Raw genomic sequence first — 55727 nt, 5'->3', positions numbered from 1 at the left:
CAATTGATTCGGCCTTGCCGCCTCACTTCGACCCCGTGCCCGTCCGGGTGCGCTGGAGCGAAGCGAGAGCAGCGGGCTGGTCGCCGTTCCGGCATCGTCTCAAGGCAACCGTCGACCTTTCCTGCAAAGGGCCGCCATGCGCATATTGATGGTCACCGATGCCTGGCGGCCGCAGGTTAACGGCGTTGTCCACACGCTGGAGCGGCTCACCGAGACGCTGAAATCCTTCGATGTCGCCGTGGATTTCCTGACGCCGAACATCTTTCGCACCCTGCCCTTGCCGACCTATCCCGACATCAGGCTGGCGCTGACCACGCCCGGCCATGTCGCGCGCCTGATCGACGCCGGCAGAGCCGACCACATCCACATCGTCACCGAAGGACCGCTCGGCATCATGGCGCGGCGCTATTGCCGCAATGCCGGCAGGCCGTTCACCACCAGCTATCACACGCGCTTCCCCGAATATCTCAGCGCACGGCTGCCGGTGCCGGAAAGCTGGGCCTATCGCTGGCTGCGCGATTTCCACAATTCCGGCCAAGGCACGCTGGTCGCCACCCAGTCGCTCGCAGACGACCTCTCAGCGCGCGGCTTCACCAAGCTGCGGCCGTGGACGCGCGGCGTCGACACCGACCATTTCCGGCCCGACAAGAAGAAGGATCTCGGCTTCCCCGGCCCTGTCTTCCTCTGCGTCGGCCGCGTCGCCATCGAAAAGAACCTCTCCGCCTTTCTCGACCTCGACCTGCCGGGCAGCAAGGTGATCGTCGGCGAAGGCCCCGAGCTTGCCAGGCTCAAGGCAAAATATCCGCAAGCGCATTTCCTTGGCCATCGCCCCAACGACGAACTGGCCGAGATCTATGCCTCGGCCGATGTCTTCGTCTTCCCGAGCCGCACCGACACGTTCGGCAACGTCATCATCGAGGCATTGGCCAGCGGCACGCCGGTTGCCGCCTATCCGGTGACCGGGCCGATCGACATCGTCGGCGACGGCTTCGGCGGCGCGGTCTCCAACGATCTGCGCGAGGCCTCGCTTGCCGCGCTCAATGTAGACCGTGCCGAAGCCCGCGAACGTGCCATGCGCTATAGCTGGAAAGCCTGTGCGGAGATGTTTCTCGATACGGTCGAGGAAGCACTGGGCACAACGCGCAAGCTGGCGGCCTGACTCAAGGCTGGCGGCATCGTACTGTTCGACATCAGCAGGACGGAGGGAGCGCGAAGGAACGACGGTCGTTCCTCTAGCCTAAAACAACCGCCCGCCATCCGGCACCTTGCGCTCAATCGCTCCGAGCACCACAGCGCCCTCTTCGTCGGGAAAGCCGAGCGTCAGCACTTCCGACATGAATGGACCGATCTGGCGCGGCGGGAAATTGACCACCGCGAACACCTGCCGGCCGATCAGCGTCTCCGGTGTATAATATTTGGTGATCTGCGCCGACGATTTCTTGATGCCGATGCCGGGGCCGAAATCGATCTTCAGCTTGAATGCGGGCTTGCGCGCCTCGGGAAACGGTTCGGCCTCGACGATCGTGCCGGCGCGGATGTCGACACGATCGAAATCGGCAAAACTGATCTCGGGCTTGCGCTCGCTGTTCGAACTCATCTTGGTCTTGTCTGCCTCACGGGGACTCAGGCGTTGCCGTAGGTCTCGAACAGCACGCCGGCCAGGGCGTCCTTGGCCGAGGTTCCCGACCAGACGACGAACTGGAACGCCTGGAAATAGCATTCGCAGGCTTCCAGCGCCGACGACAGCAACACTTCGACCTGCTGGCTCGACGGCTCGACCCCGCCGGCCAGCAGCAGCGACTGGCGGAACATAATCGCGCCCTCCTGCTCCCAGAGGTCGAAATGGCCAAACAGCATCTGCTCGTTGATCAACGACAAGAGCCGCATCACTTCCAGCGCGCGGGTCTCCGGCACCTTGATGTCGAAGGCACAGGCTAGGTGCAGCGCTTCGAAATCCTCCATCCACGAAAAGGAGACGTGATAGTCGGTCCAGCTTCCGGCAACCGAGATCGAAATCTCGTCGTCGCCTGCCCGCTCAAAGGACCAGTCGTTGTTGTGGGCCACCTGCTCGATAACATCCACCGGATGGATTTCGCGGGAGAATTCGAGTTCGAGAAGTTCCATGGAATGCTTCCTGTCGTTCTGTACGAGCGCCGCCACACGCTCCGCGGGAGGGCACACACAACGAACAATCTTGTCTAGAACTCGGACGGCCAGGACTTTCCTGCGCAAAAGACGACTTCTCGACGCAAAGACCCCAGACCGGACCCCACCGCCCGGTCGCATGACCCTGCTCCGAATCATGCAACAAATTCAGTCTATTGATCGGGAGTCGCGTGAACAGCCCAATTTTTCGCACTGCGTCATTCGCATGTGGAAAGCCGCTGTCACAAAGATTCATGCAATGCCGTTAAGCGATTCACGGCAAAGCGCTTTTCAGGATCGGGCTATGTGGAAAAGTTTAACGATTATTTTTTTGTGCGGGGCTTGGCCGCCGCCGCCGGTGCGGCGTCACCGGCCAGTTCCGCAAGCTTCGCCTCGAGCACCTCGATACGGGCGGCAAGGCGGGTGTTTTCTTCCCGGGCCTTGGCGGCCATCTCGCGCGCGGCCTCGAACTCTTCGCGCTGCACCACGTCCATGGTGTTGAGGATGCGTTCGGCCTGGCCTTTGAAGGCGGTCTCCACCTCCCGGCGCACGCCCTGGGCAGCGCCGGCGGCATCGGTCATCAGCTTGGCGAATTCATCGAGAATGCGGTTCGGTCCGGTCGACATGGCAAATCCTCGCTTGCTCGAAATGAGGTAATGGCGCCGCGCGTCGAATGCAAGCATGTTGCGCCGCGCTGCGGCATCAAGTCGAGGGCGCCCACCTTGCCTTGACCCTGCCAAAACCCTGCCGCATGGTCCGCGCGCAAACACGTTCGCAACCGAGAGTTCCCCGTTGAACGAATATTTCCTGCTGCCTCTGGCCTCCCTACCCTTCCCCAACATCAACCCGATCCTCATCCAGATCGGGCCGCTGGCGGTGCATTGGTATGGCCTCGGCTATATCGTCGGCATCCTGTTCGCCTGGTGGTATGCCAAGCGGCTCGCCTCTAATGCCAAGCTATGGCCGAACGGCGTCCTGCCGATGAAGCCGGAGGATCTCGACGACTTCATCGTCTGGGCGGCCATCGGCGTCGTGCTGGGCGGCCGCACCGGCTATGTGCTGTTCTATGATCTGCCACGCTACATCGCCCACCCGCTCGACATCTTGGCGGTCTGGCAAGGCGGTATGTCGTTCCATGGCGGCCTGCTTGGCGTCATCCTCGCCATGACGCTGTTTTCCATCAAGCGCGGCATCCGCATCTGGTCGCTGTTTGACGTCGTGGCGGCCGGCGTGCCGGTCGGCCTTGGCCTGGTGCGCGTCGCCAACTTCATCAACTCCGAGCTATGGGGGCGCCCGACCGACGTGCCCTGGGCTTTCGAATTCCCCAATGGCGGGCCGTTTGCCCGTCACCCGAGCCAGCTCTACGAGGCGCTTCTCGAAGGCGTGGTGCTGTTCCTCGTGCTGCGCATCCTCACCCATTCGCGCCTCAAGCTGAAGACGCCGCGCTTCGTCGGCGGCGCCTTCATCTGCGGCTACGGCCTGTCGCGCATTTTCGTCGAGTTCTTCCGCGAGCCCGACCAGCAGCTCGGCTACCTCCTCGGCACCAACTGGCTGACCATGGGCATGATCCTGTCGACGCCGATGGTGCTGGCCGGTATCTGGGCGATGCTGACCGCCAGGCCGGTGGCGCAGCCGCAGCCGGCATGACACGGCTGAAAACCCGCATCGTCGACCTGATCGAGGCATTGGGGCCACTTCCGATCAACGAATACATGGCGCTGTGCCTGTTCGACCCGGCGGACGGCTACTACACGACGCGCGAGCCTTTTGGTGCGGGCGGCGACTTCATCACCGCGCCGGAAATCAGCCAGATGTTCGGCGAACTGGTCGCCGTGTGGATGTACCAGGCGTGGCAGGCGAGCGGCCGGCCGCTGCCGGCCACCATCGCCGAGATCGGCCCCGGCCGCGGCACGCTGATGAAGGACATGTTGCGTACGCTGTCGCGGCTCGATCCTGATCTGGCCAGCGGCGCCACCTTCGCCATGATCGAGACCAGCCCGCGCCTGACCGAGGTGCAGAAGCAGACGCTTGGCGCCACACCCTTCGCGGTTGGCTGGCATGAAACCATCGAGACCTTGCCGCAGCAACCGCTGTTCATCGTCGGCAACGAACTGTTCGACGCCGTGCCCATCCGCCAGTTCGTCCGAGCCGGCACCGGCTGGCGCGAGCGCATGGTCGGCCTCGACGAGACCAACGACCTTTGCTTCTTCGCCGGCGCCGGTTCGGTCGACCCGACGCTGCTGCCCGCCGATGCCACTCAAGCGCCGCAAGGTGCGATTGCCGAAGTGGCGCCTGCCCGCACCGCGCTCATGGCAACGATCGCCGAGCGCATATCCAGGCATGGCGGCGTTGGCCTGTTTCTCGACTACGGCCATTTCCAGCCGGGTGTCGGGGACACGCTTCAGGCCTTGCGCAGCCACGATCACGAAGATGTGCTGGCCAATCCCGGTGAGGCCGACCTCACCTCCCATGTCGATTTCGCCGCCCTTGCCGCGATCGTGCGTGCACATGGCCTCGAAGCCCATCTGACGACACAGGGCGACTTCCTCCTCGGCATGGGTATCCTCGAGCGCGCCGGCCGGCTTGGCGCCGATGCCGGCCAGGCGGCGCGCGAAAGGATCGCCGGGGACGTCGAGCGCCTCGCAGGGCCGCAAGCCATGGGCGAGCTGTTCAAGGTGCTTGCGGTGCTACCCCGCGGCGTGGAGGTTCGGCCTTTCGCCGGGGCGGATTGACTTTTTACCGCCACCCCTCCCAATCTCCCGTCCGCGCTTTGCAGCGCCTGTTCTCGACCAAGCACCTTCTTCTTGACGAAACCGCCCACACGGACAACAACGCCCGCATGCTGAATCAGACCAAACCGGATCCCGTTCGGTCGCCGCTGCTGGACAAGGCGCGGGCACAAGGCATCCGCCACGGCTATTTCACCCGCGTCGGCGGTGTCTCCGGCGGCATCTACCAGGGCCTCAACATCGGCACCGGATCGAATGACGACCCGATGCTTGTGGCGCAGAACCGCGGCCGCGTCGCGGCATGGATGGGCGTGCCGGCGAGCCATCTGTTGACCGCCTGGCAGGTCCATTCGCCCGACGTCATCATCGCCAGGGAGCCCTTTGCCGGCGAGCGGCCCAAGGCAGACGCCATCGTCACCGACCGGCCGGGCATCGCCATCGGCGCTTCTACCGCCGATTGCGGTCCCGTGCTGTTCGCCGATGCGCAGGCGCGCATCATCGGCGCCGCGCACGCCGGCTGGAAAGGCGCGTTCACCGGCGTGCTCGAAAACACCATCCTGGCGATGGAAAGCCTCGGCGCCCGGCGCCAAAACATCGTCGCCGTGCTAGGCCCCTCCATCGGCCCGAAAAACTACGAGGTCGGCCCGGAATTCGTCGCCCGCTTTGTCGAAGTCGCCGCCGAAAACATCCTCTATTTCGCGCCGTCCGCCAATGCCGGCCATGCGATGTTCGATCTCAACCGCTACACGGTTGACCGGTTGGCCAAGGCCGGCGTGACGGCTGAGGGCCTTGACCGCTGCACTTACGCCGAGGAAGGCCTGTTCTACTCCTACCGGCGCACCACGCATCGCAAGGAGCCCGATTACGGCCGGCAGGTTTCGGCAATTGTCTTGGAGAGGGAATAATGGCGCTGCATTTTGAACGATCTGAATTTGACGCGCGGCGCGACCGGCTGGTCATCGAGATGGCCGAAAAGAAGCTCGACGCCATCCTGCTGTTCGCGCAGGAAAGCATGTACTGGCTGACCGGCTACGACACGTTCGGCTTCTGCTTCTTCCAGTGCCTGGTAGTGAAGGCCGACGGTTCGATGGTGCTTCTGACCCGCTCGGCCGACCTGCGCCAGGCGCGTCAGACCTCGATTATCGACAACATCGTCTTGTGGACGGACCGCAACGGCGCCAATCCGGCGGTCGACCTGCGCAATCTGCTCAACGAACTCGACCTGCTCGGCGCCCGCATCGGTGTCGAATACGACACCCATGGCCTGACCGCGTTCAATGGCCGACGGCTCGACGAACAGTTGCAGACCTTCGGCCAGATCGCCGATGCGTCCGGCATTGTCGGCCATCTGCGCCTGTTCAAGAGCCCGGCCGAGGTCGCAAAGGCCGAGAAGGCCGCCAATCTTTCCGATGATGCGCTCGACGCGGCGCTGCCGCTGATCAAGCAAGGCGGCGACGAAGCCCTGATCCTGGCCGCCATGCAGGGTGCGATCTTTGCCGGCGGCGGCGACTATCCGGCCAACGAATTCATCATCGGCTCCGGCATCGATGCGCTGCTGTGCCGCTACAAGGCCGGCCGCCGCAAGCTCACCAAAAATGACCAGCTGACGCTCGAATGGGCCGGCGTCTTCAACCACTACCACGCACCGATGATGCGCACGGTGCTGACCGGCAAGGTGTCGAAGCGCCATCAGGAACTGTTCGGCGCCGCCCGCGCGGCACTCCTGGCTGTCGAAAAGGCGATGACGCCGGGCAACAGCTTCGGCGACGTCTTCGATGCGCATGCCCGCACCATGGAGGCGCACGGCCTGACCAAGCACCGGCTGAACGCCTGCGGCTATTCAGTCGGCGCCCGCTTCACCCCGTCCTGGATGGACATGCCGATGTTCTACCAGGGCAATCCCGAACCGATCGCGCCCAACATGACGCTGTTCGCCCATATGATCATCATGGACTCCGATACCGAGACGGCGATGACGCTTGGCCGGACCTACCTGACCACCGAATCCCAGCCCAAGCCGCTGTCCCGCCATGATCTCGACTTGATCGTACAGTGAATCCACAGTGGGAGGCGTTCTTCGCCAAGGAGTTAGAAGGCAAATGAGACGATCGCATGTGACGACCGTGTCATTGCTTGTGGCATTGGCTCTTGCCGCCTGCACCAACGCAAAGGACGTGCTCGAACCGTCGGCGATCACGCCGCCGGCGACGTCGACCCAGACGCTGCCCGCCACCAGCACGGCGGGCGCTCCCGCAACCACCGCCGCACCGGTCACATCAGCCCAAAGCGCTGCCATCCTGTCGAAGACCCGCCTGCAGATCGCGCCGATCGTCGGCGCTTCGGTGGAAGCCGCGACACCTCTGACGGCGGAGTTGCAGACCCGCGCCAGGCAGCGCGGTATCACGCTCGCCGGCAGCGCCGACCAGACCGTGACACATGTGCTGAAGGGCTATTTCTCGACGATGTCGGAAGGCGCCGACATCACCGTCATCTACGTCTGGGATGTCTATGACCCCGCCGGCAACCGGCTGCACCGCATCAATGGTCAGCAGAAGGCCCCGTCGGTCAATTCCGGCGCCAGCGCGGGCGGCGACAGCTGGAAGGGGGTCTCGCCGGCCACCATGCAGACGATCGCCGACCAGACCATCGACCAATTCGCGGCCTGGCTCGGCGGCAAGGCGGGCTAGAGGCATCGGACCCAAAAGTGGAGACGGTTTTGGGAAAATCCGATGCCCGACGAGAAGAAGGGGCAGCGCAAGTCCGCTGCTCCCTGTTGCAGCCCGGCGATGGCGCGGAGCTTTCTTGAGTTTAGCCGGCGGATTCCCGATCTCGGCGCTTGCAATACCGGCGCGGGCCGCTAAAAGCCCGGTTAAAGGGCGCAAGCGAGTCCGTCAGGTCTCATCATCCTCCACCAGGAACCGTGCATGAAACTCTTCGCGGGCAATTCCAACAGGGTGCTGGCCGAAGCGGTCGCCCGGTACCTCAACGTCCCGCTGGGCAAAGCTACGGTCAGGCGCTTCGCCGACCAGGAAATCTTCGTCGAAATCCAGGAAAACGTGCGCGGCGAGGATGTCTTCATCCTGCAATCGACCTCGTTCCCAACCAACGATCATTTGATGGAATTGCTCATCATGATCGATGCCTTCATGCGTTCCTCGGCCAAGCGCATCACGGCGGTCATCCCCTATTTCGGCTACGCCAGGCAGGACCGCCGCGCCTCCGGCCGCACGCCGATCTCGGCCAAGCTGGTCGCCAACATGATCACCCGCGCCGGTGTCGACCGCGTTCTGACGCTTGACCTGCATGCCGGCCAGATCCAGGGCTTCTTCGACATTCCGACCGACAATCTGTTTTCCGTGCCGGTGATGGCCCGCGACGTGAAGGCCAAATACAAGCAGCTCGGCAACGTCGTGGTGGTCTCGCCCGACATTGGCGGCGTGGTCCGCGCCCGTGCGCTGGCCAAGCGCTTCGATGCGCAACTGGCCATCGTCGACAAGCGCCGCGAGCGTCCCGGCGAATCGGAAGTCATGAACATCATCGGCGCGGTCGCCGGCAAGGATTGCCTGCTTATCGACGACATCGTCGATTCCGGCGGCACGCTGTGCAACGCCGCCGATGCGCTGCTGGCCAACGGCGCCACCAGCGTCACCGCCTATATCACCCACGGCGTGCTGTCGGGCGGCGCGGTTGCCCGCATCAGCGGTTCGAAGCTCCAGGAACTGGTGATCACCGATTCCATCCAGCCCACCCAGGGCGTGCTCGATGCTCCCAACATCCGCGTCATCTCGATCGCCGACCTGATGGGCGAAGCCATTTCGCGCACCGCGACCGAAGAATCGGTGTCGAGCCTGTTCGACTAGAGCAATTCCAGGAAAAGTGTGAAGCGGTTTTCCGTCTAGAACCGCGTCAAAACAAAGAGTTAGAGCAGATCGCCGTTTCCGTGAAACGGTGAGATGCTTCTAGAACAGCACCTGCCGTTACGGCGCAGAGCTTTCCAACCGAACCGGCCCGATCAGGCGACGAGCGACCTCGACGCTCTCTCGTGCGCCGCGCATATAGCCGCGCGGCGAGGTCCCCAGCATGCGCTTGAACATGGTGATGAAGGCCGGCACGCTGTCATAACCGAGATCGAGCGCCACCCTGGTGATCGGCTCGCCGTCCGCCAGCCTGGGCAGCGCCGCGAACAGGCAGGCCTGCTGGCGCCATGTCGACAGCGACAGGCCGGTCTGGCGCTGGAAGGCGCGCGTGAACGAACGCCGGCTCATGCCGGCGGCATCCGCCCATTCATCGATCGTCGCGTGCGGCGACGGTGCGGCGACGAAGCGCCGGCACAGCGCCGACAGCCTCGGATCGGACGGGAATGGCAGCCCGAGAGGCCGTTCCGGCAAGGTCGGGATTTCGTGCAGCAAAAGGTTCATGATCAGCCCACCGCGTCCTTCCAGAACGCCGCCTTGCGGCAGCTTTTCCGATTCCACGATCAGGCTGTGCATCAGGTCGGTGACGCCGACGACGCGCAAGCCTTCGGGCAGCCCGGGGATCGCCTGTGGCATGACATAGACCGAACGCATCGAGACATCGCCCAGCATCTCGACGGAATGCTCGGTGCCGGCTGGAATCCACATCGCGTGGTCCGGCGGCACCATCCAGCGCCCGTTGCGCGTCGTCACCAACACCACGCCGACAAGCGCATGCAAGAGCTGGCTGCGGCTGTGGCGGTGCTGCGGCACACGGTAGCCATCGGGATATTCGGTCGGCAATGCCACCGCCGGCCCGGCCACTTGCTCAAGCCACTGCCAGCGGCTCTCGTGCAACTGGCCGAGATTGGCGTTGCCAGCGTGAAAGACTTCTTTGCCGTGCGGCATCCGATATGGCCCACTTGCGAAACTATTGGACCAAACCACGAAAGAAGTCATCCCGCAAGCAGCTTATAAGGCACCGTCCCCAAGCGCTCCACAGGAGCGTCCGACAAGGCGGCCGCAGGTGCGTCCGTCAACTGCCTGCGGGCCTGCCCGCCAAAAAGACCACGGAGCCTACCTTGACCGATACGATAGCCGCCAGCGTCGCCCCACCGGCGACCACCAGTCACGCTTCAGCCCAGGCGACGGCCTTCACCGTCATCCTGGCGGTGAGCTTCTGCCATTGCATCAACGATATCATGCAGTCGCTGCTGTCGGCCATTTACCCGCTCCTGAAAGAGAATTATGGCCTCGATTTCTGGCAGATCGGCTTGTTGACCTTCACCTTCCAGGTGACCGCGTCGCTGCTGCAGCCTGTGATCGGCATGATCACCGACAAGCGGCCGATGCCCTACTCGCTGCCCTACGGCATGGCGTCATCGCTGATCGGCCTGATTGTGCTCGCCTATGCCGGGCATTATTCGCTGCTGCTGATCGGCGCCTCGCTGATCGGCATCGGCTCGGCGATCTTCCATCCGGAATCCTCGCGCATCGCCCGCTTCGCCTCCGGCGGCCGCTTCGGCCTGGCGCAGTCACTGTTCCAGGTTGGCGGCAATTTCGGCCAGTCCATGGGGCCGCTGCTGGCGGCCTTCATCGTCGTGCCGTTCGGCCAGACCAGCATTTCCTGGTTCGCCGTCGGCTCGCTGATCGGCATCATCGTTTTGTGGCAGGTCGGCGGCTGGTACAGCCGGCTGCGTGCCGCGCAGGGCACCCGCAAGGCGGCGAGCTTCGTTTCGCCTTTCCCGCGCCGCAAGGTGACGAATGCATTGATCGTGCTGACATTGCTGGTGCTGAGCAAGAATGCCTACATCGCCAGCCTCGCCAGCTACTACACCTTCTATTCCATGCATAAGTTCGGCGTTTCGGTGCAGATGTCGCAGGTCATGCTGTTCCTGTTCCTCGGTGCCTCGGCGCTGGGCATCCTGCTCGGCGGCCCGTTCGGCGACCGCTACGGACAGAAGGCGATGATCTGGTTCTCCATCGTCGGCGTGCTGCCTTTCACGCTCGCCCTGCCCTACGCCAATCTGGAATGGACGATGGTGCTGACGGTGCTGATCGGCCTGATCCTGTCCTCGGCCTTCTCGAACATCGTCGTCTTTGCGCAGGAGCTCGTGCCGGGCCGCGTCGGCATGATCGCCGGCATCTTCTTCGGCTTCGCCTTCGGCATGGGCGGCATCGCGGCGGCCGTGCTCGGCATCGTCGCCGACATGAAGGGCATCGATTTCGTCTTCCAGATCTGCTCGTATTTGCCGTTTCTTGGATTGCTCACCGTGTTCCTGCCGAACATGAAGGAAGCACGCAAAGCGCAGTTAGTTGCCTAGATCACGCTAATCTGAACCTCACAAAAAATGCACCCGCCTGATGGCGGGTGCATTTTTGTAGGCTATTCGGAAAGCCCTATGCCTTGAAGAAGGCCAGCAGGTCGGCGTTGATGACATCGGCATGGGTTGTGGCCATGCCGTGCGGAAAACCCTCGTAGACCTTAAGCTCGCCCTTCTTGAGCAGCTTGATCGTCAGCAGCGCCGAGTCGGCGATCGGAACGATCTGGTCGTCGTCTCCGTGCATGACCAGGACCGGCACGTCGATTGCCTTCAGATCCTCCGTGAAGTCGGTTTCCGAGAAAGCCTTGATACAATCATAATGCGCCTTGGTGCCGCCCATCATGCCCTGGCGCCACCAATTGTCGATGACGCCCTGCGAGATGTCCGCGCCCGGGCGGTTGAACCCATAGAATGGACCGGCGGGAACATCGCGGAAGAACTGGGCGCGATTGGCTGCCTGGGCAGAGCGGAAGCCGTCGAAGACCTCGATCGGCAGGCCGCCGGGATTGGCAGCGGTCTTGAGCATGATCGGCGGCACCGCGCCGATCAGCACCGCCTTGGCGACACGGCCTTCGGCGCCGTATTTGGCGACATAGCGCGCCACTTCGCCGCCGCCGGTCGAATGGCCGACATGGATGGCGTTCTTGAGGTCCAGATGAGCGGTGAGTTCCGCGACGTCGGCGGCATAGGTATCCATCTCGTTGCCGATATCGGTCTGGGTCGAGCGGCCGTGGCCACGACGATCATGTGCAATGACACGGTAGCCCTGTGACAGGAAGAACAGCATCTGAGCGTCCCAATCGTCGCTGCTCAACGGCCAGCCGTGATGAAAGACGACAGGCTGCCCGGTCCCCCAGTCCTTGTAGTAAATCTGCGTTCCGTCCTTGGTGGTGATCGTACCGCTGCCGGAACTGGGCTTGGTTTGCGAGGTCATCTCAATCTCCTTCTGTTATTTTCGCGATAAACGATATCGCGATAACGATTTAGCTAGCGCGACTCAAAACCCTTGTCCACAAAAATATGTATCGCGATATTATTTTTCGTGGTATCGAATTGACGCCCATATTGGCAAAAGGAATGCGCCGTGCCTCTCCCGTTGGACAATCAGCTCTGTTTCACGCTCTATGCCACCAGCATGGCCATCAACCGCAGCTACAAGCCTATGCTGGACGAGATGGGCATCACCTATCCGCAGTACCTGGTACTGAACGCACTTGGAGAGGCTGACGGCATGTCGGTCGGCACGATCGCCCACAGGCTCGCTCTGGAATCGAGCACCGTCACGCCGCTGGTAAAGCGAATGGAGCAGGCCGGGCTGGTGACCCGCCAGCGCAGCCAGACCGACGAACGCCAGGTGCAGGTCGACCTGACATCAGCCGGGCGCGGGCTGCTGGTGCAATGCAACTGCCTGAATGAAGCCTTGATCGAGCGCTCGGGCATGACGCTGGCGCAGCTCGATGCCTTGAACCGGCAGATCCAGGCGCTACGCGCCGCGTTGATCGGCGACCGGTAGCCGGCCCGGCCTTCTCGACGGTCGGACCTCACCCGCCGGCCTCTGCCCGCGAGATGCATCCTCGAAGACATTCGCGGATCGAACGCGACGACTGCGTCAGGGCGCGTCGCCCAGATAGATGCGGTGGAGATCGTCACGCGCTGCAAGGTCGGCCGCCGGCCCTTCGAGCGCCACGCGGCCGGTGTCAAGAACATAGCCGCGCTGTGCGTAGGCAAGCGAGAGAGCCGCATTCTGCTCCGCCAGCAGAAAGGCCGTCCCTTTCTCCCGGTTAAGGCGCGCGATGATCGCGAAGATTTCCTGAACGATGCGCGGTGCGAGCCCCATGGAGGGCTCGTCGAGCAGGACGAGCCTTGGTTGCGTCAACAACGCCCGGCCGATGGCCAGCATCTGCTGTTCGCCGCCGGACGCAAGCCCGGCATGCGTGCGCCGCTTGTCGCGCAGGCGTGGAAACCAGCCGTAGACGTCGTCGAGCTGACGCTGCAGTTCCTTGCGGCTTGGCCGGTGCAGAAATGCGCCGGTCAAGAGGTTCTCCTCGACCGTCAGATGCGAGAAGACATGGCGCCCTTCCATGACGTGGACGATGCCCCGCGTTGCCAGTCTGTTGGCCGCAAGCCCGAGAATATCCTCACCGTCGAGGCGAATATGCCCCCGGCGCACCTTGGCCCGATCGGCGCTGGCCAGGCCCGAAATCGCCTTGAGCACAGTACTCTTGCCGGCACCGTTGGCTCCAAGCAAAGCAACGATTTCGCCGTTGCCGATCGTCAGCGACACATCGGCGACGGCCAGAATGGCGCCCCCATAGACGACTTCGATGCCCGACACTTCGAGAAGGGTGTCCTGATCAGCCGCCGGGGCGACGGGCTTCGATGTCGTGGTCATGGCGTTTCTCCTTATCGTGGGAAACCGTCAAAGCGGCCGCCGCGTCCTGTCAGTTGCTGCCGATATCGCGGGGCGTAATTCCATGCTCCTTGGCATAGGCCTCGGATTTCGCGTCGATCAACGGACGCAGCGTTGTGCGATCGGCCTGCACCCAGTCGCTGACGAGAGACCATTTGGACCCGTTCCATTGCTGCACGCGCACCGCGCCGCCGCCCTCATGGTCCGCGGGCGTCAGTTGGAGGTTCTGCACCAGGCCTCGGAAACCTGCCCTTTCAAGGGCTGCGTCATCAAGCTTCAGGTGCTCCAGCGCCCACTGGCCTTCTTCTCCGGTGATCGGGCGGTTGCCGAACTTGGCCTGGGCCTGCCGAACGATCTCCACAGAGAGCAGGGCGCCGACGAGACCTGAATTGTAATAGACGCTGCCGAAGGCCTTGGTATCGCGCAGGTCGGACTTGCCGGCGTCGATGATGTCCTTCTTCAAACGCTCGTGGATCTTGAAGTCGGCGCCGGCCGGATAAGGCGTCAGCGCCAGATATCCCTTCGCCGCTTCGCCGGCCGGGATCACGTCTTCCTCGGACGAAGCCCAGACATCGCCGATGATGTGGTCGGCGGGAAAGCCGAAACGCACCGCGGTCTTGATGGCTACCGGCGTCGAAACACCCCAGGTTCTCAGGAACACCCAGTCCGGCTTTGCTTCGCGGACCTGCCGCCACTGCGAGGATTGTTCGCTGCCCGGATCGGCAACGGGAATCTGGATATTCTCGAAACCGTATTTCTTTGCCAGAAGGGCGAGCGGATCAAGCGTCTCGCGGCCATAGGCGCTGTCATGGTAGACGGTGGCGATCTTCTTTCCCTTGAGCTTGTCGAAGCCGCCTTCGCGCTCGGCAACATAGTTCACGACCGCCGACGCCTCGCTGTAGAAGGTCACCATGACCGGAAAGATATAGGGGAACACACGCCCGTCGGTGGCCTCGGTGCGACCGTAGGCAAGTGTTACCAGCGGTATCTTGTCCGCGGCCGCGCGGTCGGAAAGTGCATAGGCGGCAGGCGCGCCGTTCGGGAAATAGGCGGCGACCGGAGCGCCGTTCAGCCCGTGCTTGAAGCGCTCATAGCATTCGATGCCCTTTTCGGCCGTCCATTCCGTCTCGCATTCCTGCCAGGCAATCTTGACGCCGTTTATGCCGCCTTCGACTTCGTTGATATAGCGGTAATAATCGATCTGCCCGGCCCAGATGGAAGCGCCCGACGCCGCATAGGGGCCGACGCGATAGCTGGCGATCGGGAAAAACTGTTTGTCGCTGTCGGGACCCGGCTGGGTTTCAACGGCCTTGGCTGCACTGGCAAGCAGCAGCAACGAAGTGGCAGCCGCCAGGGCAGCGCGCAAGAGCTTTTGGTGCATGGCGAGCTTTTGGTGCATGGTGAACTCCTGTTTCAGGCAAGGAGGGGCACGACGCCCCTCCCCCGGTGGGACTATCAAGTGGAATATCAATTGGTTTCGGTATCTGGCGTACGCGGTGCGATGCCGTGTTCCTTGGCATAGGCGGCGGCTTGCTGCTCGATCAGCGGCCGTAGCGCTTCGTGGTCGGCCTTGATCCAGTCGGTCTGGAGAACCCACTTCTTGCCATCCCAGCTCTGGATGCGGGCAGCGCCGCCGCCTTCATGGTCAAGCGGCGTGATCTGGATCGGCTGCAGCAGGCCGACAAAGCCGATCTCCTTGAGACGGTTTTCGTCGATGGTCAGATGCTCGAAGGCCCACCGGCCTTCCTCGCCATTCAGGGGACGAGCGCCAAACTTCTTGTAGCCGGTGCGGAGCGCCTCCACGGCGAGCGCGGCATTGACCAGACCGACATTGTAATTGACGGCGCCGAAATACTTCTGATCGCGCAGGTCGGACTTGCCGGCGTCGAGAATGAATTTCTTGAGCCGCTGATGGATCTCGAAATCGGCCCCCGCCGGATAAGGCGCAAGGGCGGAATAGCCGATCGCCGCCTTCCCGGCCGGGATGACGTCGGATTCGGAGCCGGCCCAGACGTCGCCGATGATATGATCGGCCGGAAAGCCGAAGCGGGCTGCCGTCTTGATGCCCACCACGGTGGAGACACCCCAGGTGCGCAAGAACACCCAGTCCGGCTTCAGCTCATGGACCTGGCGCCATTGCGGCGACTGTTCATTGCCTGGATCGGCGACGGGGATCTGGATGTTCTCGAAGCCGTATTTCTTGGCGAGCAGGTCGACAGCGGGCTGGGTGGCACGCCCATAGGCGCTGTCGTGATAGACGGTTGCTATCTTCAAGCCCTTGAGCTTATCGAACCCACCGACCTTGGACGCGATATAGTTGATGCCGGTCGAGGCCTGGCTGTAATAGCTGAACAGCAGCGGGAAGGCATACGGGAACACCCTGCCGTCGATGGATTCGGTGCGCCCACCGGCCGGATCGATCAGCGGGATCTTGTCGGCGGCAGCCTTCTCGAGCAGCGCATAGGTCGCGGGCGTGCCGTGCGTGAAGAAGAAAGCGATCGGCGAACCATCCTTGCCGCCCTTGACCCGCTCGTAGACCTCGACAGTCCGGTCCGGGCTCCACTCGGTCTCGAACTCTTCGTAGTTGAGTTTTATCCCGTCGATGCCGCCCTCGACCTCATTGATATAGCGGAAATAGTCCCTTTCGCCTGCCCACCAGAGTTCGCCCGAAGAGGCGTAGGCACCGACACGATAGGTCGGCAGCGGGATATATTGCGACACATCCGCGGCGTTGAGCGTGGCGGGGCTCGCCACGAAGGCGCCACCCGCCAAAAGCGCGGCAATGATCAGTTTCTTCACGTCTGTCTCCTGATTTTGAGCCGCGCAAGGCGGCGATTGCCTAAATCTCCACGCTGTCTTTGCAGCAAGCGGGCTAGTCCCTCCGGTTCCTTGATGAGAAACCAGAGGATGAGGACCCCGAAGATCACCTTCTGGATGTTTTGAAGCAGTCCGGCGTCGACATGGCCGCCGAGCAGCCGCTGGAACAGCCAGTCGAGCGCCAGCGGCAACAGGCTGACGAAGGCGGCTCCGAAATAAGCGCCGCGAATGGTGCCCATGCCGCCAATGATGATGATGAAGAGTATCTGGTAGGATCGCGTCAGGCCGAAGCTCTGCACGCTGGCCGATCCGAGATACGCAAATGCCCAGAGTGCGCCCGCAATGCCCAAGATGAAGCTCGATACGGCGAAGGCCTGGAGTTTCGCGCGCAGGATCGGCACGCCGATCACGGCCGCTGCCGTATCCATGTCGCGGAGGGCCATCCAGTTGCGACCGGGCTGGCTGCGCACGAGATTGTAGGAAAGCCAGGTCAGCACGGCGACGCTGGCGAGCGTCAGGTAATAGCGTCCGTGCGGGCTGTTGAGATCGATGCCGAAGACGGACAGACCCGCTGGAAGCGAGATCGTGGCAGACGGATCACCGTTGTAGAACCACGGAAATTTGAGAAACAGCCATTCGAAGAAGAACTGCGCGGCAAGCGTGCTGACGATCAGATAGAAACCCTTGATGCGGGTCGAGGGAAAGCCGAAGGCGAACCCGACCGCGCCGGCGACGATGCCGGCTGCTATCAGTGCCAATGGCAGCGGCAGTTCGGGCAGCCGCAGCTGGAAGGCAAATGCCGCATAGGCGCCCACCATCATGAACGCACCGGCGCCGAGCGATATCTGGCCGGCATAACCCGTCAAAAGGTTGAGGCCGAGACCTGCCAGCGACAGAATAAGGAACGGCACGGCGATAGCATTGATCCAGTATTCCGTGGCGAGGAAAGGTAGGGCAACAATCAGGGCAGCCGCGGCTATGCCGACCAGTGTCCGGGTGCTTGCGCCCTCGCCTATGCCGCCGGTAAGCCGGAGTTCAATATCGGACATGATTCAGACTCTTTCGATTTTCTGTTCGCCAAACAGACCGGCGGGGCGGATGAAGAGGAAGGCGAGCGCCAGCGCATAGGCAAACCAGGGCGTGATGCCGCCGCCGAGGAAGGGGCCGATATAGGTTTCGGCTAGGCTTTCCGTTGCACCGACAACGAGCCCGCCGACGATGGCGCCGGCAATAGAGGTGAAGCCGCCGATGATGAGCACCGGCAGGGCCTTCAGCACCACCAGCGACAATGAGAACTGCACGCCCTGGCGGGCGCCCCAGAGCAGACCGGCCACAAGCCCGACGAGCCCCGCAATGGTCCAGACGATCTGCCAGATGCGGTTGACATCGATGCCGATGGAGAGAGCGGCGCGAGTATCGTCGGCCACGCCCCTGAGCTCAACTCCGAGGCGGGTCTTGTTGAACAGCAGCGACAGGGCCACCACCAGGACGAGCGCGACTGCGGCGGCGGTGAGATCAAACTGGCTGATCATGATGTCGCCGAGGAAGATCGGCAGATCCTCGATGCCGAGATCGAGCGCCCTGACCTGCGACCCCATGAGCCCTTGGGCTGTCCCTTCGACGATGTAGGCCAGCCCGAGCGTCGCCATGAACAGCGTCATCGGGCTGCGGTTGACGAGCGGGCGCAGGATCAGCCTCTCGATCCCGACTGCCATCAGCGCAAGCACGACCACCGTGATCGCCAGCGCCACCAGCACCGGCACACCCTGATCGGTCAGCGACACGAAGGTCAGGGCTGCAAACAGCAGGATGGACCCCTGCGCGTAGTTGAAGACGCCGGAGGCCTTGTAGATAAGCACGAAGCCGATGGCGACGAGCGAGTACATCGTGCCCGCCAGCAGGCCGCCGATGAGGGTTTCGAGAAACATGTTCATGCGGCGATCTCAACCTTGTCGTGGCCCAGATACGCGGCGATGACCTCGGGATTGTCGCGAATGGTATCCGGCGCGCCATCGGCCAGCTTGCGCCCGTAATCGAGCACGACGACATGGTGAGCGAGCTTCAGCACGATGCCGATATCGTGCTCGATCAGCACGATCGTCAGCTTCAGGTCGCGGTTCAGCCTGGCAATGATCTGCGCGATTTCCTGTTTCTCGGCGCTGTTCATGCCTGCCAGCGGTTCATCGAGAAGCAGCAGGCGGGGAGCCGCGACAATGGCGCGCGCTAGTTCGACCTTCTTCTGCACGCCGTAGGGCAGCAAGGCCACGGTGGTCTCGGCATGCCGCTCCAGATCGAAGAGGCGCAGGACTTCATGGGCGCGCTCGCGGAAACGGCGCGCCTCGGCGCGTGCGCGCGGCAAAAGCAGTGCTTCTTCCAGGAGCGTTGCGCGAGCATGCCTGGACAGGCCGGCAATGACATTGTCGGCGACACTCATTCCCGAAAACAGCGCGTTGTTCTGGAACCCGCGGCCGATGCCGCGGCGCGCGGCCTCCAGCGGCTGCATCCGATGGAAATGTTCGCCCTCGAAGATGATCTCGCCTGAATCGGGAACATAGACGCCGTTCAGGATGTTCAGCAGCGAGCTTTTTCCCGCCCCATTCGGGCCGATCAGGGCGCAGATTTCCTGAGGCGCCACCTCGAAACTTAGATCGGAGATCGCCTTCACGCCTTTGAATGCGAGGGAGATGTTCTTGACTTCCAATGCGGGTGCGGATGGCGTTGTCATGAATTCAGCGCTCCATGGTGGCTAACAGAGGCAAAGTCCGACGGTCCGGCGGCGCGGGCCGCTTTCCCTCCGGCGCCGTGCAGGGATGATGTCAGGCCGGTTCGGATTGGCGGGCATGCCCTTCGGTCAAGGTTGATTGCGCCGCGGCCTCGTCGCGCTTGACGCGTTCGATGTCGCGGAAGCGATGGGCCGGATGGTTTGCCGGCAGATAGGGGCCTTCGCCGAACAGCTTTTCGCGCAGTGTGCCCTCGCGATACTGCGTCGCGTAGACCCCGCGCTTCTGCAGTTCCGGCACGACGTATCCGATGACGTCGGCAAAGCTGTCATGCGCCAGCGCATAAGCCAGGTTGAAGCCGTCGATGTCGGTTTCCTCGACCCACTCCTGCAGAAGATCGGCGATCGTCGATGGCGATCCCACGAAAAGCGGCCCGAGACCGCCAATGCCGCCCCATTTTGCAAGCTCTTCGATGGACCAGACCTTGTCGCCTCCGGCCAGATGCTCGACGGCGGAGATGATCGCGTTTGTCTTGACCTTCTTGACCGTATCCGTCGGTTTGTAGTGTCCGAAATCGATGCCGGTCCAGCCAGACATCAGGACCAAGGCGCCGTCATAGGAGGCGTGGTTCGCGTAATCCTGATATTTAGCCCGTGCCTTTTCGTCGGTTTCATCGACGATGATGGTTGCCATCGCATAGATCAGCACCTTTTTCGGATCGCGACCCTGCTCGGCGGCGCGCTTGCGGATTTCCGCGACATAGGCGCGGGTGGCATCCTTCAGAGGCGTCGAGATGAACACGCATTCGGCGTGGCCGGCGGCGAACTGCTTGCCGGCACCCGAGGCGCCGGCCTGGAAGAGAACGGGCGTGCGCTGTGGCGAAGGTTCGCATAGGTGAAAGCCCGGCACATCGAAATATTTTCCCTTGTGGCCGATCTCGTGGATTTTTGTCGGATCGGCAAATATCCCGCGCTCCTTGTCGCGCAGCACGGCTCCCTCTTCCCAACTGCCCTCGAACAGCTTGTAGAGGACTTCGATATATTCGGTTGCAACGTCATAACGATTGTCGTGGCTGCGCAGCCCGCCCTGGCCGATGTTCTTGGCCCCGCTCTCCAGATAGGACGTGACGATGTTCCAGCCGATACGGCCCTTGGTATGGTGATCCGCCGTCGAGAGGCGGCGTGCGAAGGTGTAGGGATGCTCAAAGCTCGTCGAAGCCGTGATGCCGATGCCGAGATGTTTGGTGGCCAAGGCGATCGGGTTGGCGAGCTGCAACGGATCGTTCACCGGGATTTGCACGCCTTGCAGCAACGCATTGTCGAGGTTGCCCTTGTAGACATCATAATAGCCGATCACATCGGCGATGAAGACGGAGTCGAAGAATCCGGCCTCCAAAAGCCTGGCGAGATCTGTCCAATACTCCAGATCCTTGTAGTCCCAGGACCGGTCACGCGGGTGGCGCCAGAGGCCGGGCGACTGGTGACCGACGCAGTTCATTTCGAAGGCATTGAAGCGGATGGTCTTGCTCATTGTCGGTTCCGGAATCCTGCAAGCAATCGTGGTTGAGCTGGCAGGGTAGGGCCGGGAGCCAAATATCAAAGTAAATATATGGTTTTAATAGACTAATCTAGGGAATAGCATTCCTCGATCGAGCCGTTTCGCGGAAGCAAGGTGTTTTGCGCGAGATCCCCATCAGGAAAAAGTAGACGCAATCACCTTGCCGCCGGTGGCGATCTTGACCCGGTCCGCCAAGCGGATGGTGCGATGATCCTGACGGCGATGGTCGGGCTGATCTGGCGCCGGCCTTCTCCACGTGGTCGTCTTTGGTGCCGGGCCGCGTCTCGACATCCGCCGCGGCTCAGCCCGCTGACGGTGTTCCTGCCGATATGAAGCAGGCCAGAAACTGGAAGCCGGCGCGGCGCTCAGGTGAAGTCAGCTAGACTTCGGCTTTTGGCCCGTCGCGGCCAAATAGCGGCCTAAGCTCTAAGCCAAATGCCACCGCCCACACGTCATCATGCGGACTTAAGCACGGCAAATGACCGTTTGCGCATGGCCCGCTTTGCCTGGAAACTGACGGCGGGAGCGGGGCGGCCGACATGGAAGCCCTGGATCTTGTCTATGCCGAATTCGCGCATCAAGACCATCTGCTCGTCGGTTTCCACCCCTTCGACCAGGATCTTGTGGCCGCGATTTCGGACCAGGGTGATAATGTCCTGTAGCATTGCCTTGCCGCTCGGGGAGCTGCAGTCGTGAAGAAACGAGCGGTCGATCTTCACCGTATCGAAATCGATCAGGCGAAGCCACGAAAGGCCCGCGAAGCCCGTCCCGAAATCATCGAGCCATATCTTGATCCCGAGCAGCTTCAGGTCGCTGATGCAGCGCAGGATGTCCGAATGCATCTCCATCTCCAGCCCTTCGGTGATCTCGAAGGCCAGTCTGCTGCCGGCGACGCGGGTCTCGCCCAGAATGGTCGCAACAGACGTTGCGAAGCCCGGTGTCTTGAGCTGGATCGGGGAGACGTTGACACTGACGACACGGACGTGGTCATCCGCCAGGAGCTCGGCGCACACCGTCCTTATCGCCCAGCGCCCGAGTTCCAGGATCGCGCCGGTTCGCTCGGCGACGGGAATGAACAGGCTCGGCGGAACCGATGTACCGTCCAGCATCTTCAGGCGCATCAGAGCCTCTACCGCTTCAACCCGGTCCGATTTGACATCCTGGATGGGCTGATAAACGAGTGAAACGAGATTCTGGCCGATCGCGATCTTCAGCAAGGCCGCAATGTTCTCGCTCTCGTCGCTGCTTTGCGGATCGGTTGGGTCGAACAGCCGGGCACAGTTTCGGCCACCGGCTTTTGCCAGATAAAGCGCGCGATCGGCCTCGTGGATGATCTTCTCCAGCTTGGCCCCGGTCTGCGTCCTGGTGAATGCCGCGCCAACGCTCACGGTTACGATCGAGACGCCGTCGCGCCGCAGTTCGTGCGTCAGCGCCAGGTTCTCCACCGTGCTGCAAATGGCTTCCGCGATGTCCAGGATCTGCTCTTTTTTCTCCATGCGAGCCAGGACGATGAACTCTTCACCGCCATAGCGGCCGATGGAGCCATTGTATTGTTTGATCATATCGCTAAGGGCATTGGCGACATGGATCAGGCAGCGGTCGCCTTCCTGATGGCCGTAGCAGTCGTTGAATTTCTTGAAGAAGTCCACGTCGATGAGGATTGCCCCGAAACTGGTGCCGACCTTTTGCCAATCGCTCCAATAGTCCCGCAGCTTCTCGTCGATCGCGCGCCTGTTCTCCAGACCTGTCAGCGGATCGGTCCGCGACAATCTCAGCAGGGCCTTGCCGCGTTCGGTCGCCTCATTGTGCTGGATCTTGGCTTCCAGGGCATTCAGGAAGACGTTGTAGCGTTCCTCATTCAGCTTCCAGTTCACATACGAGGTGAACGTGAAACAGGATATATAGAAAGCCCCGAATACCATTTTGTATGTAAGGGTTGAAGGAACGAAATAATTCACGATGTAAAGTATGCACAATATTATTGCGGAAGTTACGATGGAAAGCTTGAAATTGAACGTAAAGAAAAGGTTTGCGCTCATCATGAATATGGTCCCGAAGACCATATAGTAGGAGACGCTTTCCTTGTCCGCGCCAAGAACCGCTGGGCACAACCAACCAACATAGCCGAAGATGATGGCTCCGGCACAGGTCACGTCGAGCCATTCCGTTCCAATCCCCCGGCGAAGCTGTGCTTCGAGGATCAAAAGCGCGCTCAAGCCGACCGCGAAGCGCGCCGTGATCGTGTAGGCCGCAACATCCGGGATCAGCAGCAGATCGGTTGCCGAAAACAAGAGATAGATGGCAACCGCGATCCAAAGCCCTGGCCTGGCTTCTCCTCTTCGCGTCGCCTGCGCTTCGGTGCGGTAAAGGGTGCGGAGCTCGTCGGCGCTCAGTTCATAGCGCGGCTCGTACGGCTCCGCATCAACCGCATCGACCAACACGGATGACAGGTGTTCGTTCATCACAATAGACCCCGTTTGAAAGGGATTTTGTTTTCCGAACTCATTTCCAGCTTCTGCCCCCACGCGGGCCGGCTCCTTAGGACGCGACGGCGATTGCGACGCCGGGCAAACAAATGCAATCGGGCAAGACAAGTTTCCGTTAACTCGAACCCGGAATTCGGGCCGGAAGCCGTCTAAAGAGGAACATGGTTTGCGGGAAATTAATCATAAAGATAAAATGCCGTTGGCCCGACATTGGCAAAGGGAGCATTCTACGCAATAAGTTAACCGACTGTTAACTATGGAGTGATGGCGTGCAGACCGTTCTTGATGGCAAAAGCTTGATTACTGCCGAGATGCTCGCCGGCACGCTGCCTCGGGGAAAGCTCGAGCATCATGGCGAGGCGTTCGAAACCGCGCGCGCGGAGCTGGTGCTCATTCTCCACGCGACACAGCAGCAGATCGAACAGGACAAGAACCCCGCCGAGATCGTCGGTCGCTTGCTGTCCTTCCTCAATGGCCTGCATTCCAAGGTTCATCCCGACGTCTGGCATGCGTTGATACCGGTGGCGCAGAACCATCCGATCCTGAAGTATTTTCTCCAGGATCCGCTGACGCACTGGTCCTTCACCAAGCCCAGGGGCTATTCCGGCGACGCGCAGTTGCTTGATTACATTTATTGCGATCCGCATGTGGCAGAGAGCGTGGCCAGCGCCTCGGAGGTCGGCAAGGCCCTGTACAGCCATACCCAGAACGTACCGTCATGCGTCGCCGCGCGGGAGCGGCGCGATCTCTTGACCCGATACGTCGATCAGATCGCAACCAAGAACGGACCGGAAACCGAGGTCCTGGCGATCGCGGCCGGCCATTTGCGGGAAGCCAATCGTTCGGTCGCCTTGGCGGAGGGCCGTCTCAAGCGTTGGGTTGCGCTCGATCAGGATCCCCAGAGCGTTGGGCTGATCGCGCGCGATTTCCAGGGCACCGCGGTCGAAGCCATCGACGGCTCGGTGCGGACCGTGCTCACGCGAGGCCACAAGCTCGGCAAGTTCGATTTCGTCTATGCCTCCGGCCTTTATGACTACCTCGCCCACAACGTCGCGGTGAAACTCACGAAGACCTGCCTGCAGATGTTGAAGCCGAACGGGACGTTCCTGTTTGCTAACTACGCCGAGGGCACGCCTGACGCCGGCTACCGGGAGACATTCATGGACTGGGTGTTGCTGCTGCGGTCGGAGGTCGATATGTGGAACATCGTCAATGCCAGTGTCGACCGCAACGCCGTCGAGGCGCAGGTGTTCTTCGGCGAGAACCGCAACGTGCTCTATGCCGTCATTGAAAAGCGCGGATAGCACCCGCCTGGACTGCACCGGGCCGGGCGTGCCTTTGGCTTGCACCTCCGGCCGCCTTCCGCTATAGAGCCGCCACCCGCGTAGACACCCTTGGAGGCAACGCGGCGGAAGGCCGCCTTCCCGCATGATCCCGAAAAGTGGATTCCGGTTTTCGGACCAGATCATGCGTGGGTATGTCGGCTTTCGACGTTTACGGTCCAGGCACTCTGCCAACCGTGAGCGCTCCAGTAAACCGAAAGGAAATGCCATGAGCCACGACACTTACGAGCTCAAGGCCGAAGCACGCGAACAGGTCGGTAAGGGGTCCGCCCGTGCAGTTCGCCGCAACGGTAAAGTGCCTGCAGTAATCTATGGTGACAAGCAGCCTCCCCTGGCTATCGCGCTCACCTACAAGGACATCTATTACAAGATCCATGGCGGCGGGTTCCTGACCACGATCGCCACGATCGATGTCGACGGCAAGAAGATCCAGGTCCTGCCGAAGGACTTCCAGCTCGACCCGGTCAAGGATTTCCCTGTCCATGTCGACTTCCTGCGCATCGGCAAGGACACCCAGGTCAATGTCGACGTGCCTGTCCACTTCATCAACGAGGACAAGTCGCCCGGCATCAAGCGCGGCGGCGTGCTCAACATCGTGCGTCACGAAGTCGAGTTCCACTGCCCGGCCAATGCGATCCCGGAATTCATCACCGTCGATCTCACCGGCGCCAACATCGGCGACTCGATCCACATCTCGGCGGTCAAGCTGCCGGCTGGCGTCAAGCCTGTGATCTCCGACCGCGACTTCACCATCGCGACCATTGCCGGTTCGTCGGCGATGAAGCCGGAGACGGAAGAGACGGCTGAAGTGGCTGCACCCGAAGCGGCTCCTGCCGCCGAAGAGAAGTAACTCTTTCCCGCCCGGAGCAGACGATGCTTGTCTTTGCAGGCCTCGGCAATCCGGGCGCGAAATACGCCAGCAACCGCCACAATGTCGGTTTCATGGCGGCGGACGCAATCGCCCGCCGCCATTCCTTTTCGCCCTGGACGAAGAAATTCCAGGGCCTGATTTCCGAGGGCACGCTTGGCGACGAAAAGATCGTCCTGATCAAGCCGCAGACCTTCATGAACCTGTCCGGCCAGTCGGTCGGCGAAGCACTGCGCTTCTACAAGCTCGAGCTTTCCGCGCTCACCGTCTTCTATGACGAGATCGACCTTGCCGAAGGCAAGCTGCGCATAAAGACTGGCGGCGGTGCCGGCGGCCATAACGGCATTCGCTCGATCGACGGCCATGTCGGCAACGCCTATCGCCGCGTACGCATCGGCGTCGGCCATCCCGGCGTCAAGGAAATGGTCCAGCACCATGTGCTCGGCGATTTCGACAAGGCCGACCGCGAATGGCTCGAACCGCTGCTCGACGCGATCGCCGACAACGCCGCCATGATCGCCAAGGGCGACGAGTCCGGCTTCATGAACAAGACCAGCCTCGCCGTCCAGGGCAAGGCCGGCTCGCAACCGGAAAAGCCGGCACCGAAGCAGCCGGCGCAGAAGCAGCAAAGTCACGTCCGCCAGGCACGGCCGCAGCAGGTGCCAGCCAAGCTGCCGGAAAGCGGTCCAATGGCCGCCATGCTAAAGAAGCTGTTCGGCGGCAAGGACTGAGCATCAAGGGGACCGAAGGGCTTGACGTTGATCACCCCTATCGCCCATAGCCCTGATCAAATTTCTATTTTCCCGATAGGACCGAACAAAAATGGGTTTCAAATGCGGCATCGTTGGCTTGCCCAACGTCGGCAAGTCGACGCTTTTCAACGCGTTGACCAGAACGGCTGCGGCGCAAGCCGCCAACTATCCATTCTGCACCATCGAACCGAACACCGGCGAGGTGGCGGTGCCAGATCCGCGCCTGCAGAAGATCGCCGCGATCGCCAAGTCGAAGGAGATCATCCCGACCCGCATATCCTTCGTCGACATTGCCGGTCTGGTGCGCGGTGCCTCGAAGGGCGAAGGGCTGGGCAACCAGTTTCTCGCCAACATCCGTGAGGTCGACGCCATCGTGCATGTGCTGCGCTGCTTCGAGGATGACGACATCACCCATGTCGAGGGCCGCATCGACCCCGTCGCCGATGCCGAGACGGTCGAGACCGAGCTGATGCTCGCCGACCTCGACAGCCTCGAACGCCGCATCGTGCAATTCCGCAAGCGCGCCGGCAGCAAGGACAAGGAAGCGACGACCGTGCTGCCGCTGATGGAGGCAGCGCTCGAACTGCTGCAGGCCGGCAAGCCGACCCGCATTCTGCTCAAGGGTATTTCGCCCGAAGATTTGCGCATCCTGCAGGGCTTGAACCTTCTGACCTCGCATCCCGTGCTCTATGTCTGCAATGTCGCCGAGGCCGACGCCGCCACCGGCAACGAGCACACCAGTGCCGTGGAAAACATGGCCACCGCCCAAGGCGCCGGCACCGTGGTGATCTCGGCGGCGATCGAGGCGGAAGTCGCCCAGCTCTCCGACGAGGAAGAAATGGAATTCCTGTCCTCGCTGGGCCTCGACGAACCCGGCCTGAACAGGGTCATTCGCGCCGGCTACGACCTGTTGCATCTCATCACCTATTTCACCGCCGGGCCGAAGGAGACGCGCGCCTGGACCATCCACAAGGGCGACAAAGCGCCACAGGCCGCCGGTGTCATCCACACCGATTTCGAGCGCGGCTTCATCCGCGCCCAGACCATCTCCTACAACGACTTCGTCACACTGGGCGGCGAAGTGGCGGCCAAGGAAGCCGGCAAGGCGCGCGACGAAGGCAAGGAATATGTCGTCCAGGACGGCGACGTGCTGTTGTTCAAATTCAACACCTGATGTGACGGATGTCACGCCGCCGTGGCGGCGTGATCAGCGCCCTCTCCGGCTAGCCCGGGAAACCAGCTATTGCCCAACTACCCTCCGGCCACTCACCCAGACCGTGGCGATGTTGGCCCGCGCTACGTTGAGCACGATCTTCTGGAACATCTCCTCAAGCGTATCGTCGGCCATGCCGATGTGGATGTTCGATGCCCTGGCGCTGGTGTCGATCAGCAGCGCGTCAAACTCATAGCCGACGCGAAAATTGCCCGTCGGCAGATCAAGTGCTTCCGCACCGCCGGCGGTCGCCAGCCAGAACGCCTCCTGGTGCGTGATGGGTTCGCCGGGCGCACCGCGTTGCTCCGGCGGCAGGCCGGCATGCACACCGCTTTGCAGCGTCCTCGACGCTGACAATGCATGTCGGCAGCCATCGAACAGTGACGGGCTGTAGCCTCCGGAAATGTCGGTTCCGAGCCCGACGTGCATGTGCCGGTCAAGTGCTGCGCGCAGCGGAAATGCGGCATTGGCGAAATAGAAATTGGAAAGCGGGCAATGGGCAACAGCCGCGCCCCTCTCCTCTATGAGGTCCATATCCTGCTCATCGATGAAATTCGAATGCGCCAGGATCGTATGCCGGGTGAGCAGGCCGAAACCATCAAGGCTTGCCGCATCGGTGCGGCCGAAGCGCGTCTCGACGAACTGCTTTGCCCAGTCGCTCTCCGAGCAATGCGTCTGCACGTGGCAGCCGAATTCGGTTGCCAGCTCGCCGAGTCCTTGCAGCGCCGCATCCGTGCAGCTTGGGATGAAGCGCGGTGTGATCGCCGGCTGGACGAGCGGCCTGTCGCGCGGATCCAGCGACTTGACCGCCTCGATGAACCGTCTGGTGTCCGATACCGCGCTTGCCGCATCGGCATCGCGGTAGAAAGGTGGACACTGCTCTGGATCGTCCATCACCACCTTGCCGACGAGCGCGCGTTGACCCTTCTCAAGACAGGTCTCGGCAAGCGCCAGGCTCGCGTCAACATGGACCGTGGCGAAATAGAGCGCCGTGGTGGTTCCGTTGGCCAGCAGGTTATCGACCAGATCGGCATAGACCTCGCGGGCATAATCGACATCCGCATAGCGGGCTTCGAGCGGAAAGGTGTATTTCTGCAGCCAGACTTCGAGCGGCACATCCAGCGCCTTGCCCATCTGCGGCCATTGCGGCGCATGGATATGCAGGTCGATGAGACCGGGCAGCAGGAATTGGCCATTGGCAAGCTCAACAAGCGTGCCCGCCAGGCGGGCAGCGTTCTGCCTGACCTCGTACTCGCGATGATCCGGCGCCAGCATTTCCGCGATGCGCCCCTGTGCATCGACGCTGAACAGATGGTCCTTCAGCACCTCCAGCCTGCCGCGTTGGGGCGTGTGGAAGGCGGTGCCGAGCAGCGTGAAGGGTTCTCTCGTCATTGCGGCTCCGGTTTGGCTAACGGTCTGCTTGGCCTACAAAAAAACAGTTGGCAAATGTTGTGGCCGCTGTCCTTCGGCACCGACTGATCCCATGATCGAGCGGGAATTTCCAGAGGGGTCAGAAGGGGAACGGTACATGGAACGCGTTGCGTCAGAGATCACATTGATTGCCCAACCGGACGATCCGCTGCCATGGGGCAAGGCAGCGCTGCTCGGCCTCCAGCATGTACTGGCGATGGACGTCTACATCGTGCCGTTTATCATCGCATCGGTGCTCGCCTTCAGCGTCGGCGATGCCGGCGCCTTTATCCAGTCCGCATTCGTGGCCGCAGGCATTGCCACACTGATCCAGTCGCAGCTTTTGATGCGGCTGCCGGTCGTCCAGGGGCCGTCCTTCGTCCCGATCGGCGCGGTGCTGGCCATCGCCTTCGGAGCAGGCGGCGGCGTTGGCGGTCTCTCCGCCGTGGTCGGAGCGCTCATTCCGGGCGCCATACTGGTCATCCTGCTCGGTTCGCCGACAAGAATCTTCCATCGCCTCGTCAACCGCTTCGTACCGCCCATCGTCGGCGGTGCGATCATCATCGTCGTCGGCGTCGCCTTGATGCCGGTGGCGCTCAAGGAGAGCGTGTTCGCGGTCCACGGCACCGCCACGGTCGGCGGCAACATCGTCCTCGCTTTTATCGCCGCTGCCTTCCTCGTCGGCTGCATGCTGACCGGCATGGCACTTGGCGCGAAGGGCGCCTGGCTGCGCCTGCTGTCCGTGATCATCGCCCTGGTGGCAGGCAGCGTGGCCGCCGCCTTCATGGGCCAGTTGAACATGGCGGGCGTTGCGGACGCGACATGGTTTTCCATGCCGCGAATCGCCTTCCTCAATCTCGACGTGACGTTCTCGCTGTCGGCGACACTGACGATGCTGATCGTCTATATCGTCGTTCTCGCCGAAACCACCGGCACCTGGTTCGCCGTCGGCGCCGTCATCGACAAGCCGCTGTCGGACGAGCAGCTCGACAAGGGCGCGACAGGTGAAGGCCTCGGCTGCCTGGTCAGCGCGCTGCTGTGCAGCACCCCGGTGACCGGCTATTCGTCCAATGCCGGCATCATTGCCATCACCGGCATTGCCAGCCGCGCCGCCTTTGCCGCCGCCGGCATCTTCCTGGTGCTGTTCGGGCTGATCGGCAAGCTTTCGGCGGTCATCGCCTCGATACCGGGGCCTGTCATCGGCGGCGTTTTCGGCGTCCTCTGCGTCGTCATCGCCATGAACGGTTTCCGCGTCGTGCGCGGTACACCCCTGACCGAGCGCAACATGCTGGTCATCGGTCTGCCGATCCTGATGGCGCTGTTTGCCACGCTGGCGCCGCCGGATTTCGTCAAGACGCTCCCCGACCTCGTGCAGTACATCCTCGGCTCATCGATCGCCTTCGGCGCCGTCTGGGCCATCGTGCTGCACCAGATCCTGCCAAACTCCCGGTAGACGTATCCTAAGATGGCGGGCGGCAATGTGCCGTCCGCTATCTCTCTGCATCGTTGACAGCACTTGCCGTTGACCTGTTTTGCGGGCGGCATGGCCTGCCTTGACCTTGTCACATCACGGGTCTAATCGGCTGGGGCACGCGGTCGGCGCTTTCGGCGAAAGTGTCCGTCTCGTGCAATCCAACACGACGCGTCAATCCGAACGCACCCTTTGACCCCAGCAAGGGATATCAGGCGATGATCAAGGCCTTCGTCGTGGACAATGACCGCCTGCGCGTCGTCGACGATCTCCTGGCAAACAGCGAGACCATCGTCTGGGCGGACCTGTTCAACCCGACAAAGGAAGAGGAAGCGACGATCGAGAGCTGGCTCGGCGTTGCCATTCCGACGCGCGAGGAGATGGAGGAGATCGAGATTTCGAGCCGCCTCTATGTCGAGGACGGCGCCTACTTCATGACCGCCACCCTGCCCGCCCAGACCGAGGTCGACGATCCCTTGATGTCGCCGGTCACCTTCGTGCTCGCCGGCACAAGGCTGATCACGGTGCGCTACCACGAGCCGAAGGCCTTCAAGACCTTTCCGCAGCGCGCCGAGAAGGTGGCGACCGGCTGCACCAGCGGCGACACCATCCTGATCGGCTTGCTGGAGGCGATCGTCGACCGTCTCGCCGACATTCTGGAACGCGCCGGCCGCGACATCGAGGCGATCTCGCGCGATATATTCGAGGCGCGGTCGACCAAGGTTTCCAAGCGCAACCGTGATTTCCAGGAGTTGCTGAAAGCCATCGGCCGCAAGGAGGACATCGCGTCTTCGATCCGCGACAGCCTGATCTCTCTGCAGCGGCTGGCAGGCTTCTTCGCCCATGCCTCGACCCGCACCAAGATGAGCAAGGACACCAAGGCGCGCATCAAGACGCTGTCGCGCGATGTGCTGTCGCTCGCCGACCACGCCACCTTCCTGTCGCAGAAGATCTCCTTCCTGCTCGACGCCACCCTCGGCATGATCTCGATCGAGCAGAACGCCATCATCAAGATCTTCTCGGTCGCCGCCGTCATCTTCCTGCCGCCGACTTTGGTCGCCTCGATCTACGGCATGAATTTCGACGTCATCCCCGAGTTGAAATGGGAGCTTGGCTATCCCTTCGCCATCGCCATGATGGTGCTGTCGGCGATCCTGCCCTTCTGGTACTTCCGCCGCCGCGGCTGGCTCTGAGTGGCCCTGTCGATCGGCTGCCACAGGCTGGCGCAGTAGAAATCGCTTGACCAAACGAACGCCGGCCTGCATCCGGAAACCCCGATCCTGGGGATCGTGGGTCGACAAGCCGGATTCCAGACCATGACTGCAGAGATAAAAACATGGGCCTATGAGGACTTCATCGAGGGCGCATCGATCGACCTCGGCTCGAAGCTCGTGAGTGCCGCCGAGATCGTCGAATTCGCCGGAGAATTCGACCCGCAGCCGATGCATCTCGACGAGGAAGCCGGTAAGGCCAGCATCCTCGGCGGGCTGGCAGCGTCGGGCTGGCACACCTGCGCAATGTTCATGCGCATGCTGTGCGATGCGTTCCTGCTGGACTCGACCTGCCAGGGCGCGCCCGGAGTCGATCAGGTCAAATGGAAGAAGCCGGTCCTGGCCGGCGACCAACTGACCGGCACCCTGATGGTTATTGCCAAGCGCCTGTCGAAATCGAAGCCGCAACTCGGCTTCGTCACCATGCGCAGCGAACTGTTCAACCAGCGTGGCGAAAGCGTCTTCGAGCTCGAGAACTCCGTCATGTTCCTCACGCGCGATGCCGCGGGGAGCCAAGCATGACACTGGACGAGTTCTTCCGTATCGGCACCACCGTCACGCTCGGCTCGCACTCATTCGAGCCCGAGGCGATCAAGGCCTTCGCCCGTAAGTACGACCCGCAAATCTTCCATATCGACGAGGAGGCCGCGAAGAAAAGTGTGCTCGGCGGCCTCTGCGCGTCCGGCTGGCACACGGCCGCGACCTGGATGAAACTCAATCTGGAAAACCGTATGGACGCCGAGATCGCTGCGTGGAGCGGTCCCGGTCCAGTGCCGGAATTCGGTCCCTCGCCCGGCTTCAAGAACCTGAAATGGCTGAAGCCGGTCTATGCCGGGCAAACCATCACCTTCACGCGCACCGCGCTGTCGCACCGCCCAATCGCCTCACGCCCCGGCTGGCGGCTGCTGGCGCTGCGTTCGGAAGCTTTCGATTCCACCGGCGACAAGGTGCTCGAGTTCGAAAGCGCCGTTCTGGTGAAGGCCGAGTAACGCCACTTTCCCTCTCCCTTCTTGTAGGAGAAGGGAGAGCACTCCTCAATGTCCTTCGAACCCTATCAGCGTTCTGACCGGCACACCGAGGGCTTCGAGCTTGGCGCGGCCGCCGAGGTCCGGCAGGTCGATGACAAAACAGGCAGCGAGGATGTCGGCGCCGATCTGGCGCAGAAGTTTGACCGCGGCTTCAGCCGTTCCGCCGGTGGCGATCAGATCGTCGACAAGGATCACCTTCTCGCCCGGAGCAACGCCGTCCTTGTGCATCTCCATCTCGTCCAGCCCATATTCCAGGCTATAGGCGACGCGCACCGTTTCGTAGGGCAGCTTGCCCTTCTTGCGGATCGGCACGAAACCGGCCGAGAGCTGATGGGCGACGGCGCCGCCAAGGATGAATCCACGTGCCTCGATGCCGGCGATCTTGTCGATCTTCTGGCCGGCATAGGGATGCACCAGTTCGTCGATGGCGCGGCGGAAGGCGCGCGCATTGCCGAGCAGCGTGGTGATGTCGCGAAACAGGATGCCGGGCTTGGGATAATCCGGAATGGTGCGGATCGCGGCGAGCAATGTGTCTTCGAGGGAGGATTTCATGGGTCGAGATTACCTGAAACGGACGTTCTTGCGCGACAATTGTTCGATCGAACTGCAGCCCATCAGCTTCATGCCGCGTTCGATCTCGACCCGCATCTGCTCAAGCGCCCGTTCGACGCCGGGCTGGCCTGCCGCCGCGAGCGGGAACAGATAGTAGCGTCCGACGCCGACGGCCTTGGCACCGAGCGACAGCGCCTTCAGCACATGGGTGCCGCGCTGCACGCCGCCATCCATGATGACGTCGATCCTGTCGCCAACGGCGTCGACGATCTCGGCAAGCTGATCGAACGCCGCCCGCGAGCCATCCAGCTGCCGCCCGCCATGGTTCGACAGCACAATGCCGCTGCAGCCGATGTCGACGGCGCGTCTTGCATCCTCCACCGATATGACGCCCTTGAGGCAGAACGGACCCGACCAAAGCTTGACCATCTCGGCCACGTCGTCCCACGTCATCGACGGGTCTAGCATCTCGGTGAAGTAGCGGCTGATCGACATCGTGCCGCCACCCATGTCGACATGCTCGTCGAGCTGCGGCAGCTTGAACCCCTCATGGGTGAAATAATTGATCGCCCAGGCCGGCTTGAGCGCGAACTGCGCCATTCCGGCGAGATTGAGCTTGAAGGGAATGGCAAAGCCGGTGCGTTTGTCGCGCTCGCGGTTTCCCCCGGTGATGCTGTCGACGGTCAGCATCATCACCTCGACGCCGACCGCCTTTGCGCGCTGCATCATCGCCCGGTTAAGACCTCGGTCCCGGTGGAAATAGAACTGGTAGACCTGTGGGCTGCTGCTGATGCCGCGCGCCTCCTCGAGGCTGACGGTGCCAAGCGAGGAGACGCCGAACATGGTGCCGTATTTGGCGGCGGCCCTGGCGACCGCGCGCTCACCCTGATGGTGGAACAGGCGCTGCAAGGCGGTCGGCGAGCAATAGAACGGCATCGCCAGCTTCTGGCCCATGACCGTCACCGACATGTCGACCTCGCTCACTCCGCGCAGCACGTTGGGAACAAGGTCGCAGGTCTCGAAGCTTTCGGTGTTGCGGCGATAGGTGACCTCATCGTCGGCCGCGCCGTCGATGTAGTTGAAGATCGGCCCGGGCAGCCGCTGCTGTGCCATCCGCCGGAAATCGGAAAAGTTGTGACAGTCGCTGAGCCGCATCATCGAATTCCAAAGGCCATGGCGGGACGAGCTTCTCGCCACCGTTCGATGCGTCGAATATCAACCTGATGCCGCCATGCCAACGGACTAATTGCCGAACTTTCGCTTGAGCACGAGCGTTAACAAAAAAGGAGCGCCTTAAGCGCCCCTTCCCGTCTAAATCCGGCTGACGAGGATTACATGCCGAGATCGGAACGAAGCTCGGCCCTGGCCACTTCATATTCAGCCTTGAAGTCGTCCCGGTTGAGCAGGACCGCGGCAATAACGCTGCCGGAAATCTTGCCCATCTCGACGTCGGACGCATAGTGGATGCCGCCGACCTCGCGGTTGTGGGCGTATTCGGCCGCACGCGCCATGATCTCGGCGCGCTTTTCCGGGACCATGTCGGACAGGATGATGCCCATCATCGTGCCTACGGTGGCATGGCCAGACGGCCAGGAACCGGAGCTCGACAGCTTGACCGCCGGCTTGACGAGATCGCTGAGCTGATGCGGGCGCCGGCGCTTCCAGACATCCTTGGCCGGGTCGACGACAGCCCCTTCGGTAGCCACCACGCGATCGAAGAAAGCGCTGAATTTCGGCAGCGTTTCCTTGTTGAATTTCGGCCCCATGACGTCGGCAAAGCGCCAGACATTCTCCTCGGCATCGGCCACCGCGCTGGCGACCATCTCCGGGGTGCGCGTCACCTGCAGCGTCAGCACCTCGCCGAGTTCGGCCTTGGTCTGCGCCGAATCGTTTGCCGGCGGCGGCGGCAGGATCATCGTCAGGTCGACGTCCTTGTTGGTGACGAAGGGCTGAGCGTCTTCCGCTTGCGCGGCCGAGCCGAGGATGAGCAGCAACAGGCCTGCCGCGAGCGATGCGTATCTTTTCATGAATGCGATCCTTTGATGAGAGCAGCACAGGATCGCCGGATGCGATGACGGCCATGTGACATGACCAGCCTCCGGAAATGCAAAAGGGCGCCCCTCGGCGCCCTTCGCGATCACTTGATTGTGTGGTCTAGTGGGCCACGCCTTCCCACACCTTGCGCTTGGTGAGATAGACCAGCGCGCCGAACAAAAGCAGGAACACCAGAACGCGAAAACCGGTCTTCTTGCGGTCTTCCATATGCGGCTCGGCCGCCCACGCCAGGAAGGCGGAGACGTCGCGGGAATACTGGTCGACGGTCTGCGGCGCACCGTCATCATAGGTCACCTGGCCGTCGGAGAGCGGCTTGGGCATTTTCAGCGACACGCCGGACATGAAGTACGGATTGTAGTGGGTGCCTTCCGGGATCACCATGCCGGCCGGCGGCGTCTGGTCGTAGCCGGTCAGCAGCGAGTGGATATAGTCGGGACCGCCGGCATCGTATTGTGTGAAGATGTCGAAGACGAATTGCGGAAAGCCGCGCTCGACGCCGCGAGCCTTGGCCAGCAGCGACATGTCGGGCGGGGCAGCGCCGCCATTGGAAGCGGCGGCCGCTTCGTCGTTGGCGAACGGCGGCGGGAAGTGGTCGGACGGCTTGCCTGGACGGTCGAACATGTCGCCGGCATCGTTGGGACCGTCATGGATCGTGTACTCGGCCGACAGCGTCTTGATCTGCGCATCGGAATAGCCGAGGTCCGACAACGTTCGGAACGCCACCAGGTTCATCGAATGGCAGGCCGAGCAGACTTCCTTGTAGACCTTGAGGCCGCGCTGCAGCTGCGCCTTGTCGTAAGTGCCGAACGGGCCGGTGAAACTCCAGTCCATTTCCTTTGGCTCGTCCATCGGGAAATGCGTCGGATTGGCCACATTGTGTGCCTCTTCGGCGGCGATCGCCCGAGTGCCCGCGGCCCCAGCGGCGACGGCCACGAGGCCGATCAGCGCCAGCGAGGTGAGAATCTTTTTCATGCCAAATCCCCTTAGATTCTCTACCCGCTCAGCCTTTGGTTTCCGGCGCCGCCGTAGCGCCCGCCGGATGTCCGCTGCCGCCCTTGTTCTTCTCGAGGACCGCCTCGGTGATCGAGTTCGGCAGCCGTCGCGGCGTCTCGATCAGTCCGAGCACCGGCAGCGCGATCAGGAAGAAGGCGAAGTAGAACAATGTCGCCATCTGCGCCATGAACACATAGCTGCCTTCGGCCGGCTGCGAGCCCAGCCAGCCAAGCAGGATGGCATCGGCCACGAACAGCCAGAAGAACAGCTTGTACCAGGGCCGGTAAACGGCCGAGCGTACCTTCGAAGTGTCGAGCCACGGCACCAGGAACAACATGACGATGGCGCCGAACATGCACAGCACGCCGCCGAGCTTGGAGTTGATCGGCCCGACATTGAAGGTGATGGCGCGCAGGATCGCGTAGAACGGCAGGAAGTACCATTCGGGCACGATGTGGGCCGGCGTCTTCAGCGGGTTGGCGACGATGTAGTTGTCGGGATGGCCGAGATAGTTCGGCAGGTAGAAGACGAAATAAGCGAAGAAGAACAGGAACACGATCATGCCGAACGCGTCCTTGATGGTCGCGTAGGGGGTGAAGGCGACAGTGTCGGTCTTCGACTTGACCTCGATACCCGTCGGGTTCGACTGGCCCACGACATGCAGCGCCCAGATGTGCAAAACGACGACGCCGGCAATCATGAACGGCAACAGATAGTGCAGCGCAAAGAAACGGTTCAGCGTCGGGTTGTCGACGGCAAAGCCGCCGAGCAGCAGCTGCTGAATCCAGTCGCCGACCAGCGGAATGGCGCTGAAGAAGCCGGTGATGACGGTGGCGCCCCAGAAGCTCATCTGGCCCCATGGCAGCACGTAGCCCATGAAACCGGTCGCCATCATCAGGAGATAGATGATGCAGCCGAGGATCCAGAGCAGTTCGCGCGGCGCCTTGTAGGAGCCGTAATAGAGGCCACGGAAGATGTGGATGTAGACGGCGACGAAGAAGAACGAGGCGCCGTTCGAATGCATGTAGCGCAGCAGCCAGCCGGAATTCACGTCGCGCATGATCTTCTCGACCGAGCCGAAGGCCAGATTGGTGTCAGCCGTGTAATGCATGGCCAGCACGATGCCGGTCAGGATCTGCGCCACCAGCATGATCGAAAGGATGCCGCCAAAGGTCCACGCATAGTTGAGGTTGCGCGGCACCGGATAGGCAACGAAGCTGTCATAGACCAGCCGCGGCAGCGGCATGCGGGCGTCGAACCAGCGTCCGAGACCGGTTTTGGGCGTATAGGTCGAGTGTCCCTCGCTCATCGAAATATCCCCTGCCTCAACCGATAAGGATCTTGGTATCGGAAATGAACTTGAATACCGGAACCGCCATGTTCTCAGGCGCCGGGCCTTTGCGGATGCGGCCGGCCGTATCGTATTGCGAACCGTGGCACGGGCAGAACCAGCCGCCGAAATCGCCTTCCTGGCCAAGCGGAATGCAGCCGAGATGCGTGCAGACCTGAACCATCACCATCCAGGCCTCCTTGCCGGGCGTGGTGCGATTGGCGTCGGTCGCCGGCGCATCGGACGGCAGATTGGCGTTGCGGGCGATCGGATCCTTGAGATCGGCGAGATTGACAGCCTCGCCGTCCTTCATTTCCTGTTCGGTGCGGTTGCGGACCACGACCGGCTTGCCGCGCCACTTGACGATCAGCGACATGCCCGGCGTCAGCGAGGCGACGTCGACTTCGACGGAAGCGAGCGCCAGCGTCGAGGCATCGGGGCGCATCTGGTCGATGAACGGCCACGCGAAAGCACCCGCGCCGACCACTGCGGCCATGCCGGTGGCGACGTAGAGAAAATCACGACGGTTGGGATCCTGGGTGTCGGTTGCGCTCACGGGTGCCTGATCCTTTCGCCTCTTCCGTGCCGGTGGCTGAGCCTTGTTCCCCGCTCAATTACGCCAACCCGACAGCGCATGGCGAACAGGCTTGCGAATTCCTCCGGCATTTGGACTTCGGTTTATGCGTGAAGCCCGTTTTTGTCCAGACGGGTGAAGGCACAAGGGCAGATTGTCGCGGGCGTTCCGCACAGCGATGAATTTGACGTGCTTGGCTAAATGTAGCAATATGTCTACATCTACTCGACGGAGGTGCTGAAATGAACATCTCAACGAAGACGATCACCATCATGTCGAGCCGTGAATTCAACCAGGACACGGCGCTTGCGAAGCGGGCTGCCAGGAACGGACCGGTTATCATCACCGATCGCGGCAAGCCTTCCCATGTGCTGATTTCGATGGAGGAATACGAGCGGTTGGAGAAGAAGCCGAGAAGCCTCGCGGACGCGATTGCCGACGATCGCCCCGAAGCAGACTTCGACTGGGAACCACCTCGCCTGGAAGGACCGTTTTTCAAGATTCCCGATCTCGACTGATGTTTATTCTCGACACCAATGTCGTTTCGAATCTGCGTCGTCGGGACAAGGCCGATCGCAACGTTTTAGCCTGGTCTGAGACCCACGACGTCGCCAGCTTTTTCATGTCGGTGATTTCGATCCTGGAACTCGAAATCGGAACACTGTTGTTGTCGAGGAAGGACACCCGCCAGGCCGCCATGTACCGTGAGTGGTTGGATCAAATACTAATTCCACAGTTCGACGACCGGATACTGAGCATAGACACGGCCGTTGTCGTGCGTTGCGCAAACCTCCACGTTCCTGACCCTAAGCCGGAACGCGATGCTCTCATTGCCGCCAGCGCGCTTGTCAATAATTTGACAGTCGTGACACGCAATACCAAGGATTTTGAGGGCACCGGGGTGAAGCTTTTCAATCCCTGGATACCCGCGAAGGGCTAGATAGCCAGGGCACAAATCATAGACCGCGACACCTGGTCTGTTCGCTCCGACCATTGGAAGGGCGAATTGCAATGTGGCGCCTACGGCTCTCCTGCCTGATCTTCAACTATCTGCCTGGCGTCGGAGGCGGCCCCGCCTGCATACACATCCCTACGCTGAGATCTTCATCATTCGCCAGGGCACCGGCCTGTTCACCGTCGGCGACCAGGAGATCGAGGCATCCGCCGGCCAGATCCTGATCGTGCCGCCCAATACGCCGCACAAATTCACCAATCTCGGCCCAGGCCCGCTGGAGACGACCGACATCCACGAGAATGGCAGCTTCATCACCGAATGGCTTGAGTAGACCATGATCCCGAAAAGTGGGAACCGGTTTTCGGAATAAGATCATGGTCCAACAAAAGAGAGTTATTTCGCGCCGAGCCTGGCCAGCACCGCTTTCGGGATGTTGTATTCACGAATGACGGTATCGTGCTTGCGCAAGCCGCACAGCTCGCGCTGGATGAAATAGCCATGCACCGCCTCGGCGGCATCCTTGAGCAGCCGGGGGCGCAGTTGCTCGTCGGCATTGTCGCGCAGCCTGGCCAACGTTTCCTCTACCCGCTGGCCGGCGCGGCCAAGTGCTGCCGCCTTTTCCGCCAATATTTCATGGCCGAGCGCGTCGAAGGCGGCTTCCGCGGACGAGGCGCCGGCTAGATGAGATGGCGGACGCAAGGACATTTCAGCTTCCTTTCCCGAAGACCATGCGGTGTGTGACGAATTCTTCGCCTTCCACGCGCTGAAAGCCAAGCCGTTCGTAGAAACCGAAGGCTTCTTGCGGCGCGCGGGTGTTCAGCACGGCGAAATGGTGACGTGCCCTGTCGATAACGGTCTCGACCAGCATCCGGCCAAGACCGTTGCGACGGTGGCGCGCACTGACGAACAGGTGCCGGACCCGGCCGTGGCCCCTGGCCTCGAAATAGGGATCGATGTTCAGCCCGCACACGCCGGCGAGTTCCCGGCCATTCCAGGCTCCGTAGAGTGCCTCGCCGCGCTTCAAGAACTTGTTGCGGCCGCTAGCCCAGCCATCCGCCAGGCGCACCAGCATCCAGTAGCCCCCAAACCGGCTTTCCTGCTTCAGCGCGTCGAAGGCCGGCGTGGTTGGCCGGAGCCGCTTGAGCACATAGCTCACTCCGGGGCCGATCTCTGGAATTACCTCTGCCGATCCAACCATGCCCTACTCCGCAGGCCGCGTCTCTTCGAGCACGCTGTCCTCGTGATAGAGAAAACCGCCGGACTGCCGCTTCCACAGCCGCGCATAGAGCCCGTCGAGCGCCACCAGCTGGTCATGCGTGCCTTGCTCGACGATGCGGCCGCCGTCGAGCACCACCAGCCGGTCGAGTGCTGCGATCGTCGACAGCCGGTGGGCGATGGCGATGACCGTCTTGTTCTCCATCAGCCGCGTCAGATTCTCCTGGATTGCCGCCTCGATATCCGAATCGAGCGCCGAGGTCGCCTCGTCGAGGATCAGGATCGGCGCGTCCTTCAGGAAGACACGGGCGATCGCCACGCGCTGGCGCTGGCCGCCCGACAGTTTGACGCCGCGCTCGCCGACAAAGGCCTCGTAGCCGGCGCGGTCCCTGTTGTCGCGCAAGGTCAGGATGAACTCGTGCGCTTCGGCCTTTTTCGCCGCCGCGATCACCTCCGCATCGGTCGCGTCAGGCATGCCGAGCTTGATGTTGTCGCGCAGCGAACGGTGGAACAGCGCCGTGTCCTGGCTGACGACGCCGATATTGGCGCGCAGCGAATTTTGCGTGACTTTGGCGGCATCCTGGCCATCGATGGTGATCGACCCGCTCTCCAGATCGTAGAGCCGCAGGATCAGATTGGCGAGGGTCGTCTTGCCCGCGCCAGACGGTCCGACCAGCCCGACCTTCTCGCCCGGCTTGACGACAAGGTCGATGCCGTTCAGTACGCCGAAACCTTTGCCGTAATGGAACTCGACGTTCTTCACCTCGATACGCCCGCCTGCCACCACGAGTTCCTTGGCGTCGGGCGCATCCGTGAGGCCGAGCGGCTGCGAAATCAGCGCCTTGGAGTTCTCCAGCACGCCGAGGTTTCGCAAGATGCTGTTGAGCTGCATCATCAGCCGGCCAAGCAGCATATTGAGCCGCAGCACCAGCGACAGGGTGAAGGCGACAGCGCCGACGGTGATCGAGCCCTCGACCCAGAGATAGACGGCAAAACAGCCGATCGCCGTGATCATGATGCCCGACAGCGTCGTCAGCGCCATGCGCACGCCGGTCAGCCGGCGGGTGAACGGGCGCAATGCGTCGAGGTAGATGTCGAAACCGTTCCTGATGTAGCGGTCGTCGCCATCGGCCGAGAACAGTTTCAGCGTCTGCACGTTGGAATAGGAATCGACAATGCGGCCGGTGATCATCGAGCCGGCCTCGGCTGTTTCCTCGGCATGCTTGCGGATTGCCGGCAGATAGAGCTTGGCCAGCCAAGCGAAAGCGGAAATCCAGATCACCACCAGCACCGCCAGCCTGAGATCGAGGCCTGCGACCAGCGCCAGCGTCGTCACCGTATAGACGATCATGAACCAGACGACCTCGATGAAGCTTTCCATCAGGTCGCCGGTGGCCTGGCCCGCCTGCCAGACCTTTGTTGCGATGCGGCCGGCGAAATCGTTCTGGAAGAAGGCGTAGGACTGGCGCGAGACATGCCGGTGCGCCTGCCAGCGCACCAGATTGTAGAAGCCGGGCGTGATCGTCTGTTCGTCGACCAGCGCCGAAAGGCCGACGACGACGGTGCGGATGACCAGCACCACCACGGCCATGAAAACCAGTTCAGGGCCTGCGGCGGCCCACAGTGCGTGCCAACTGCGCTCGGCGGGAAGCTGGTCGAGAATATCGACCAGCCGCCCGACGAAGTAGAACAGGCCGGCCTCGACCAGCGGCGCGATGCCGCCGATGACCAGCATGGCGAAGAAGGCGAACTTCGCCTGGCCGACATAGTGCCAGAGAAAGCCGCCGACGCTGGTCGGTGGCCGAAGATTCGCTGGCTCCCTGAACGGATAGACCCAGTTCTCGAACCAGCGATAGACGGCTGTCATCATGCGGCGGCCATCATTCTGCGGCTTGCCCCTTTGCAAGTGCGTCGTTGGCGGCGTCGGCGGGACCGTCCTCAAGCAGGAACCCGCCCGACTGGCGCTGCCAGAGCTGCGCGTAGAGCCCGCCCTTGGCGACGAGTTCCTCGTGCGAACCTTCCTCGATGACACGACCCTTGTCCATCACCACCAGCCTGTCCATCGCCGCGATGGTCGACAGCCGGTGCGCTATGGCGATGACGGTTTTGCCTTGCATGAGCTTGTAGAGATTCTCTTGGATCGCCGCCTCGGCTTCGGAATCAAGCGCCGAAGTCGCTTCGTCAAGGATAAGTATAGGTGCGTCCTTCAACATAACGCGAGCAATGGCGACGCGTTGCCGCTGGCCGCCGGACAATTTGACGCCGCGGTCCCCGACATGGGCATCGAAGCCCTTGCGGCCGCTGGCATCCGAAAGCCCTGATATGAAGTCCAGCGCCTCGGCGCGGCGCGCCGCCTCGACAAGCATCTCGTCGGTGGCATCGGGCCGGCCATAGAGGATGTTCTCGCGCACCGAACGATGCAGCAGCGAGGTGTCCTGCGTGACCATGCCGATCTGCGCACGCAGCGAATCCTGCTTCACACCGGCGATCTCCTGGCCATCGATCAGAATCCGGCCGGCTTCGAGGTCGTAGAAGCGCAGCAACAGGTTGACCAGCGTCGACTTGCCGGCGCCGGAACGGCCGACGATGCCGACCTTTTCGCCCGGCTTCACCGCCAGCGACAGGCCTTCGATCACCCCCTTCTGCTTGCCGTAGTGGAAGCGGATGTCCTCGAAGCGGATCTCACCCCTGGAAACGCTGATCTCCTTCGCGTCCGGCCTGTCCTCGACAAGGCGCGGCAGCGAGATCGAGGCGATGCCGTCCTGCACCGTGCCGATGTTCTCGAACAGGCCCGACATTTCCCACATGATCCATTGCGACATCCCCCACATCCTGAGCACAAGGCCGATGACCACGGCGACCGCGCCGATCGTCACTGCTTGCCCCAGCCACAGCCACAACGCCATCGCGGTGACAGAGAACAGGAGCAATGCATTCAGGATGTAAAGCGAGCCAAAAAGCACTGTCACCAGCCGCATCGACCGGTAGACCGTTTCGAGAAAGCCGGACATGCCGTCTTTGGCGAATGACGCTTCGCGGCGTGCATGGCTGAACAGCTTGACCGTCTGGATGTTGGAGTAGCTGTCGACGACACGGCCCGTCATGATCGAGCGCGCATTGGCCTGTTCCTCGCCAACCTTGCCCAGCCGGGGAATGAAAAACCGCAGCAAAAGGATATAGCCGACCAGCCAGACGCCGAGCGGCGCGGCCAGCCGCCAGTCGGCCGAGCCGACGATGAGCAGCATGCCGAGGAAATAGACGACAACGTAGTTCAGGACGTCGATCACCTTGATGACGCATTCGCGCACGGCGAGAGCCGTCTGCATCAGCTTGGTCGCGATGCGGCCGGCGAACTCGTCCTGGTAGAAACTCATCGACTGCTTGAGCAGATAGCGGTGCACCTGCCAGCGGATGCGCATGGGATAATTGCCCATCAGCGTCTGCTGGTTGAGAAACGAATGCAGCCATACCGTGCCCGGCAGCGCGAACAGCACGATGAAGGCCATGCCGGCGAGCTTCCAGGCTTCCGTCTGCAGGAAGGTTTCGCGATTCTGCCCCGACAGCCAGTCGACGATGCGGCCGAGGAAGCCGAACATCCATACTTCGGCAATCGCGATGGCCGTCACCAGCACCGCGTCGAAAAGGATATAGGGCCATGCGCCGCGCGTATAATGCAGGCAGAAGGCAACCAGCGTCTTGGGCGGCTCGACCGGTTCCGCTGCGGGGAACGGATCGAGCCTTTTTTCAAACCAGCTAAACAACAACATAGGTTATGCCTGTGAAATGTGTTTGCCGCTTACGCGGCACGTGAGCGTACGAAATCCCCGGTACCCATGGCATCAAGGGCCGACGGTCCAGAATCACCCGGACCGTCGGCCATCCCTCGTGCAATATAGGGGCTCGCGGGCTTTTCGCCGACAGCTGCGCCAGCCGATCCTGACGACACGGTGCCGCCAGCCCGATTTTTCGCGCCCGGCCTGACCAGCCGGATGATCCGGCGCACCAGCGACGGGCGGCTCGGATCGGGAACCGCGCGCGAAAAATCGACATCCGGCAGCATGCCGCGATGCGGCCGGCGGCGAACCTCGGCGTGAACCGCCGACGAATAGGTGTCGCCGATCAGCAGCGCCCAGGTCGGCAGTCGGTGAATATGCAGGCTCCTTGAGCCGGGTATTCTGTAGGGATCGAACATCGGTCCGTCCTCCGTGTGAAAATAGAGATAAAAAGGCGAAGCAACATCGTCCGCCGGCATTCGGCCGGAGGCACGCATTGCGTCGGTCTGGACACGATAAGCATCGGTCGGGGCACGATAAGCATCGGTCCGGACAGCTTCAGTTGGGGCGTTTAGCCCTTTTGACTTTTTGAAAAACATCGCAGGATTCCTTCGAGAGCCGAAAAATCGTTTCGGCGGGAATCGGTGCGATCAAGTCTTAGAGAGTCAGGAGAATCGTCGTACCGAAACCGCCGGCAGGCAGGTAAGCCCACGAGAGGGGCGCTGGATGTGCATGGTCATCATGAATTACCCCTCCATCGGTTCGGGTTGACAATGGAGCTGACATACCCGACTTCGCAGAAAATGGCCACCCGCAGGTCCAGCAATTTCCAAAACCGCGAGCCCGCTGTGGCCGATTTGCCACTTATTAGAAAGACGCGGAAATGAACTGTCGTCTCCGCATCGCGCTCTACCAGCCGGATATCGCCGGCAACACCGGGACAATCCTGCGCTTCGCCGCTTGCCTCGGACTTGGCGTCGACATCATCGAACCGGCCGGATTTCCGCTCTCCGACAAAGCGCTCAAACGAGCCGGCATGGACTACCTCGAAATGGCTGCCCTGACCCGGCATGTCGACTGGCACGCCTTCGAGGAACGGCGCAAGGCTGGTTCGCACCGGCTGGTGCTGCTGTCGACCAAAGCCACGACGGCCTACACCGACTTCACCTTCGCCGAAGGCGACATTCTGCTGTTCGGTCGCGAATCCGCAGGCGTGCCGGATCCTGTCCATCAGGCGGCGGATGCGCGGCTGACCATCCCCATGCAGGGCACGGCGCGCAGCATCAATGTCGCGCTTTCGGTCGCCATGGCGGCGGGCGAAGCCATCCGGCAACTCGGATAGGATCCGCAACCCATCGACAACACCATGCTTGCCGCCGCCGACGACAGTGGTTTCTCCACTCATTCTTACCCAGGCACACATCGCCTTCTCCTTCGTTTGCAGACCCCGGGTTTCTTCGCTACAAGCTCAGCTTAACTTGAGGTCAAGCGGGAAAATCAGGAATGGCACCGATAACGGAATTAACGGTCGGCCAGGTCGCCATGCGCAGCGGTGTGGCGGTGTCGGCATTGCATTTCTATGAGGCCCGCGGCCTGATCCGCAGCCACCGCACGGCGGGAAATCAGCGCCGCTACGGCCGTGACGTGCTGCGGCGCGTGGCGATCATCAAGGTGGCGCAGGAGGTCGGCATTTCGCTGGCCGAGATCGGTGAAGCCCTGGCATCGCTGCCAGAAGGCCGCACGCCGACGCGCGATGACTGGAACCTTTTGTCGACCGCCTGGCGCGACGGGCTCGATCACAAGATCGCCCAGTTGAAGAAACTGCGCGACGGGCTGACCGACTGCATCGGCTGCGGCTGCATGTCGATCGACAAATGCCCGCTGCGTAACAAGGGCGACCGGCTGGCGCGCGAGGGGACAGGGGCAAGAAGGCTGGTTGCTCCGCCTCTCTCGAGGACATCCTAGTCAGCCGCAGGCAACCGCCTGATGGTGAACTCAATCAAGTCGCCCGGCCGCTCGAACCAGCTTTCGATCTCGGTCCAGTAGGCCTGCTTGGGAAAGCGCTCGAACCATTCCTTGGCCTTGAGCCGCGCATCGGAGCGCGGCAGCACGAAGGTCTCGCGCAGGAAACCGTCGCGCGGCATACGAACACGCTCGGCACGGCTTTGGTCGAGCCTTTTCTTCAGGCCATCCAGCGGCGGTCTTGCCGGGGTGCGCACGAAACAACTCCTTGCACCTGGCGCATGACCCCGAAATCGGAATCGAGTTTCGGAAAGGATCATGCGCAAAACCAAAGTGACTTGACCCTTGCCCTTAAGAGATTAGGGATCGCGCCGGCAAAAGACGAGTCATTTGTGGGACTCGCCGCCCCAACCGGAGACGGCACTTGGAACGACCAGAAATACCGGCAGGCCTGCCCGCCGACATCGAACAGAAGAAGATGAAGGCAAGGCTGTGGTTCGAGGCGCTGCGCGAACGCATCTGCGCCACCTTCGAGCAGATCGAGCAGGATCTTGGCGGGCCGCTGGCCTCGTGGTCGCCCGGCCGCTTCGAAAAGACGCCATGGGAACGTGACGAGGGGCGCGGCGGCGGCGGCACCATGTCGATGATGCACGGCCGCGTCTTCGAAAAGGTCGGCGTCCACACCTCGACCGTCCACGGCGAGTTCTCACCCGAATTCAGGAAGCAGATGCCGGGCGCCGAGGAAGACCCGCGCTTTTGGGCATCTGGCATTTCGCTGATCGCGCATCCCTGGAACCCAAACGTTCCGGCCGTGCACATGAACACGCGCATGGTGGTCACATCTCGCCAATGGTTCGGCGGCGGCGCCGATCTAACGCCGGTGCTCGACAGCCGCCGCACGCAGGACGACCCCGACACGGTCGCCTTCCACCGCGCCATGCAATTCGCTTGCGAGAAGAACGCCGACGTCGCCGATTACCCGAAATACAAGGCCTGGTGCGACGAGTATTTCTATCTGTCGCACCGCAACGAGCCGCGCGGCACCGGCGGCATCTTCTTCGACTGGCTGCATTCGGGCGAGGACAAAGGCGGCTGGAATGCCGATTTCAACTTCGTCCAGGATGTCGGCCGCTCTTTTCTCGTCGTCTACGGCCACCTCGTGCGCGCCAACTTCAACGAGAACTGGACCGATGGCGACCGCGACGAACAGCTCATCCGCCGCGGCCGCTATGTCGAATTCAATCTGCTTCACGATCGCGGCACCATCTTCGGACTGAAGACCGGCGGCAATGTCGCGTCCATCCTTTCCAGCCTGCCACCCGAGGTCCGCTGGCCGTAACAAAATGGTGAGCCCGGCGTGAGCCGCATTGATGTCCCATTCGCTCGAAATGGGCATGGAATGTGGCACACGGTGCGGCGAAAAATTTCTTTTCCGTCTAATAGGCTGTTGAAAAGACTAGTCTATTTGTGGCGCCGGGTCGGGAAGCGCCGGCGGCTCGCCTGCGCGCAATTCCAGGAAAGTGCGAAACGGCTTTCCGACGGGAATTGCGTCAAGACAAAGCGAGCCGCGACCCGACGCGACCGGACGGCCCAAGACGATGCGGGACATCTTCGTCAAAAAGATACCCGCCTTTCCAGGAGTACTTCGCAATGCGCAAGATCATTGTTTCGGCTGCCGCCGCTGCCCTTCTCGCTTCCGGTTCAGTGGCATTCGCCGCCGTCAAGCACACCACCGGAACGATCAAGACCTTTGACACGACGGCCATGAGCCTGGTCCTCGATGATGGATCGTCTTTTACGCTTCCCAAAACCTTCAAGGATCCTGGCCTGACGGTCGGTGAAAAGGTCCGCGTCTCATGGGATATGAAGGGCAAGAACAAGGTCGCCGAGGCCGTCAAGGTCGCAAAATGATGGCTTGCCCGCCAGAGCAGGATGAGACGATATCCGGTCCTGTTTGGGGGTAGCGTAAGAGGGCGGAGCAGCGCCTGCTCCGCCTTTTCGCCGTTGACTGCAACCAATGCCACCCCATCTGTGTTATGCTTCTCCCGCTCGCGGCCCCAGGATCCGATCTCGGATTTGGACCGTCAGCCAAAAAAGTGCCGGAGCCTCGGGCTCCACGGAGGAAAAGGAGAAAATCCCATGAAGGAATTTCACTGCGGGTCGCTCGTGCCCGGCTGTGACTGGCACACGCGTGCCGACGAGGAGGCCGAGGTCATGCGCCGTGCCGTCGAGCACATGCGCGAGACGCATGGCGAGACGGTGATCCGCGAGACGATGATCGAGGCGATCCGCTCGCGCATCGAAAAGACCCGCGACGCGGCCTGATCTACCCGGCCTTCAAGGCTTCGGCGGCGCGCTTGAGGAGCGCGTCGCGATCAGGGGCAAACCCGGCTGCGACCCATTCCGCCTCGAGATTCCTGAGGACTTCGCCGAGTTTCGGCCCCGGAGTTGCGCCGAGCGCCGAGAGATCGGCACCTTTCAGTGGAAACAACGGCTTTTCCCATTTGATGGCGAAGGCGAGCAGGCGCGAAAAACCACCGGCTTCGAGCAGCGCCTCATTGTCCTCGACGGCGCGCACCCTGGCTGCCGCAAGCGACAGCCGCAGACGGTCGACAAACCCCTGCCGGTCACCGCGATAGAGCCTTTTCGCCAGTTCGCCCTCGGTCGTCTTCGGCTCGACGGCGCTGGCAAGCGCCCAGTGACGCAGGCGATCCGCTTCGGCGGTCGAGAGTTTGAGCCGCTCGGCGAGCGTCTTCATGCGCGCGGCATCGGGCGGCACGATCGCTTCCAGTCTGAGCAGCGGGTCGGGTGCCCAGCCCAGATCCTTCCCGGCCTTGGCCAACCCATGGATGGCATCGATGCCCCATTTCTCGCTTTCCGGCAGCGCTGCGGTCAAGACACCTGCCTGCCGCATCCAGAGCAGCGCCCGTGACGGATCGGGCGCCGACAAAAGTTTCTTCAGTTCCGACCAGATTCGCTCGGACGAAAGCTGGGCCAGCCCTTCCTTAAGCCGGGCACAGGCTTTCAGCCCTTCGGCGTCCGGCCGCCCGTCGCCGTACCAGGCGAAGAAGCGGAAGAAGCGCAGGATGCGCAGGTAGTCTTCGCGAATGCGCGCTTCCGGGTCGCCGATGAATCGCAGCCGGCGCGCCTCGATGTCGGCAATGCCGCCGACCAGGTCGACCACCTTGCCATCGGCCCCGGCATAGAGCGCGTTGATGGTGAAGTCGCGCCGCTCAGCATCGAGCTTCCAGTCGCGCCCGAACGACACTTTCGCGCGCCGCCCGTCGGTCTCGATATCAGCGCGCAAGGTGGTGATTTCATAAGGTTTTCCGCCGGCAACCACGGTGATTGTCCCATGCTCGATGCCGGTTGGCACCGCCTTGAACCCTTCCGCTTCGGCGCGGCGGAGGGTTTCCTCCGGCAGGCAGGTGGTGGCGATGTCGATGTCGGCGACCGGCTGGCCCATCAGCGTGTTGCGCACCGCGCCGCCTGCGACTCGCGCCTCTTCACCGCCTTCGGCCAGTGCGAACAGCAGGCGCTGCAGATGCTTGTCGCCGAGCCAGTCGGCCCTGTCCGCGATCGAGACACTCACGCATAAAGCCTTTCATAGAGGGTACGGATGATGCCGGCGGTGACGCCCCAGATGCGCCGTTCGCCGTAAGGCATGTCGTAGAAGAACCATTCGAGATCGTTCCACATACGGCTGTCGCGCTTGTGGTTGGCCGGGTCCATCAAGAAGCGCAGGGGCACTTCGAAAGCGGCGTCGACCTCGTCGGCGTTGAGCGTCAGTTGGAAACCGGGCAGCACGATGCCCAGCACCGGCGCGATGCGGTAGCCGCTGCCGGCCACATAGTCGGGCATGCGGCCGATGATCTCGATGCGGTCTCGGCCAAGCCCGATCTCCTCGAAGGTCTCGCGCAGCGCCGCAGCCTCAGGGCTCGGATCGGTCGGATCGATTGTGCCGCCGGGAAATGCCACCTGCCCCGAATGGCTGCGCAGCTTTTCGGCCCGTTTGGTCAGGAGAACCGTCGCATCGCCCTCATGATCGACCACCGGGATCAGCACCGCGGCATTGCGCAGCGCCATGCCCTGATTGAGGCGCGGATGGCCGGGGTTAAAGCGATGATCGCCATAATCGTCGCCTGCATGCGCATCGGGCTGCACGGCAAAACGCGCGCGAAAATCCGCGGATGAAAACGGCGCCGGCGTCACCTGGTCCATCACGCGCTCAGCCGCTTCAACTGGTCCGCCGGCATGATCGGGAACACGGCGCCCTTGGAGCGCACCGCGAACATCGTCTCGCCGCCGATCTCGACCTCCTCGCCATGCCCGACCAGTTCATACATCACCGGCCGCGCCACCAGCGCCTCCAGACGGCCACGCACCAGCACATAGGGCTTCAATCCGCCGGTCTCGTTCTCGTCGACAAAGCGCAGCGGCCGTTCCGGCCCGGCCTCGACGACATCGCCGACATTGGTGCGGAAGGTGATGGTCTGCGCTTCACCGCTACCCGAAACGTCCATTTCGACGGCGATGAACGGCGCATCGGCGACGCGGATGCCGACCTTTTCCACCGGTGTCACCAGATAGGTCCTGCCATCGGCGTCCTTGCGCAGCACCGAGGAGAAAAGCTGCACCAGCGGCATGCGCCCGATCGGCGTGCCCAGATAGAACCAGGTGCCGTCGGACTTGATCTCCATGTCCAGATCGCCGCAGAAGTTGGGGTTCCAGCGTTCGACGGGTGCCGCGCCTTTGCCGGCACGGGCGGCGCGCGAGATGAGCGCCTCGAGGCCACGCGCCTCGGTGGCACCAGTCAGGCTTTCTTCACGATGTCCCAAGGGTCCCGTCATGGTCACGAAATAGTCACTGTTGTTCCGCTTGTCAGCCTAAGTCTGTGATTTAAGTTTCGACATAGGCGCCACGCGAGGCCGAATCGCGGCAACTTATGGTATGGTGCAGCCGTTGTTCCAACCATGGTATTCCAACCACAAGGATCGATGCGGCATGAGCGTGATGGTCAAGGAAAGCCCGATCAGCGAAAAGGACATGATCGCCGAGGCCGAAAAGGCGCTTGCCGACATCTCCCGGATCCGCGACGGGGTCGGCCGGGTCATCTTCGGACAGGAAAGCGTCGTCGAGCGCACGTTGGTGGCGCTGCTGGCCGGTGGACATGCGCTTTTGGTCGGCGTGCCGGGCCTCGCCAAGACCAAGCTGGTCGAAACACTTGGCATCGTGCTCGGCCTCGATTCGCGTCGCATCCAGTTCACGCCGGACCTGATGCCGTCCGATATTCTCGGCTCCGAAGTGATGGAGCAGGACGAGACCGGCAAACGCTCTTTCCGCTTCATCTCCGGGCCGATCTTCGCCCAGTTGCTGATGGCCGACGAGATCAACCGCGCGTCGCCGCGTACCCAGTCGGCGCTGCTGCAGGCCATGCAGGAATACCACGTCACCATTGCCGGCGCCCGCCATGACCTGCCAGCGCCCTTCCACGTGCTGGCAACCCAAAACCCGCTGGAGCAGGAAGGCACCTATCCGTTGCCCGAGGCCCAGCTTGACCGCTTCCTGATGCAGGTCGATATCCTCTATCCCGAAATCGAGGCAGAGCGCCGCATCCTTCTGGAAACCACCGGCATCGAGGACGCGAAAGCGCAAAACGTGCTGCAGCCGGTGCGGCTGAAGGAGATCCAGACGCTGATCCGCCGCATGCCGGTGCCTGAAAGCGTCGTCGAAGCGATCCTGACGCTGGTGCGCTCGGCGCGTCCCGGCCAAGGCAACGCCGAAACCGACAAGAACGTCGCGTGGGGCCCCGGCCCGCGCGCCAGCCAGGCGCTGATGCTGTGCACAAGGGCGCGCGCGCTTTACGACGGACGGCTGGCGCCCTCGGTCGACGACGTGCGTGCGCTGGCCGAGCCGGTGCTGCAGCATCGCATGGCGCTGACCTTCGCCGCCCGCGCCGAAGGCACCAGCGTGCGTGACGTGGTGGCGAAACTCGTGAAAGGGATTTGATGCCGCGCATCGGCGAGGTCCAGGCTCCGGCAGCGACGCGTGACGCGCTCGCCCGTGGCCGGTTGCGGGCCTCGCTTGTGCCAGACCTGCTGGTTGAGGCGCGGCGCATCGTCAACACCGTGATCGCCGGCTGGCATGGCCGCCGCAAACGCGGCATCGGTGAGAATTTCTGGCAGTTCCGGCCCTATGTCGAGGGCGATTCCTCGCGCATCGACTGGCGCCGCTCGGCCCGCGACGACCACACCTATGTGCGCGACCGCGAATGGGAAGCCGCCCATACGGTCTGGCTGTGGGCCGACCCCTCGCCGTCGATGCTCTACAAATCGACCGGCGCCAGCGTTTCCAAGCAATCGCGCGCGCTGGTGCTGGCGCTGGCCATGGCCGAGCTGTTGTCGCGCAGCGGCGAGCGCATCGCCTGGCCGGGCCTCACCGATCCGTTCACCGCCCGCAACGGCGCCGAACGCATCGCCGCCCAGTTGATGCATGCCGGCGATTTGCCGGCAAAACCCGATTTGTCCGATATCAGGCGCTTCTGCGACATCGTCATCGTCAGCGATTTCCTCGATCCCGTCGAAGAGACGATGGCCTGGCTCGACGTGCTGGCCCGCCACGGCGTACGTGCCCACCTGATCGAGGTCGCCGACCCGGCCGAGGAGACCTTCCCCTATGCTGGCCGAACCGAGTTCACCGATCCTGAGACCGGCGACAAGCTGACCGCCGGCCGCGCCGAAATGCTGGGGGATGAGTATCGCCTGCTCTACGCCGCCCGACGCCACGAACTGGCAGCCTGGTGCAAACGGCTTGGCTGGAGCTTTACCGTCAACCACACCGATCGGCTGGCTTCCGACGCGCTGGTGCGGCTGCACATGGCGATGACCACTGATGGCCCCTCGGTCAGGCCGACCGCTGACGGTCGTGCCGGCACGATCGCCGGTGGCGATCGGCCAGGAAAGGCTGTCGCATGAGTTGGCTGCCGCTTTCCTTTGGCGCCCCCATGGTGCTGTGGGGCCTCCTGGCACTGCCGGTGATCTGGTGGCTGCTCAGGCTGACGCCGCCCAAGCCGCAGACCGAAATCTTCCCGCCGCTGAAGATCCTGGCCCGCGTGCTGAAGCGCGAGGAGACGCCGCAGCAGAGTCCGTGGTGGCTGACGCTGCTCAGGCTCTTGATGGCGGCCCTCATCGTCGCCGCATTGGCCGACCCGGTCTTCAATCCGCGCGAAAAGCTGCCGGCCGAGGGTGCAGCGCTTGCCCTGGTCATCGACAATGACTGGGCAAGTGCCGCCGACTGGGGCAAACGCGTCGCCACCGCCGAGCGGCTGATCAACGACGCCGGCTCCAACGGCGTGCCGGTCGTCATCGCCTTCACCGCCGAAAAGGCCAATGCCGAGATCGGGCCGTTCGATGCCGCCACCGCCCTTGACCGGCTGCGTGCCGCCAAGCCGCGGCCGATCCCGACCGACCGGCCCGCCGTCTATGCCCGCGTCGCCGGCGTGCTGGAGACCTTGCCCGGGGCCAGTGTCGCCGTGCTTGCCGACGGCCTGGCGGCAAAAGGCGATGAAGCCGCCTTCAACACACTTTTGTCGAAAAATGCCACCCGTGTCGTCTGGGCAACCGCAGACAGGCTGTCGCTGACCGGCCTGACCACCGCCGACAACCAGGTCGACGGCTTTGCACTGACCGCCATCCGCGCGCCGGGCGACCCTGCCCCGGCTCAGGTCACCGCCGGCGCCTTCGATGACAAGGGCCGCCGCATCGCCGATGCTACGCTGACCTTTTCGCCTGGCGAAACCACCGCCACCGGCACCATGGCGGTGCCGTTCGAGCTGCGCAACGACTTCGCATCCATCGCGCTCGACGGCGAGCGGCAGGCCGGTGCGGTCCGCGTGCTCGACGAAAGCTCCAAGCGGCGGCGCGTCGGTCTATTGTCGCAGGCCGAGGCCGACCAGGCACAGCCGCTTTTGTCGCCGCTCTACTACATCAGGCGGGCGCTGCAGCCATTCGCCGATCTGGTCGAACCCTCCAGCGCCGATCTTGCCGACGCCATCCCGCAGATCCTCGACCAGAAGCCCGCGATGATCGTCATGGCCGATATCGGCACCATTCCCGGACAAGTCCGGCAGAGGCTTGTCGATTGGGTCGACAATGGCGGCACGCTGGTGCGTTTCGCCGGTTCGCGGCTGGCTACCGCGGGCGATGACGACGATCTGCTGCCGGTCCGCCTTCGCACCGGCGAGCGTTCGCTCGGCGGCGCGCTATCATGGACGTCGCCGCAGCCTGTCACCGAATTCCCCAAGGCCGGCCCGTTCGCCGATCTGGCGCCCCCGACCGAGGTCACCGTCAGCAGGCAGGTGCTGGCCGAGCCGACACCCGATATCGTCGAGCGCACCTGGGCGGCCCTTGCCGACGGCACGCCGTTGGTCACCGGACTGAAGAAAGGCAAGGGCACGCTGGTGCTGTTCCACGTCACCCCTGAGGCAACCTGGTCGAACCTGCCGATCTCTGGCAGCTTCGTCGAGATGCTGCGCCGCATCGTGCAGCTGTCGCGCAACCAGGGCGCGGCCATCGCCAATGCCGAAGCCGCCGCGGCGTCGCTGGCGCCCTATCGCATGATTGCAGCCGACGGCTCGCTGGTGCCGCCGACGCCGGACGCGCGGCCGCTTGTACCGGGCGCCGGCGCGCTGCCGGTGACTTTTGAAAACCCGCCCGGTCTCTATGGTTCCGAGACAGGTGTATTTGCCCATAATCTGCTTGAAGCCGACAGCACGCTGGCTCCGCTGGCGCGCCCGCAAATCACTGTTCCCATCACCTCGATCCAGTATGCCTTTGACGAATCGCGCAATTTGAAAGGCGCGCTGGTCGCGGCCGCCCTGGTGCTGATGCTGCTTGATACGCTGGCGGTGTTCTGGATGGGCGGCCTGTTTTCACGCCGGCCGCGTCGCGCCGGTGCCGTGGCAACCACCGCCGCGGTCCTTATTGCGCTGGGTAGCCTGTTCGGTCATGCCGACCTTGCCCGCGCCGACGACGCCACGCCGGGAGACGAGGTGGCCATCGAGGCGATTTCGAAGACCCGCATCGCCTATGTGCTGACCGGCGTGCCGGGTGACGATTCGATCAGCCGCGCCGGGCTCGAGGGCCTGACCCGCTTCCTGGTCGAAAAGACGGCACTGGAACCGGGCGAGCCGGCCGGCGTCGACATATCGAGGGACGAGCTGTCGTTCTATCCGCTGATCTACTGGCCGATCGATCCGGCCGCCCCGATGCCCAGCCAGGCCGCCATCGCCCGCATCGACGCCTATATGCAGCAGGGCGGCACGGTGCTGTTCGACACCCGCGACCAGTTCGCCAACGGCATCGGCGCCGATTCGACCAGCCCAGCGACGGAGCGGCTGCGCGACATCCTCGGCAACCTCAACGTGCCGCCGCTGGAACCGGTACCGTCCGACCACGTGCTGACCAAATCCTTCTTCATCCTGCCCGAATTCCCCGGCCGCTTCGCCGGCAGCCCGCTCTGGGTCGAGGCCTCGCTCGACGCCAGCAACGCCGAGAACCGGCCGGTGCGTACCGGCGATGGCGTCTCGCCGATCATGATCACCGCCAATGATTTCGCCGGCGCCTGGGCGGTCGACGAGAACGGCGATCCGCTGCTTCCGACCGTGCCGGCAGACCCGATGCAGCGCATTTACGCGCTGCGCGCCGGCGTCAACATCATGATGTACATGCTGACCGGCAACTACAAATCCGACCAGGTGCACGTGCCCATACTGCTCGAACGGCTGGGGCAGTAAGATGATGTCTTTTATTGCACCTCCGCGG

General features: G+C 62.5%; 57 protein-coding genes and 1 pseudogene. 29 read left to right on the top strand and 29 right to left on the bottom strand.

What is annotated here, in order from left to right; genetic code table 11:
• Positions 1 to 136: 136 nt before the first annotated feature.
• Positions 137 to 1159 (top strand): glycosyltransferase family 4 protein, encoded by a 1023-nt coding sequence (locus NKH06_RS12765; protein WP_128303772.1) that lies wholly within the window; start codon positions 137 to 139, stop codon positions 1157 to 1159.
• 78 nt (positions 1160 to 1237) lie between these two features.
• On the opposite strand, the gene NKH06_RS12760 is transcribed toward NKH06_RS12765, so the two are convergent.
• The 3 genes from NKH06_RS12760 to NKH06_RS12750 all read right to left on the bottom strand — a co-directional run bounded on the left by NKH06_RS12760 (position 1238) and on the right by NKH06_RS12750 (position 2771).
• On the bottom strand, positions 1238 to 1597 hold the full coding sequence (locus NKH06_RS12760) for a tRNA-binding protein (protein WP_023809809.1): 360 nt from the start codon (positions 1595 to 1597) through the stop codon (positions 1238 to 1240).
• Positions 1598 to 1623: 26 nt separating this feature from the next.
• A complete protein-coding gene (locus NKH06_RS12755) occupies positions 1624 to 2124 on the bottom strand; it encodes a type III secretion system chaperone family protein (RefSeq protein ID WP_013893499.1) in 501 nt (166 codons plus the stop codon).
• A 344-nt stretch (positions 2125 to 2468) separates the two neighbouring features.
• Positions 2469 to 2771, bottom strand: coding sequence for an accessory factor UbiK family protein (locus NKH06_RS12750; RefSeq protein WP_023809810.1), 303 nt, complete (start codon positions 2769 to 2771; stop codon positions 2469 to 2471).
• Positions 2772 to 2937: 166 nt separating this feature from the next.
• Here NKH06_RS12750 and lgt point away from each other — a divergent pair, with 166 nt between their 5' ends.
• The 7 genes from lgt to NKH06_RS12715 all read left to right on the top strand — a co-directional run bounded on the left by lgt (position 2938) and on the right by NKH06_RS12715 (position 8734).
• A complete protein-coding gene (gene lgt, locus NKH06_RS12745; protein ID WP_023809811.1) occupies positions 2938 to 3792 on the top strand; it encodes a prolipoprotein diacylglyceryl transferase in 855 nt (284 codons plus the stop codon).
• On the top strand, positions 3789 to 4877 hold the full coding sequence (locus tag NKH06_RS12740) for a class I SAM-dependent methyltransferase (RefSeq protein WP_128303768.1): 1089 nt from the start codon (positions 3789 to 3791) through the stop codon (positions 4875 to 4877). The genes lgt and NKH06_RS12740 overlap by 4 nt, the downstream gene beginning before the upstream one ends.
• Positions 4878 to 4984: 107 nt before the next feature.
• A complete protein-coding gene (pgeF, locus tag NKH06_RS12735; protein ID WP_128303767.1) occupies positions 4985 to 5779 on the top strand; it encodes a peptidoglycan editing factor PgeF in 795 nt (264 codons plus the stop codon).
• A complete protein-coding gene (locus NKH06_RS12730) occupies positions 5779 to 6930 on the top strand; it encodes a M24 family metallopeptidase (protein ID WP_352893224.1) in 1152 nt (383 codons plus the stop codon). The genes pgeF and NKH06_RS12730 overlap by 1 nt, the downstream gene beginning before the upstream one ends.
• Before the next feature lie 43 nt (positions 6931 to 6973).
• Entirely contained in the window at positions 6974 to 7561 is a 588-nt protein-coding gene (locus NKH06_RS12725; RefSeq protein ID WP_352440377.1) for a hypothetical protein, read from the top strand.
• Between the two features lie 42 nt (positions 7562 to 7603).
• Entirely contained in the window at positions 7604 to 7735 is a 132-nt protein-coding gene (locus NKH06_RS12720) for a hypothetical protein (RefSeq protein WP_280940280.1), read from the top strand.
• Between the two features lie 63 nt (positions 7736 to 7798).
• Positions 7799 to 8734, top strand: a complete 936-nt coding sequence (locus tag NKH06_RS12715; protein WP_013530002.1) for a ribose-phosphate pyrophosphokinase — start codon at positions 7799 to 7801, stop codon at positions 8732 to 8734.
• Between the two features lie 117 nt (positions 8735 to 8851).
• Here the strand turns inward: NKH06_RS12715 and NKH06_RS12710 are convergent, their stop codons facing one another.
• Positions 8852 to 9736, bottom strand: coding sequence for an AraC family transcriptional regulator (locus NKH06_RS12710; protein WP_352893220.1), 885 nt, complete (start codon positions 9734 to 9736; stop codon positions 8852 to 8854).
• A gap of 173 nt (positions 9737 to 9909) precedes the next feature.
• Between NKH06_RS12710 and NKH06_RS12705 the strand changes: the two genes are divergently transcribed.
• Entirely contained in the window at positions 9910 to 11151 is a 1242-nt protein-coding gene (locus tag NKH06_RS12705; RefSeq protein ID WP_023809817.1) for an MFS transporter, read from the top strand.
• Between the two features lie 76 nt (positions 11152 to 11227).
• Here the strand turns inward: NKH06_RS12705 and NKH06_RS12700 are convergent, their stop codons facing one another.
• Positions 11228 to 12085, bottom strand: coding sequence for an alpha/beta fold hydrolase (locus tag NKH06_RS12700; protein ID WP_023809818.1), 858 nt, complete (start codon positions 12083 to 12085; stop codon positions 11228 to 11230).
• A 150-nt stretch (positions 12086 to 12235) separates the two neighbouring features.
• On the opposite strand from NKH06_RS12700, the gene NKH06_RS12695 reads away from it, so the two are divergent.
• The gene (locus tag NKH06_RS12695; protein WP_023809819.1) at positions 12236 to 12664 is read left to right on the top strand and encodes a MarR family winged helix-turn-helix transcriptional regulator; all 429 of its coding nucleotides are present in this window, start codon (positions 12236 to 12238) and stop codon (positions 12662 to 12664) included.
• 96 nt (positions 12665 to 12760) lie between these two features.
• On the opposite strand, the gene NKH06_RS12690 is transcribed toward NKH06_RS12695, so the two are convergent.
• The 8 genes from NKH06_RS12690 to NKH06_RS12655 all read right to left on the bottom strand — a co-directional run bounded on the left by NKH06_RS12690 (position 12761) and on the right by NKH06_RS12655 (position 23117).
• Positions 12761 to 13543 carry an ABC transporter ATP-binding protein gene (locus tag NKH06_RS12690; RefSeq protein WP_128303763.1) on the bottom strand — a complete coding sequence of 261 codons (783 nt, stop codon included), beginning with the start codon at positions 13541 to 13543 and terminating at the stop codon, positions 12761 to 12763.
• A gap of 49 nt (positions 13544 to 13592) precedes the next feature.
• Positions 13593 to 14942, bottom strand: coding sequence for an ABC transporter substrate-binding protein (locus tag NKH06_RS12685; protein ID WP_352440471.1), 1350 nt, complete (start codon positions 14940 to 14942; stop codon positions 13593 to 13595).
• An 86-nt stretch (positions 14943 to 15028) separates the two neighbouring features.
• Positions 15029 to 16360, bottom strand: coding sequence for an ABC transporter substrate-binding protein (locus tag NKH06_RS12680; RefSeq protein ID WP_128303762.1), 1332 nt, complete (start codon positions 16358 to 16360; stop codon positions 15029 to 15031).
• Positions 16357 to 17427: a branched-chain amino acid ABC transporter permease gene (locus NKH06_RS12675; protein WP_023809822.1), complete on the bottom strand. Its 1071-nt coding sequence runs from the start codon at positions 17425 to 17427 to the stop codon at positions 16357 to 16359. Before NKH06_RS12675 ends, NKH06_RS12680 begins: the two co-directional genes overlap by 4 nt.
• A 3-nt stretch (positions 17428 to 17430) precedes the next feature.
• Complete coding sequence (locus NKH06_RS12670) at positions 17431 to 18312, bottom strand: branched-chain amino acid ABC transporter permease (RefSeq protein WP_023809823.1); 882 nt, start codon at positions 18310 to 18312, stop codon at positions 17431 to 17433.
• Positions 18309 to 19103 carry an ABC transporter ATP-binding protein gene (locus tag NKH06_RS12665; RefSeq protein ID WP_031212725.1) on the bottom strand — a complete coding sequence of 265 codons (795 nt, stop codon included), beginning with the start codon at positions 19101 to 19103 and terminating at the stop codon, positions 18309 to 18311. Before NKH06_RS12665 ends, NKH06_RS12670 begins: the two co-directional genes overlap by 4 nt.
• A 91-nt stretch (positions 19104 to 19194) precedes the next feature.
• On the bottom strand, positions 19195 to 20628 hold the full coding sequence (locus NKH06_RS12660) for an LLM class flavin-dependent oxidoreductase (protein ID WP_352893213.1): 1434 nt from the start codon (positions 20626 to 20628) through the stop codon (positions 19195 to 19197).
• 482 nt (positions 20629 to 21110) lie between these two features.
• Positions 21111 to 23117, bottom strand: a complete 2007-nt coding sequence (locus NKH06_RS12655) for a putative bifunctional diguanylate cyclase/phosphodiesterase (protein WP_352891746.1) — start codon at positions 23115 to 23117, stop codon at positions 21111 to 21113.
• A gap of 293 nt (positions 23118 to 23410) precedes the next feature.
• Here NKH06_RS12655 and NKH06_RS12650 point away from each other — a divergent pair, with 293 nt between their 5' ends.
• The 4 genes from NKH06_RS12650 to ychF all read left to right on the top strand — a co-directional run bounded on the left by NKH06_RS12650 (position 23411) and on the right by ychF (position 27278).
• Positions 23411 to 24445, top strand: a complete 1035-nt coding sequence (locus NKH06_RS12650; protein ID WP_352553452.1) for a class I SAM-dependent methyltransferase — start codon at positions 23411 to 23413, stop codon at positions 24443 to 24445.
• 247 nt (positions 24446 to 24692) lie between these two features.
• Positions 24693 to 25334 (top strand): 50S ribosomal protein L25/general stress protein Ctc, encoded by a 642-nt coding sequence (locus NKH06_RS12645; protein WP_127412967.1) that lies wholly within the window; start codon positions 24693 to 24695, stop codon positions 25332 to 25334.
• 23 nt (positions 25335 to 25357) lie between these two features.
• The gene (gene pth, locus NKH06_RS12640; RefSeq protein WP_352893209.1) at positions 25358 to 26083 is read left to right on the top strand and encodes an aminoacyl-tRNA hydrolase; all 726 of its coding nucleotides are present in this window, start codon (positions 25358 to 25360) and stop codon (positions 26081 to 26083) included.
• Between the two features lie 91 nt (positions 26084 to 26174).
• On the top strand, positions 26175 to 27278 hold the full coding sequence (gene ychF / locus NKH06_RS12635) for a redox-regulated ATPase YchF (protein ID WP_352893207.1): 1104 nt from the start codon (positions 26175 to 26177) through the stop codon (positions 27276 to 27278).
• Positions 27279 to 27344: 66 nt separating this feature from the next.
• Here the strand turns inward: ychF and guaD are convergent, their stop codons facing one another.
• Entirely contained in the window at positions 27345 to 28709 is a 1365-nt protein-coding gene (gene guaD, locus NKH06_RS12630) for a guanine deaminase (RefSeq protein ID WP_128303756.1), read from the bottom strand.
• Between the two features lie 136 nt (positions 28710 to 28845).
• Here guaD and NKH06_RS12625 point away from each other — a divergent pair, with 136 nt between their 5' ends.
• The 4 genes from NKH06_RS12625 (at position 28846) to NKH06_RS12610 (ending at position 32458) form a co-directional block, all read left to right on the top strand.
• Positions 28846 to 30180 (top strand): uracil-xanthine permease family protein, encoded by a 1335-nt coding sequence (locus NKH06_RS12625; protein ID WP_023809831.1) that lies wholly within the window; start codon positions 28846 to 28848, stop codon positions 30178 to 30180.
• A gap of 236 nt (positions 30181 to 30416) precedes the next feature.
• Positions 30417 to 31391 carry a magnesium/cobalt transporter CorA gene (corA, locus tag NKH06_RS12620; RefSeq protein WP_023809832.1) on the top strand — a complete coding sequence of 325 codons (975 nt, stop codon included), beginning with the start codon at positions 30417 to 30419 and terminating at the stop codon, positions 31389 to 31391.
• Between the two features lie 123 nt (positions 31392 to 31514).
• Complete coding sequence (locus NKH06_RS12615) at positions 31515 to 31991, top strand: MaoC family dehydratase (RefSeq protein ID WP_023809833.1); 477 nt, start codon at positions 31515 to 31517, stop codon at positions 31989 to 31991.
• A complete protein-coding gene (locus NKH06_RS12610; RefSeq protein ID WP_023809834.1) occupies positions 31988 to 32458 on the top strand; it encodes a MaoC family dehydratase in 471 nt (156 codons plus the stop codon). Before NKH06_RS12615 ends, NKH06_RS12610 begins: the two co-directional genes overlap by 4 nt.
• 45 nt (positions 32459 to 32503) lie before the next feature.
• Here the strand turns inward: NKH06_RS12610 and NKH06_RS12605 are convergent, their stop codons facing one another.
• The 6 genes from NKH06_RS12605 to petA all read right to left on the bottom strand — a co-directional run bounded on the left by NKH06_RS12605 (position 32504) and on the right by petA (position 37983).
• The gene (locus tag NKH06_RS12605) at positions 32504 to 33049 is read right to left on the bottom strand and encodes an adenine phosphoribosyltransferase (protein WP_013529989.1); all 546 of its coding nucleotides are present in this window, start codon (positions 33047 to 33049) and stop codon (positions 32504 to 32506) included.
• 9 nt (positions 33050 to 33058) lie between these two features.
• Complete coding sequence (locus tag NKH06_RS12600; protein ID WP_023809835.1) at positions 33059 to 34204, bottom strand: alpha-hydroxy acid oxidase; 1146 nt, start codon at positions 34202 to 34204, stop codon at positions 33059 to 33061.
• 176 nt (positions 34205 to 34380) lie between these two features.
• A complete protein-coding gene (locus NKH06_RS12595; protein ID WP_352893201.1) occupies positions 34381 to 35076 on the bottom strand; it encodes an acid phosphatase in 696 nt (231 codons plus the stop codon).
• A 127-nt stretch (positions 35077 to 35203) separates the two neighbouring features.
• Positions 35204 to 36076, bottom strand: coding sequence for a cytochrome c1 (locus tag NKH06_RS12590; RefSeq protein ID WP_128303753.1), 873 nt, complete (start codon positions 36074 to 36076; stop codon positions 35204 to 35206).
• Positions 36077 to 36104: 28 nt separating this feature from the next.
• Positions 36105 to 37406, bottom strand: a complete 1302-nt coding sequence (locus NKH06_RS12585) for a cytochrome b (RefSeq protein WP_013529985.1) — start codon at positions 37404 to 37406, stop codon at positions 36105 to 36107.
• Between the two features lie 16 nt (positions 37407 to 37422).
• Positions 37423 to 37983, bottom strand: a complete 561-nt coding sequence (gene petA, locus NKH06_RS12580; protein ID WP_023809838.1) for a ubiquinol-cytochrome c reductase iron-sulfur subunit — start codon at positions 37981 to 37983, stop codon at positions 37423 to 37425.
• 260 nt (positions 37984 to 38243) lie between these two features.
• Here petA and NKH06_RS12575 point away from each other — a divergent pair, with 260 nt between their 5' ends.
• The 3 genes and pseudogenes from NKH06_RS12575 to NKH06_RS12565 all read left to right on the top strand — a co-directional run bounded on the left by NKH06_RS12575 (position 38244) and on the right by NKH06_RS12565 (position 39287).
• Entirely contained in the window at positions 38244 to 38519 is a 276-nt protein-coding gene (locus NKH06_RS12575) for a type II toxin-antitoxin system Phd/YefM family antitoxin (protein WP_031212730.1), read from the top strand.
• Positions 38519 to 38941, top strand: a complete 423-nt coding sequence (locus NKH06_RS12570) for a type II toxin-antitoxin system VapC family toxin (protein WP_023809840.1) — start codon at positions 38519 to 38521, stop codon at positions 38939 to 38941. Before NKH06_RS12575 ends, NKH06_RS12570 begins: the two co-directional genes overlap by 1 nt.
• Positions 38942 to 39287: pseudogene (locus NKH06_RS12565) on the top strand (cupin domain-containing protein). It abuts the gene before it with no gap.
• 62 nt (positions 39288 to 39349) lie between these two features.
• On the opposite strand, the gene NKH06_RS12560 reads toward NKH06_RS12565, so the two are convergent.
• From NKH06_RS12560 to NKH06_RS12540, 5 genes are read right to left on the bottom strand one after another with little or no spacing between them, the layout of a single operon-like run.
• A complete protein-coding gene (locus tag NKH06_RS12560) occupies positions 39350 to 39661 on the bottom strand; it encodes a DUF6665 family protein (protein ID WP_023809841.1) in 312 nt (103 codons plus the stop codon).
• A gap of 1 nt (position 39662) precedes the next feature.
• Complete coding sequence (locus tag NKH06_RS12555) at positions 39663 to 40154, bottom strand: GNAT family N-acetyltransferase (protein WP_023809842.1); 492 nt, start codon at positions 40152 to 40154, stop codon at positions 39663 to 39665.
• Positions 40155 to 40157: 3 nt separating this feature from the next.
• Positions 40158 to 42041: an ABC transporter ATP-binding protein gene (locus tag NKH06_RS12550; RefSeq protein WP_352440373.1), complete on the bottom strand. Its 1884-nt coding sequence runs from the start codon at positions 42039 to 42041 to the stop codon at positions 40158 to 40160.
• Positions 42042 to 42051: 10 nt separating this feature from the next.
• Positions 42052 to 43938 (bottom strand): ABC transporter ATP-binding protein, encoded by a 1887-nt coding sequence (locus NKH06_RS12545; protein WP_352440372.1) that lies wholly within the window; start codon positions 43936 to 43938, stop codon positions 42052 to 42054.
• A gap of 29 nt (positions 43939 to 43967) precedes the next feature.
• Positions 43968 to 44363, bottom strand: coding sequence for a hypothetical protein (locus NKH06_RS12540; protein ID WP_352440371.1), 396 nt, complete (start codon positions 44361 to 44363; stop codon positions 43968 to 43970).
• A gap of 464 nt (positions 44364 to 44827) precedes the next feature.
• Here NKH06_RS12540 and NKH06_RS12535 point away from each other — a divergent pair, with 464 nt between their 5' ends.
• On the top strand, positions 44828 to 45286 hold the full coding sequence (locus NKH06_RS12535; protein WP_023809846.1) for a tRNA (cytidine(34)-2'-O)-methyltransferase: 459 nt from the start codon (positions 44828 to 44830) through the stop codon (positions 45284 to 45286).
• A gap of 161 nt (positions 45287 to 45447) precedes the next feature.
• Positions 45448 to 45909 (top strand): redox-sensitive transcriptional activator SoxR, encoded by a 462-nt coding sequence (gene soxR / locus NKH06_RS12530; protein ID WP_023809847.1) that lies wholly within the window; start codon positions 45448 to 45450, stop codon positions 45907 to 45909.
• On the opposite strand, the gene NKH06_RS12525 is transcribed toward soxR, so the two are convergent.
• Positions 45906 to 46163, bottom strand: coding sequence for a hypothetical protein (locus NKH06_RS12525; RefSeq protein WP_013529975.1), 258 nt, complete (start codon positions 46161 to 46163; stop codon positions 45906 to 45908). The two genes, soxR and NKH06_RS12525, sit on opposite strands and share 4 nt — an antisense overlap.
• 167 nt (positions 46164 to 46330) lie before the next feature.
• Between NKH06_RS12525 and hemF the strand changes: the two genes are divergently transcribed.
• The 3 genes from hemF to NKH06_RS12510 all read left to right on the top strand — a co-directional run bounded on the left by hemF (position 46331) and on the right by NKH06_RS12510 (position 48231).
• Positions 46331 to 47245 (top strand): oxygen-dependent coproporphyrinogen oxidase, encoded by a 915-nt coding sequence (gene hemF / locus NKH06_RS12520; RefSeq protein ID WP_023809848.1) that lies wholly within the window; start codon positions 46331 to 46333, stop codon positions 47243 to 47245.
• 311 nt (positions 47246 to 47556) lie between these two features.
• Positions 47557 to 47817 (top strand): DUF1344 domain-containing protein, encoded by a 261-nt coding sequence (locus NKH06_RS12515; RefSeq protein ID WP_023809849.1) that lies wholly within the window; start codon positions 47557 to 47559, stop codon positions 47815 to 47817.
• A gap of 228 nt (positions 47818 to 48045) precedes the next feature.
• Complete coding sequence (locus NKH06_RS12510) at positions 48046 to 48231, top strand: DUF1059 domain-containing protein (RefSeq protein ID WP_013529972.1); 186 nt, start codon at positions 48046 to 48048, stop codon at positions 48229 to 48231.
• A 1-nt stretch (position 48232) separates the two neighbouring features.
• On the opposite strand, the gene NKH06_RS12505 is transcribed toward NKH06_RS12510, so the two are convergent.
• The 3 genes from NKH06_RS12505 to NKH06_RS12495 are packed head-to-tail and all read right to left on the bottom strand — an operon-like array spanning position 48233 to position 50756.
• Positions 48233 to 49498 (bottom strand): CCA tRNA nucleotidyltransferase, encoded by a 1266-nt coding sequence (locus tag NKH06_RS12505; protein ID WP_352893195.1) that lies wholly within the window; start codon positions 49496 to 49498, stop codon positions 48233 to 48235.
• The gene (locus NKH06_RS12500; protein ID WP_023809851.1) at positions 49495 to 50127 is read right to left on the bottom strand and encodes a CoA pyrophosphatase; all 633 of its coding nucleotides are present in this window, start codon (positions 50125 to 50127) and stop codon (positions 49495 to 49497) included. The genes NKH06_RS12505 and NKH06_RS12500 overlap by 4 nt, the downstream gene beginning before the upstream one ends.
• Positions 50127 to 50756, bottom strand: a complete 630-nt coding sequence (locus tag NKH06_RS12495; protein WP_352893194.1) for a DUF1285 domain-containing protein — start codon at positions 50754 to 50756, stop codon at positions 50127 to 50129. Before NKH06_RS12495 ends, NKH06_RS12500 begins: the two co-directional genes overlap by 1 nt.
• Before the next feature lie 154 nt (positions 50757 to 50910).
• Between NKH06_RS12495 and NKH06_RS12490 the strand changes: the two genes are divergently transcribed.
• The 3 genes from NKH06_RS12490 to NKH06_RS12480 are packed head-to-tail and all read left to right on the top strand — an operon-like array spanning position 50911 to position 55699.
• Complete coding sequence (locus tag NKH06_RS12490; protein WP_013529968.1) at positions 50911 to 51915, top strand: AAA family ATPase; 1005 nt, start codon at positions 50911 to 50913, stop codon at positions 51913 to 51915.
• Positions 51915 to 52880 carry a DUF58 domain-containing protein gene (locus NKH06_RS12485; protein WP_023809854.1) on the top strand — a complete coding sequence of 322 codons (966 nt, stop codon included), beginning with the start codon at positions 51915 to 51917 and terminating at the stop codon, positions 52878 to 52880. Before NKH06_RS12490 ends, NKH06_RS12485 begins: the two co-directional genes overlap by 1 nt.
• Positions 52877 to 55699, top strand: a complete 2823-nt coding sequence (locus tag NKH06_RS12480) for a DUF4159 domain-containing protein (RefSeq protein WP_352610493.1) — start codon at positions 52877 to 52879, stop codon at positions 55697 to 55699. Before NKH06_RS12485 ends, NKH06_RS12480 begins: the two co-directional genes overlap by 4 nt.
• The last annotated feature ends 28 nt before the right edge of the window (positions 55700 to 55727 follow it).

The organism is Mesorhizobium sp. M1342 (assembly GCF_040317955.1).
In the GTDB taxonomy this organism is placed as follows: Bacteria; Pseudomonadota; Alphaproteobacteria; order Rhizobiales; family Rhizobiaceae; genus Mesorhizobium.
This window is presented reverse-complemented; position numbering and strand designations above follow the sequence as displayed.

Coding starts and splice junctions, on each gene's coding strand:
- NKH06_RS12765 (WP_128303772.1), top strand. CDS start 137: ATGCGCATATTGATGGTCACCGATGCCTGGCGGCCGCAGGTTAACGGC.
- NKH06_RS12760 (WP_023809809.1), bottom strand. CDS start 1,597: ATGAGTTCGAACAGCGAGCGCAAGCCCGAGATCAGTTTTGCCGATTTC.
- NKH06_RS12755 (WP_013893499.1), bottom strand. CDS start 2,124: ATGGAACTTCTCGAACTCGAATTCTCCCGCGAAATCCATCCGGTGGAT.
- NKH06_RS12750 (WP_023809810.1), bottom strand. CDS start 2,771: ATGTCGACCGGACCGAACCGCATTCTCGATGAATTCGCCAAGCTGATG.
- NKH06_RS12740 (WP_128303768.1), top strand. CDS start 3,789: ATGACACGGCTGAAAACCCGCATCGTCGACCTGATCGAGGCATTGGGG.
- pgeF (WP_128303767.1), top strand. CDS start 4,985: ATGCTGAATCAGACCAAACCGGATCCCGTTCGGTCGCCGCTGCTGGAC.
- NKH06_RS12730 (WP_352893224.1), top strand. CDS start 5,779: ATGGCGCTGCATTTTGAACGATCTGAATTTGACGCGCGGCGCGACCGG.
- NKH06_RS12725 (WP_352440377.1), top strand. CDS start 6,974: ATGAGACGATCGCATGTGACGACCGTGTCATTGCTTGTGGCATTGGCT.
- NKH06_RS12720 (WP_280940280.1), top strand. CDS start 7,604: ATGCCCGACGAGAAGAAGGGGCAGCGCAAGTCCGCTGCTCCCTGTTGC.
- NKH06_RS12715 (WP_013530002.1), top strand. CDS start 7,799: ATGAAACTCTTCGCGGGCAATTCCAACAGGGTGCTGGCCGAAGCGGTC.
- NKH06_RS12710 (WP_352893220.1), bottom strand. CDS start 9,736: ATGCCGCACGGCAAAGAAGTCTTTCACGCTGGCAACGCCAATCTCGGC.
- NKH06_RS12700 (WP_023809818.1), bottom strand. CDS start 12,085: ATGACCTCGCAAACCAAGCCCAGTTCCGGCAGCGGTACGATCACCACC.
- NKH06_RS12690 (WP_128303763.1), bottom strand. CDS start 13,543: ATGACCACGACATCGAAGCCCGTCGCCCCGGCGGCTGATCAGGACACC.
- NKH06_RS12685 (WP_352440471.1), bottom strand. CDS start 14,942: ATGCACCAAAAGCTCTTGCGCGCTGCCCTGGCGGCTGCCACTTCGTTG.
- NKH06_RS12675 (WP_023809822.1), bottom strand. CDS start 17,427: ATGTCCGATATTGAACTCCGGCTTACCGGCGGCATAGGCGAGGGCGCA.
- NKH06_RS12670 (WP_023809823.1), bottom strand. CDS start 18,312: ATGAACATGTTTCTCGAAACCCTCATCGGCGGCCTGCTGGCGGGCACG.
- NKH06_RS12665 (WP_031212725.1), bottom strand. CDS start 19,103: ATGACAACGCCATCCGCACCCGCATTGGAAGTCAAGAACATCTCCCTC.
- NKH06_RS12660 (WP_352893213.1), bottom strand. CDS start 20,628: ATGAGCAAGACCATCCGCTTCAATGCCTTCGAAATGAACTGCGTCGGT.
- NKH06_RS12655 (WP_352891746.1), bottom strand. CDS start 23,117: ATGAACGAACACCTGTCATCCGTGTTGGTCGATGCGGTTGATGCGGAG.
- NKH06_RS12645 (WP_127412967.1), top strand. CDS start 24,693: ATGAGCCACGACACTTACGAGCTCAAGGCCGAAGCACGCGAACAGGTC.
- pth (WP_352893209.1), top strand. CDS start 25,358: ATGCTTGTCTTTGCAGGCCTCGGCAATCCGGGCGCGAAATACGCCAGC.
- ychF (WP_352893207.1), top strand. CDS start 26,175: ATGGGTTTCAAATGCGGCATCGTTGGCTTGCCCAACGTCGGCAAGTCG.
- guaD (WP_128303756.1), bottom strand. CDS start 28,709: ATGACGAGAGAACCCTTCACGCTGCTCGGCACCGCCTTCCACACGCCC.
- NKH06_RS12625 (WP_023809831.1), top strand. CDS start 28,846: ATGGAACGCGTTGCGTCAGAGATCACATTGATTGCCCAACCGGACGAT.
- corA (WP_023809832.1), top strand. CDS start 30,417: ATGATCAAGGCCTTCGTCGTGGACAATGACCGCCTGCGCGTCGTCGAC.
- NKH06_RS12615 (WP_023809833.1), top strand. CDS start 31,515: ATGACTGCAGAGATAAAAACATGGGCCTATGAGGACTTCATCGAGGGC.
- NKH06_RS12610 (WP_023809834.1), top strand. CDS start 31,988: ATGACACTGGACGAGTTCTTCCGTATCGGCACCACCGTCACGCTCGGC.
- NKH06_RS12605 (WP_013529989.1), bottom strand. CDS start 33,049: ATGAAATCCTCCCTCGAAGACACATTGCTCGCCGCGATCCGCACCATT.
- NKH06_RS12600 (WP_023809835.1), bottom strand. CDS start 34,204: ATGCGGCTCAGCGACTGTCACAACTTTTCCGATTTCCGGCGGATGGCA.
- NKH06_RS12595 (WP_352893201.1), bottom strand. CDS start 35,076: ATGAAAAGATACGCATCGCTCGCGGCAGGCCTGTTGCTGCTCATCCTC.
- NKH06_RS12590 (WP_128303753.1), bottom strand. CDS start 36,076: ATGAAAAAGATTCTCACCTCGCTGGCGCTGATCGGCCTCGTGGCCGTC.
- NKH06_RS12585 (WP_013529985.1), bottom strand. CDS start 37,406: ATGAGCGAGGGACACTCGACCTATACGCCCAAAACCGGTCTCGGACGC.
- NKH06_RS12575 (WP_031212730.1), top strand. CDS start 38,244: ATGAACATCTCAACGAAGACGATCACCATCATGTCGAGCCGTGAATTC.
- NKH06_RS12570 (WP_023809840.1), top strand. CDS start 38,519: ATGTTTATTCTCGACACCAATGTCGTTTCGAATCTGCGTCGTCGGGAC.
- NKH06_RS12560 (WP_023809841.1), bottom strand. CDS start 39,661: ATGTCCTTGCGTCCGCCATCTCATCTAGCCGGCGCCTCGTCCGCGGAA.
- NKH06_RS12555 (WP_023809842.1), bottom strand. CDS start 40,154: ATGGTTGGATCGGCAGAGGTAATTCCAGAGATCGGCCCCGGAGTGAGC.
- NKH06_RS12550 (WP_352440373.1), bottom strand. CDS start 42,041: ATGATGACAGCCGTCTATCGCTGGTTCGAGAACTGGGTCTATCCGTTC.
- NKH06_RS12545 (WP_352440372.1), bottom strand. CDS start 43,938: ATGTTGTTGTTTAGCTGGTTTGAAAAAAGGCTCGATCCGTTCCCCGCA.
- NKH06_RS12540 (WP_352440371.1), bottom strand. CDS start 44,363: ATGTTCGATCCCTACAGAATACCCGGCTCAAGGAGCCTGCATATTCAC.
- NKH06_RS12535 (WP_023809846.1), top strand. CDS start 44,828: ATGAACTGTCGTCTCCGCATCGCGCTCTACCAGCCGGATATCGCCGGC.
- soxR (WP_023809847.1), top strand. CDS start 45,448: ATGGCACCGATAACGGAATTAACGGTCGGCCAGGTCGCCATGCGCAGC.
- NKH06_RS12515 (WP_023809849.1), top strand. CDS start 47,557: ATGCGCAAGATCATTGTTTCGGCTGCCGCCGCTGCCCTTCTCGCTTCC.
- NKH06_RS12510 (WP_013529972.1), top strand. CDS start 48,046: ATGAAGGAATTTCACTGCGGGTCGCTCGTGCCCGGCTGTGACTGGCAC.
- NKH06_RS12500 (WP_023809851.1), bottom strand. CDS start 50,127: ATGGACCAGGTGACGCCGGCGCCGTTTTCATCCGCGGATTTTCGCGCG.
- NKH06_RS12495 (WP_352893194.1), bottom strand. CDS start 50,756: ATGACGGGACCCTTGGGACATCGTGAAGAAAGCCTGACTGGTGCCACC.
- NKH06_RS12490 (WP_013529968.1), top strand. CDS start 50,911: ATGAGCGTGATGGTCAAGGAAAGCCCGATCAGCGAAAAGGACATGATC.
- NKH06_RS12485 (WP_023809854.1), top strand. CDS start 51,915: ATGCCGCGCATCGGCGAGGTCCAGGCTCCGGCAGCGACGCGTGACGCG.
- NKH06_RS12480 (WP_352610493.1), top strand. CDS start 52,877: ATGAGTTGGCTGCCGCTTTCCTTTGGCGCCCCCATGGTGCTGTGGGGC.